This is a genomic window from Alteromonas sp. I10, assembly GCF_003201515.1.
Lineage (GTDB): Bacteria > Pseudomonadota > Gammaproteobacteria > Enterobacterales > Alteromonadaceae > Alteromonas > Alteromonas macleodii.
The window spans coordinates 115,343-173,013 of sequence record NZ_QJJN01000008.1 but is presented as its reverse complement, the minus strand read 5'-3'; the positions used below and the strand labels follow the sequence as shown (position 1 = coordinate 173,013).

Annotated in this window: 52 protein-coding genes (2 of these 52 running past the window's edge); 33 read left to right on the top strand and 19 right to left on the bottom strand. The window is 45.3% G+C overall.

Translation table 11 applies throughout. The features are described 5' to 3' along the window. The 4 genes from BZA03_RS15710 to BZA03_RS15695 form a co-directional block, all read right to left on the bottom strand. On the bottom strand, positions 1–455 hold the 5' portion of the coding sequence (locus tag BZA03_RS15710) for a patatin-like phospholipase family protein (protein ID WP_110289251.1). Its footprint begins 430 nt before the window's first position; 455 of the gene's 885 nt are visible here — the first part of the coding sequence; it begins with the start codon at positions 453–455; the stop codon falls past the left edge of the window. A 397-nt stretch (positions 456–852) separates the two neighbouring features. Beyond that, the gene (locus BZA03_RS15705) at positions 853–3,048 is read right to left on the bottom strand and encodes a malate synthase G (protein WP_110289250.1); all 2,196 of its coding nucleotides are present in this window, start codon (positions 3,046–3,048) and stop codon (positions 853–855) included. 98 nt (positions 3,049–3,146) lie between these two features. Continuing rightward, positions 3,147–4,091: a LysR family transcriptional regulator gene (locus BZA03_RS15700; protein WP_014950208.1), complete on the bottom strand. Its 945-nt coding sequence runs from the start codon at positions 4,089–4,091 to the stop codon at positions 3,147–3,149. A gap of 282 nt (positions 4,092–4,373) precedes the next feature. Next, on the bottom strand, positions 4,374–5,969 hold the full coding sequence (locus BZA03_RS15695; RefSeq protein WP_110289249.1) for an isocitrate lyase: 1,596 nt from the start codon (positions 5,967–5,969) through the stop codon (positions 4,374–4,376). A gap of 437 nt (positions 5,970–6,406) precedes the next feature. Here BZA03_RS15695 and BZA03_RS15690 point away from each other — a divergent pair, with 437 nt between their 5' ends. From BZA03_RS15690 to glsB, 3 genes are all read left to right on the top strand, one after another. Beyond that, complete coding sequence (locus tag BZA03_RS15690; protein ID WP_069944630.1) at positions 6,407–7,366, top strand: chemotaxis protein CheV; 960 nt, start codon at positions 6,407–6,409, stop codon at positions 7,364–7,366. Between the two features lie 233 nt (positions 7,367–7,599). After that, entirely contained in the window at positions 7,600–9,078 is a 1,479-nt protein-coding gene (locus BZA03_RS15685; RefSeq protein ID WP_110289248.1) for an alkaline phosphatase, read from the top strand. 102 nt (positions 9,079–9,180) lie between these two features. After that, complete coding sequence (gene glsB / locus BZA03_RS15680) at positions 9,181–10,089, top strand: glutaminase B (RefSeq protein WP_014950204.1); 909 nt, start codon at positions 9,181–9,183, stop codon at positions 10,087–10,089. A 40-nt stretch (positions 10,090–10,129) separates the two neighbouring features. On the opposite strand, the gene BZA03_RS15675 is transcribed toward glsB, so the two are convergent. From BZA03_RS15675 to BZA03_RS15620, 12 genes are all read right to left on the bottom strand, one after another. After that, positions 10,130–11,488, bottom strand: a complete 1,359-nt coding sequence (locus BZA03_RS15675) for a lipocalin-like domain-containing protein (RefSeq protein WP_110289247.1) — start codon at positions 11,486–11,488, stop codon at positions 10,130–10,132. After that, positions 11,485–14,424 (bottom strand): FtsX-like permease family protein, encoded by a 2,940-nt coding sequence (locus tag BZA03_RS15670; RefSeq protein ID WP_110289246.1) that lies wholly within the window; start codon positions 14,422–14,424, stop codon positions 11,485–11,487. The genes BZA03_RS15675 and BZA03_RS15670 overlap by 4 nt, the downstream gene beginning before the upstream one ends. A gap of 71 nt (positions 14,425–14,495) precedes the next feature. Beyond that, the gene (locus BZA03_RS15665; RefSeq protein ID WP_039228389.1) at positions 14,496–15,218 is read right to left on the bottom strand and encodes an ABC transporter ATP-binding protein; all 723 of its coding nucleotides are present in this window, start codon (positions 15,216–15,218) and stop codon (positions 14,496–14,498) included. Between the two features lie 357 nt (positions 15,219–15,575). Continuing rightward, entirely contained in the window at positions 15,576–16,277 is a 702-nt protein-coding gene (locus tag BZA03_RS15660; RefSeq protein WP_014950200.1) for a VC0807 family protein, read from the bottom strand. A gap of 46 nt (positions 16,278–16,323) precedes the next feature. After that, on the bottom strand, positions 16,324–16,863 hold the full coding sequence (locus BZA03_RS15655) for a rhomboid family intramembrane serine protease (RefSeq protein WP_014950199.1): 540 nt from the start codon (positions 16,861–16,863) through the stop codon (positions 16,324–16,326). Between the two features lie 19 nt (positions 16,864–16,882). Continuing rightward, positions 16,883–18,049, bottom strand: coding sequence for a glutathionylspermidine synthase family protein (locus BZA03_RS15650; protein WP_101565295.1), 1,167 nt, complete (start codon positions 18,047–18,049; stop codon positions 16,883–16,885). 2 nt (positions 18,050–18,051) lie between these two features. Beyond that, positions 18,052–18,720, bottom strand: coding sequence for a DUF1190 family protein (locus tag BZA03_RS15645; protein ID WP_110289245.1), 669 nt, complete (start codon positions 18,718–18,720; stop codon positions 18,052–18,054). Between the two features lie 10 nt (positions 18,721–18,730). Further along, a complete protein-coding gene (locus BZA03_RS15640) occupies positions 18,731–19,147 on the bottom strand; it encodes a DUF350 domain-containing protein (protein WP_014950196.1) in 417 nt (138 codons plus the stop codon). A gap of 16 nt (positions 19,148–19,163) precedes the next feature. Beyond that, positions 19,164–19,808 (bottom strand): YjfK family protein, encoded by a 645-nt coding sequence (locus tag BZA03_RS15635; protein WP_110289244.1) that lies wholly within the window; start codon positions 19,806–19,808, stop codon positions 19,164–19,166. Between the two features lie 11 nt (positions 19,809–19,819). Next, positions 19,820–20,875 carry a potassium channel family protein gene (locus BZA03_RS15630; RefSeq protein WP_181417301.1) on the bottom strand — a complete coding sequence of 352 codons (1,056 nt, stop codon included), beginning with the start codon at positions 20,873–20,875 and terminating at the stop codon, positions 19,820–19,822. A 148-nt stretch (positions 20,876–21,023) separates the two neighbouring features. Beyond that, positions 21,024–21,704: a PspA/IM30 family protein gene (locus tag BZA03_RS15625; protein WP_110289243.1), complete on the bottom strand. Its 681-nt coding sequence runs from the start codon at positions 21,702–21,704 to the stop codon at positions 21,024–21,026. Positions 21,705–21,727: 23 nt separating this feature from the next. Further along, a complete protein-coding gene (locus tag BZA03_RS15620; protein WP_014950192.1) occupies positions 21,728–22,117 on the bottom strand; it encodes a DUF2170 family protein in 390 nt (129 codons plus the stop codon). A gap of 268 nt (positions 22,118–22,385) precedes the next feature. On the opposite strand from BZA03_RS15620, the gene BZA03_RS15615 reads away from it, so the two are divergent. The 6 genes from BZA03_RS15615 (at position 22,386) to secF (ending at position 28,640) form a co-directional block, all read left to right on the top strand. After that, positions 22,386–22,661: a DUF6471 domain-containing protein gene (locus BZA03_RS15615; RefSeq protein ID WP_110289242.1), complete on the top strand. Its 276-nt coding sequence runs from the start codon at positions 22,386–22,388 to the stop codon at positions 22,659–22,661. A gap of 435 nt (positions 22,662–23,096) precedes the next feature. After that, complete coding sequence (gene queA, locus BZA03_RS15610; RefSeq protein WP_049588006.1) at positions 23,097–24,143, top strand: tRNA preQ1(34) S-adenosylmethionine ribosyltransferase-isomerase QueA; 1,047 nt, start codon at positions 23,097–23,099, stop codon at positions 24,141–24,143. A 173-nt stretch (positions 24,144–24,316) separates the two neighbouring features. Next, complete coding sequence (tgt, locus tag BZA03_RS15605; RefSeq protein WP_014950189.1) at positions 24,317–25,429, top strand: tRNA guanosine(34) transglycosylase Tgt; 1,113 nt, start codon at positions 24,317–24,319, stop codon at positions 25,427–25,429. 24 nt (positions 25,430–25,453) lie between these two features. Continuing rightward, positions 25,454–25,789: a preprotein translocase subunit YajC gene (gene yajC / locus BZA03_RS15600; protein WP_014999069.1), complete on the top strand. Its 336-nt coding sequence runs from the start codon at positions 25,454–25,456 to the stop codon at positions 25,787–25,789. A 55-nt stretch (positions 25,790–25,844) separates the two neighbouring features. Next, on the top strand, positions 25,845–27,689 hold the full coding sequence (gene secD, locus BZA03_RS15595; RefSeq protein ID WP_014950187.1) for a protein translocase subunit SecD: 1,845 nt from the start codon (positions 25,845–25,847) through the stop codon (positions 27,687–27,689). A 9-nt stretch (positions 27,690–27,698) separates the two neighbouring features. Continuing rightward, positions 27,699–28,640 carry a protein translocase subunit SecF gene (gene secF, locus BZA03_RS15590; RefSeq protein ID WP_014977044.1) on the top strand — a complete coding sequence of 314 codons (942 nt, stop codon included), beginning with the start codon at positions 27,699–27,701 and terminating at the stop codon, positions 28,638–28,640. A 195-nt stretch (positions 28,641–28,835) separates the two neighbouring features. On the opposite strand, the gene suhB is transcribed toward secF, so the two are convergent. After that, on the bottom strand, positions 28,836–29,612 hold the full coding sequence (suhB, locus tag BZA03_RS15585) for an inositol-1-monophosphatase (RefSeq protein WP_014950183.1): 777 nt from the start codon (positions 29,610–29,612) through the stop codon (positions 28,836–28,838). A gap of 255 nt (positions 29,613–29,867) precedes the next feature. Between suhB and trmJ the strand changes: the two genes are divergently transcribed. From trmJ to BZA03_RS15470, 23 genes are all read left to right on the top strand, one after another. Beyond that, on the top strand, positions 29,868–30,632 hold the full coding sequence (trmJ, locus tag BZA03_RS15580; protein ID WP_014950182.1) for a tRNA (cytosine(32)/uridine(32)-2'-O)-methyltransferase TrmJ: 765 nt from the start codon (positions 29,868–29,870) through the stop codon (positions 30,630–30,632). A 5-nt stretch (positions 30,633–30,637) separates the two neighbouring features. Continuing rightward, complete coding sequence (cysE, locus tag BZA03_RS15575; protein ID WP_110289241.1) at positions 30,638–31,462, top strand: serine O-acetyltransferase; 825 nt, start codon at positions 30,638–30,640, stop codon at positions 31,460–31,462. Positions 31,463–31,630: 168 nt separating this feature from the next. Then, positions 31,631–33,085 (top strand): NAD(P)/FAD-dependent oxidoreductase, encoded by a 1,455-nt coding sequence (locus BZA03_RS15570; RefSeq protein WP_110289240.1) that lies wholly within the window; start codon positions 31,631–31,633, stop codon positions 33,083–33,085. 49 nt (positions 33,086–33,134) lie between these two features. Next, positions 33,135–34,046, top strand: a complete 912-nt coding sequence (locus tag BZA03_RS15565; RefSeq protein ID WP_101565283.1) for an alpha/beta fold hydrolase — start codon at positions 33,135–33,137, stop codon at positions 34,044–34,046. Between the two features lie 257 nt (positions 34,047–34,303). Continuing rightward, positions 34,304–34,789 (top strand): Fe-S cluster assembly transcriptional regulator IscR, encoded by a 486-nt coding sequence (gene iscR / locus BZA03_RS15560; protein WP_014950178.1) that lies wholly within the window; start codon positions 34,304–34,306, stop codon positions 34,787–34,789. Positions 34,790–34,807: 18 nt separating this feature from the next. Continuing rightward, entirely contained in the window at positions 34,808–35,974 is a 1,167-nt protein-coding gene (locus BZA03_RS15555; RefSeq protein WP_110289239.1) for an IscS subfamily cysteine desulfurase, read from the top strand. 394 nt (positions 35,975–36,368) lie between these two features. Next, positions 36,369–37,805: a Fe-S cluster assembly protein SufB gene (sufB, locus tag BZA03_RS15550; protein ID WP_014950176.1), complete on the top strand. Its 1,437-nt coding sequence runs from the start codon at positions 36,369–36,371 to the stop codon at positions 37,803–37,805. 3 nt (positions 37,806–37,808) lie between these two features. Then, on the top strand, positions 37,809–38,570 hold the full coding sequence (gene sufC / locus BZA03_RS15545; protein ID WP_014950175.1) for a Fe-S cluster assembly ATPase SufC: 762 nt from the start codon (positions 37,809–37,811) through the stop codon (positions 38,568–38,570). Continuing rightward, positions 38,567–39,823 (top strand): Fe-S cluster assembly protein SufD, encoded by a 1,257-nt coding sequence (gene sufD, locus BZA03_RS15540; protein WP_110289238.1) that lies wholly within the window; start codon positions 38,567–38,569, stop codon positions 39,821–39,823. Before sufC ends, sufD begins: the two co-directional genes overlap by 4 nt. Further along, on the top strand, positions 39,820–41,037 hold the full coding sequence (locus BZA03_RS15535; protein WP_110289237.1) for an aminotransferase class V-fold PLP-dependent enzyme: 1,218 nt from the start codon (positions 39,820–39,822) through the stop codon (positions 41,035–41,037). Before sufD ends, BZA03_RS15535 begins: the two co-directional genes overlap by 4 nt. Positions 41,038–41,046: 9 nt before the next feature. After that, positions 41,047–41,403, top strand: a complete 357-nt coding sequence (locus BZA03_RS15530; protein ID WP_014979828.1) for an iron-sulfur cluster assembly accessory protein — start codon at positions 41,047–41,049, stop codon at positions 41,401–41,403. A 50-nt stretch (positions 41,404–41,453) separates the two neighbouring features. Then, positions 41,454–41,987: a putative Fe-S cluster assembly protein SufT gene (gene sufT, locus BZA03_RS15525; RefSeq protein ID WP_014977033.1), complete on the top strand. Its 534-nt coding sequence runs from the start codon at positions 41,454–41,456 to the stop codon at positions 41,985–41,987. 59 nt (positions 41,988–42,046) lie between these two features. Continuing rightward, the gene (locus tag BZA03_RS15520; RefSeq protein ID WP_014950170.1) at positions 42,047–42,457 is read left to right on the top strand and encodes a SufE family protein; all 411 of its coding nucleotides are present in this window, start codon (positions 42,047–42,049) and stop codon (positions 42,455–42,457) included. Positions 42,458–42,728: 271 nt separating this feature from the next. Beyond that, entirely contained in the window at positions 42,729–43,160 is a 432-nt protein-coding gene (gene ndk / locus BZA03_RS15515; protein WP_012519000.1) for a nucleoside-diphosphate kinase, read from the top strand. 509 nt (positions 43,161–43,669) lie between these two features. Then, positions 43,670–44,788 (top strand): bifunctional tRNA (adenosine(37)-C2)-methyltransferase TrmG/ribosomal RNA large subunit methyltransferase RlmN, encoded by a 1,119-nt coding sequence (locus tag BZA03_RS15510; protein WP_014977032.1) that lies wholly within the window; start codon positions 43,670–43,672, stop codon positions 44,786–44,788. 24 nt (positions 44,789–44,812) lie between these two features. Continuing rightward, positions 44,813–46,003 (top strand): type IV pilus biogenesis/stability protein PilW, encoded by a 1,191-nt coding sequence (gene pilW, locus BZA03_RS15505; protein ID WP_039228362.1) that lies wholly within the window; start codon positions 44,813–44,815, stop codon positions 46,001–46,003. Between the two features lie 6 nt (positions 46,004–46,009). Next, the gene (locus tag BZA03_RS15500) at positions 46,010–47,047 is read left to right on the top strand and encodes a RodZ domain-containing protein (RefSeq protein ID WP_110289236.1); all 1,038 of its coding nucleotides are present in this window, start codon (positions 46,010–46,012) and stop codon (positions 47,045–47,047) included. Positions 47,048–47,055: 8 nt separating this feature from the next. Beyond that, positions 47,056–48,174: a flavodoxin-dependent (E)-4-hydroxy-3-methylbut-2-enyl-diphosphate synthase gene (gene ispG, locus BZA03_RS15495; protein ID WP_014950167.1), complete on the top strand. Its 1,119-nt coding sequence runs from the start codon at positions 47,056–47,058 to the stop codon at positions 48,172–48,174. 82 nt (positions 48,175–48,256) lie between these two features. Further along, the gene (gene hisS, locus BZA03_RS15490; RefSeq protein WP_110289235.1) at positions 48,257–49,540 is read left to right on the top strand and encodes a histidine--tRNA ligase; all 1,284 of its coding nucleotides are present in this window, start codon (positions 48,257–48,259) and stop codon (positions 49,538–49,540) included. A gap of 12 nt (positions 49,541–49,552) precedes the next feature. After that, the gene (locus BZA03_RS15485; RefSeq protein WP_014950165.1) at positions 49,553–50,173 is read left to right on the top strand and encodes a tetratricopeptide repeat protein; all 621 of its coding nucleotides are present in this window, start codon (positions 49,553–49,555) and stop codon (positions 50,171–50,173) included. Between the two features lie 44 nt (positions 50,174–50,217). Beyond that, complete coding sequence (bamB, locus tag BZA03_RS15480; RefSeq protein WP_080752359.1) at positions 50,218–51,477, top strand: outer membrane protein assembly factor BamB; 1,260 nt, start codon at positions 50,218–50,220, stop codon at positions 51,475–51,477. 289 nt (positions 51,478–51,766) lie between these two features. Then, the gene (gene der, locus BZA03_RS15475; protein ID WP_014979823.1) at positions 51,767–53,212 is read left to right on the top strand and encodes a ribosome biogenesis GTPase Der; all 1,446 of its coding nucleotides are present in this window, start codon (positions 51,767–51,769) and stop codon (positions 53,210–53,212) included. Between the two features lie 358 nt (positions 53,213–53,570). Then, on the top strand, positions 53,571–53,750 hold the full coding sequence (locus BZA03_RS15470) for a hypothetical protein (RefSeq protein WP_039218122.1): 180 nt from the start codon (positions 53,571–53,573) through the stop codon (positions 53,748–53,750). On the opposite strand, the gene BZA03_RS15465 is transcribed toward BZA03_RS15470, so the two are convergent. Both BZA03_RS15465 and xseA read right to left on the bottom strand, forming a co-directional pair. Further along, a complete protein-coding gene (locus BZA03_RS15465; RefSeq protein WP_110289234.1) occupies positions 53,747–54,904 on the bottom strand; it encodes a hypothetical protein in 1,158 nt (385 codons plus the stop codon). The two genes, BZA03_RS15470 and BZA03_RS15465, sit on opposite strands and share 4 nt — an antisense overlap. A gap of 15 nt (positions 54,905–54,919) precedes the next feature. Continuing rightward, positions 54,920–56,272, bottom strand: coding sequence for an exodeoxyribonuclease VII large subunit (gene xseA, locus BZA03_RS15460; RefSeq protein WP_110289233.1), 1,353 nt, complete (start codon positions 56,270–56,272; stop codon positions 54,920–54,922). 100 nt (positions 56,273–56,372) lie between these two features. Here xseA and guaB point away from each other — a divergent pair, with 100 nt between their 5' ends. Further along, on the top strand, positions 56,373–57,671 hold the 5' portion of the coding sequence (guaB, locus tag BZA03_RS15455) for an IMP dehydrogenase (protein WP_014950158.1). 171 nt of this gene lie beyond the right edge of the window; 1,299 of the gene's 1,470 nt are visible here — the first part of the coding sequence; the start codon lies at positions 56,373–56,375; its stop codon lies beyond the right edge, outside the window.

Below are 57,671 nucleotides of genomic sequence, written 5' to 3'. Positions count from 1 at the left end.
TCTGACACCTTCATATCTGGAGAGGTTTGTTTGTTGAACAAAACTGGTCCGCCGCCGTTTACGTCGGTAGCGAGAATATGCAGGTTGAGTGGGAGGTCGGCAAACACTGCGCCTTCCAACTGTTCGTCAATCCATCGTTGAAATACGTCGCCAGAAGAAAGTCCGCCTTCCCGGAGTAATCTTACGAGTGAAAATTCAGTGAATTGCTTGAAATCAGTAACCAGTGCGAGCTCTCGCATTTGCTCCACTGTGTAACCTTTGGCGTAAAGCGAAGCGATAATCGAGCCACCTGATACACCCACTAAAGTGTCGAAGCCTACGTTCATGTCCTGCAGCGCTTTAATTATGCCGATATGGGCGCTCAATCTTGTTCCTCCACCTGAAAAGATGGGCACAATTAGCGTGACGTTCGCCTGTAATAAATTATTCGGTATTGCTGCCGAGGCTATCTGCATGTGCATACTCCAAACTAAGGAGGCTTTGCGCTAAGTGTTTAGTTCCAACGGAATAACAAACGCTGCGCCCCACACTATAAAAGCGTAGTTTACTCATGCATTATCAGCAAAGTATCAAGGGGGAGATAAGCGATATCTTTAGTCTAAAGTGTTGCCATATCACTACACAGTTCGCTTTTGAGTGAGTTTGCGAAGTGATTTCACGCGTCGCGACAATAAATGCAAACGCAACAGTAATACACCAGCAATAAATAAAAAGGCTCACTTCTGTTTACTAACAGAGTGAGCCTTATTCAAATGGGTCTGATGAGGCTTGAAACTAGCTAGCTAATTCTTTGGTGTTTTACCGTATGGAATATAGCTATTAGATTCCAATTCTTAGCCCTCATATTTTGTACTAGCTCGCCGCAAGTTTTGCCTTCATTTCGCGGCGACGTGCGTGCAGTAAAGGTTCTGTGTAACCGCTAGGCTGCTCTTTACCTTTGAAGATTAGATCGCTTGCGGCTAAGAAACCAATTGAGCTGTTTAAATCAGGTGCCATAGGGATATACTCAGGATCCCCCGCATTTTGCTCATCTACTAAGACAGCCATACGAGCCAAAGACTCTTTTACCTGATCTACACTTACAATGCCGTGCTCTAGCCAGTTAGCGATATGCTGCGATGAAATTCGCAACGTCGCGCGGTCTTCCATCAAGCCTACATTGTTGATGTCAGGAACTTTCGAGCAGCCTACGCCTTGGTGAACCCAGCGTACAACGTAGCCTAAAATGCCCTGAACATTATTGTCGATTTCACGCTTAATACTTTCACGCGTCAGAGTAGAGGCATCTTCTAACAATGGAATGGTAAGTATGTCAGCAAGGCCACTAAAGTTTTCATCTAGCGACTTTTGAACGTCAAACACATTTACATCGTGGTAATGAAGCGCGTGCAGTGTTGCTGCAGTAGGTGAGGGAACCCAAGCAGTATTAGCGCCAGCCTTAGGGTGACCTATTTTGGCGGTCATCATATTTTGCATTTCGTCAGGTATTGGCCACATGCCCTTACCAATTTGAGCTTTGCCAGAAAGACCACAACGAAGGCCTACTGCGACGTTTGCAGTTTCATAAGCCTTAATCCACGCCATAGACTTGAGCGCGGCTTTTTCTGCAAAAGGGCCGGCAAGCATTGAGGTATGAATTTCATCACCGGTTCTGTCTAAGAAACCCGTGTTAATGAACACAACGCGTGAAGTAGCCTCTGCAATACAAGCTTGTAGATTAATACTCGTACGGCGCTCTTCATCCATTATGCCCATTTTAAGGGTGTTAGCTGGAACATCGATAATCGCTTCGATAGCACCAAACAATGCGTTAGAGAATGCAACTTCTTCTGGCCCGTGCATTTTAGGTTTAACAATATAAATACTGCCTTCGCGGCTGTTTTTAAATTTGCTGTTTCCTAAAAGATCATGCTTTGCGATAAGTGAAGTGACTAAACCGTCCATGATCCCCTCTGGCACTTCTTCGCCGTCAAAGAGCATAGCATTGTTAGTCATAAGGTGGCCCACGTTTCTAACAAACATAAGGCTTCGACCAGAAAGTACTAGTTCGCCATCTTTTAGCTCGTCTTGTGAAGCGTGTTTAGACGGCTGGTAGCTTCTATCGTCATGCATAGCGCGAACAAGCTGCTTGCCGCCCTTTGTCATTTCAATGCTTAGCGAGCCTTTCATTAAGCCTAACCAGTTGCTATACACCAAGGTTTTGTCTTCAGCGTCAACAGCAGCAACGGAATCTTCGCAGTCCATTATGGTGGTTAATGCAGCTTCAACCAATACGTCTTTTACGTTTGCGGCATCGCTCTCGCCAATAGGGTGAGTCGGGTCTAGTTGAATTTCAAAATGCAGACCGTTGTGTGCAAATAGCAGGCTTGACGGTGCGCTAATGTCACCTTGGTATCCTTGCCATTGCTCTGTGTTTGCTAAGGTGGTTTCATCGCCGTCGACGAGAGTGATCGCCAATTTACCCGGTTCAATCTTATACTCAGTAACGTCAGCGTGGCTGCCTTTCGCAAGCGGTATCATGCTATCTAGATAGTCTTTCGCTTTCGCAACTACTTTGGCGCCGCGTACGGGGTTGTAGCTTTTTCCCGCTTCTGCACCACCTTCATTGCTGATGACGTCAGTGCCGTATAGTGCATCGTAAAGGCTTCCCCAACGGGCATTTACCGCGTTAAGTGCATAGCGAGCGTTGTTGATTGGCACAACTAACTGAGGGCCTGCCATTGTCGCTATTTCGGCGTCTACATTTTGTGTTTGTGCACTTACTTGTGATGGCTGCTCAACAAGGTAACCGATGCTTTTTAGGAAGTCGGTATATTCGTTTCCGTTTACCGGGTTACCAGCTTTATGATAATCGTCGATAGCGCGCTGAAGCTGTTCTCGCTTTTCTAATAGTGCGCGATTTTGAGGAATGAATTTTTCGAAGAGGGTTTCTGCACCTTGCCAAAAGGTGTCTTTATCTACGCCTGTGCCAGGAAGTGCCTGTTCATTAATAAAGTTATCGAGTTGTTCGGCAACCTGTAGTCGGCCTCTAGTAATATATCCTTGCATAACTACCTCTATACATTTGTCTGTTCACCCAGTGTAGTGTGTATAGAGATAGTTTTTTAATTTATGGTTTGTATTTCTGCCATATATTTTGTGAATGTTTAGCCCGCATTCATTTCGCTAGCTACATCGCTGATTAAGCGGCGCAACCAAATGTGACCTGCGTCGTGGTGAAGTAGGGCACTCCACGCCATTTTTAGCGCAATAGGTGGTATGTCGAAAGGCGGCTCTTTAATCACCACATCTGGGTCGTGTTTGAATAAACGCGCCGCTTTGCTTGGTAAGGTAGCAATAAGTTTTTGCTTTTTCGCAATCTGAAGCGCTGCATGGTAATGACGAGTAAATACGCGAATAGCACGCTGTTTTCCGATTTTTGTAAGCTCTGCGTCAACCCAGCCCAATTTTTGTACTTCATTTGGATCAATACCTACACCCACGCCAAACCCAGTTTTACTCACCCAAATATGCTGGGCACTCAAGTAGCCTTCTAGGTTGCATTTTTCTACTAGCGGATGGTCGGAACTCATTACGCAGCTAAAGGTGTCATACCAGATAACTTTTTGGTGAAACGACAAAGGCAGTTCATCAAAGCGGTTAATTGCCATATCCACTTTACCTTGCTCGACATCGTGAAACGTCACGTCACTCGGCGTAATAAGGTCAAGCGTAATATTGGGCGCTAAATCCGCCAGTCTTCCAACAAGTTCAAGTAACAAGGTACTCTCTGCATAGTCACTGGTCATAATGCGGAAGGTTCTGTCGCTGGTTAACGGATCGAAATCAGTCTCGGGTTGAATAGAGCTTTCCAATCGACTAAGCACATCGCGAATAATGGGTTGTAGTTCAAGCGCGCGCTTAGTGGGGGTCATCCCATCGCTGGTACGAACTAAAAGTGGATCTTTAAATAGATCGCGAAGGCGCTTCAGGCCGTTACTCATTGCTGGCTGAGTAATGCTTAGCTGGTTTGCAGCTTTCGTTACACTTCCTTCGCGCAACAGCACATCTAAATAAACCAATAAATTCAGGTCGACCTTCGCTATATTCATTATTCTAATGCTCTTTTTAAACCTAATCAAACATAGCTATTATAAAGCTTTTTTATTTCAATGTCAGATAAGCGTTTAGTCTTAAATTGGCCGCCGTTATACCTATAAGGTATTGAAATATAGTTGGTATATTGTTTTTTTATGAAATTTAGAAAAATATGGCTTTTTTTGTTTTATGCAAAAAGCATAAGTGAAGTGAATGACGCGCACAAAAAAGGGCACCCGAAGGTGCCCTGTAGGAAAGGTTGGGATGCTTTCCGTTTAACTCATTGCCTGTTCACGTTATACGTCAAACTGGTTCATGGTGTTATCTTCACCAGACGCTTTAAGTGCACCTTCACCAGAGAAGTACTCTTTGTGTGTATCACCTAGGTCAGAACCTGCCATCGCTTGGTGCTTAACGCACGCTAGACCTTGGCGAATTTCTTGACGCTGAACACCGCGAACATAAGCAAGCATACCTTCTTCACCGAAGTAACCTTTTGCAAGGTTGTCAGTAGACAGCGCTGCAGTGTGGTAAGTCGGTAGCGTGATAAGGTGGTGGAAGATACCCGCTTCGCGTGCTGCGTCAGCCTGGAAGCTCTTAATCTTCTCGTCCGCTGCTGCTGCAAGTTCGCTGTCATCATAGTCAGCAGACATAAGTTTCGCGCGGTCGTAGCCAGATACGTCTTTGCCTTCTTCTGTCCAAGCATCAAACACTTGCTGACGGAAGTTGAGCGTCCAGTTGAATGATGGAGAGTTGTTATAAACCAGCTTTGCGTTTGGTACTTGTTCGCGAATAGCGTTAACCATTTCAGCAATTTGGCCAACGTGAGGCTTTTCAGTTTCAATCCAAAGCAAGTCAGCGCCGTGCTTAAGTGACGTTACGCAGTCAAGTACTACACGGTCAAAACCTGTGTTGTCTTTAAAGCGGAACAAGCCGTTTGGTAGGCGCTCAGGTTTAACCAGCTTGCCACCTTGTTTAAGCACCAAATCACCTTCAGTTAGGTCTTCAACACCCGCAACTTCGGTAGTTTTAAGGAACGCATTGTACTGAGCAGCTAAGTCGCCTTCTGATGTAGATACTGGGATCTTCTGAGTAAGACCAGCACCTAGTGAGTCAGTACGTGCAACAATTACACCTTCATCAACACCTAGTTCAAGGAATGCATAGCGTACTGCATTGATTTTCGCTAGGAAGTCTTCGTGTGGCACGGTTACTTTACCGTCTTGGTGACCACATTGCTTCGCGTCCGATACTTGGTTCTCAATTTGGATACAGCATGCACCTGCTTCAATCATTTGCTTTGCAAGTAGGTAGGTTGCTTCTTCGTTACCAAAGCCCGCATCGATATCTGCGATAATTGGAACTACGTGAGTTTCGTAATTGTCGATTTCAGCTTGAATCGCAGCTACATCACCACCGTTTTTCTTAGCGTCGTCTAGCTTGTGGAAAAGGTCGCCTAATTCACGCGCATCTGCTTGGCGAAGGAAAGTATAAAGTTCTTCGATAAGCGCAGACACTGATGTTTTTTCATGCATTGATTGGTCAGGAAGAGGACCAAATTCAGAGCGAAGTGCTGCTACCATCCAGCCTGAAAGGTAAAGGTAGCTTTTGTTAGTTGTGCCTTGATGCTTTTTAACTGAAAGCATTTTTTGTTGGCCTACGAAGCCATGCCAGCAGCCTAGTGACTGTGTGTACTGAGACGAATCTGCGTCGTATTCAGCCATGTCTTTGCGCATAATGCTTGCAGTGTAGCGAGCAATGTCTAAACCTGTTTTAAAACGGTTTTGAACCTTCATGCGTGCAGCGAATTCTGGGTTGATACCTTCCCAAGTTCCGTTTTGTGCTGCCTTTAATGTGGCGAAGTTATCAATGTCTTGTTGATATTGCGACATGAGCGTCTCTCCCGACTATAATTAAAATACTTAACGTTGTTTATGTTTACGCTGTAGGGCGTTCCCGTTGATTCCATTTCATCCTAGTGCCGGATTTGGAATAATAGAAATATATATTTTGCATTGCGGTCATTTATTTTGTGAATGACTGGCGCCGAGAGAAGTCTAGATACTGTAAATCTTTGACACCTATGTTTGATGGTTTTAAGGCAATGGGGCAGCAGTGGGGCAAGAAGTGGTCGGTAATAAATAACTTACGTAGGTTGCAAATGCTTGCTGGCGTTGACTATTTCGTCTGTCTATTAGCTAAAAGGGTAATAGCTTTGCCGGTGTGAGCAAGGTAAATTTAGGCGTAGAGCTTCACGCTAAATAGTCTTGTCCGATACGAGGGCGCTTTTGTTTTAGCTTGTTGATATATAATATGAAAAGTGGGTGTTATGAGTAGTAGTGTATTGTCGTCAGTTGACCAAAGAACCAAGCTTGTTGGCGAAAACAGGCTTGAGCTTTTGATGTTTCAATTGGGAACGCGACACATTTTTGCCATGAACGTCTTTAAAATTAAAGAAGTTATAAACGTACCCAAGCTCAATATAATGCCGGGTTCACATCACAACCTGAAAGGCGTGATGAACTACCGAGGAAGCTCCATTCCAATTATAGACTTGCGTCAGGCAATCAAAATGCGCGGTGCAGCTACGCAAGCAACAGCGAAGAATGTCATTATCACTGAATATAACAGAAGCGTGCAGGGCTTCATTATTGGTGAAGTGAAAAACATAGTGAATACATCGTGGGGAACCATTCAGCCACCCCCTAGCGGCATTGGAAAATCCAATTATTTAACCGCCATAACTCAGGTGAATGTTGAGGGTAAACAAGAGCTGGTAGAAATCATCGATGTTGAAAAAGTACTCGCGGAAATCATCGATTACGACACATCTATCTCTGAAGAAGTGCTAGATAAAGACATTGTTAACCACTTCTTAGGCAAGAAAGTGTTGATAGTAGATGACTCAAGCACAGCAAGAAAACAGATTAAAGATACGTTAGAGCAGCTAGGTATAACAATCATCGAACGTAAAAACGGCGCTGAAGCGTTAGCGCTGCTGAAGAAGTGGGCCGATGAGGGGAAGAACCCAACCGACGAAATTTTGCTAATGTTTACCGACGCAGAAATGCCAGAAATGGACGGCTATCGGCTTACTTCTGAAGTGCGTAACGATCCTCGTATGAGCAATTTATTTATAGCACTCAACACATCATTAAGCGGAAGCTTCAACGACGCCATGGTAGAAAAAGTTGGATGTGACAGGTTTATCTCCAAATTCCAGCCCGACATGCTCGTTGACGTGGCACAACAGCGCATGCGCGAATACCTCTCATCACAAAATAAGTAGTCGCTTCCTTCTTAAAAGTTGCTAATTTAATGAGATGACCAGATGGTCATCTCATGCTTGCGTTATTTTGTCCAAAAGCTTTGAGCATCTTGCCAGCCTGCTTTACACTATTGCATCTTATCGCTTTGCTAACACCATTATGATCACCAAAGAATCATTCGCGATAGTGTCGTTATTGTTGTATCTGCGGGTATCCAGGCCAGTAGGTACCTTACTTACTCAGGGAAGTTTAAATGATTAAACAATTTGTTCGCACATCACTACTAAGTTGTGCGTCTATTGCTGTTCTTGCGGGTTGTGGTATCACTGAATCTATGACCGAATCAGCAAGTGCAACCGGTACGCAAACTAAAGGTGTACCGAAAAATATAATAATGGTTGTAGCCGACGGTATGGGGCCTGCCTATACCACGGCTTATCGTAATTATGTAGATGACCCGTCAACACCGAAAATCGAGTCGGTGGTGTTTGATGATATTTTAGTGGGCAATGCATCTACGTATCCTGCTCAAGTCTCTGGTTACGTTACCGATTCAGCCGCTGCTGCAACCGCTCTTGCTACTGGCATTAAGTCATACAACGGTGCAATTGGTGTTGATGTAAATAAACAACCAGTAAACTCTGTTATGTACCATGCTAAGAGTAAAGGCATGCGTACTGGTTTGGCAGTAACGTCTCAAATTGTTCATGCGACACCTGCGTCATACATTGCGCATAACGAAAGCCGTAAGAACTACAACGAAATAGCTGAAGATTTCTTTGATGTTCGCGTGGACGGTAAGTTTGTCGCTGACGTGATGCTAGGCGGTGGAACGTCTTACTTTGAACGCGATGACAGAGATATTTTGGCGCAGTTTATTGATGCTGGCTACGAATATGCCGATTCATATAACCGTCTGGCTTCAGTGCCTGCGGGAAGCAATGTTCTCGGTCTGTTTGCTCCAGTAGCGCTGCCTGCGGTATTAGATGACAAGCGCAAAAATCGTCTTGAGTACCTAACTCAACATGCTATTAAACACTTAGAAAACGACAATGGGTTCTTTCTTCTCGTCGAAGCAAGCCAAGTAGATTGGGCTGGTCACGCAAACGATATCGCGTCTGCCATGGCTGAGATGCACGATTTAGCGCAAACCATGGAATATTTGCGAGATTATGTAAAAGCACACCCTGACACTCTTGTTATCTTGACGGCGGATCACAGCACAGGTGGCTTAACCATTGGCGCAAACGGCGACTACCGCTGGAGCCCTGAACATCTTAAGTCTATGTCAGCCTCGGTAATGACAATTGCTTTAGAGATGGCAAATGAAGAGAACCCTGGCGAATTTGTGGCGCAGAAGCTTGGCTTGTCGTTGAGTGAAGAAGAGCTTGCCACGCTAGATAGCGTATCAAACCAAGATGATGAAACTCGCTTCATGGCAGTAAAAACCTTCTTAGACACCAAAACAAACACGGGGTGGACAACAGGCGGTCACACTGGTGTAGATGTTGAAGTATTTGCTTTTGGCGCTGGTTATCAATCGCTTATGGGGCAAATTGATAACACGGATATTGCAAAAACAATATTCAGTTTTATCGATAAAAAACAGCCAGTAATAATCGATTCCGATTCAAATAAAGTATCAGAAAAGGTATCGACAAACATTGAGCTTACGTCAGACGAAGATGATGATGGCTTGTGTGACTTTAAGGAAGATTGGCGCTGTAACTAATCGCTACATTGTTTGTATAGAAATTAAAGCGCCAGCGTTTTTATAACAAGGCGCTTTATTTTTATCTGTGGTAAGCAGGAAAGAGGAACTATGAAAAACGAAATGCTGGCACTACTTCAAGATATCTATGATGAAGTTGAGCCCATGTTGGGCATGGGAAAAGTTGCCGACTACATCCCAGCGTTGGCCACAGTTAATCCACGGCAATTTGGCATTTCAATTTGCGATACAAACGGTCAAATAACGTCGATAGGCGATGCGAGCGTTCCTTTTTCTATTCAAAGTATCTCAAAAGTCTTTAATCTTGTTTTAGCTATCAATCACTACGGTGAAACTATGTGGGAGCGAGTTGGATGCGAGCCATCCGGCCTGCCGTTTAATTCTCTTGTACAGTTGGAATATGAAAACGGTATTCCCCGTAACCCCTTCATTAATGCCGGTGCGCTGGTGGTTAGTGATATGGTGCAATCTCGGTTCGCTTCCCCTTATATTGCCATGCGAGATTTCGTAAGACGCTTAAGCTGTAACGGCGATATCGTGGTAAATAAGGTGGTGGCGGAGTCTGAATACGAGCACCGCTCTCGCAATGCAGCAATGGCATATTTGATGAAAGCCTACGGAAATTTTGAAAACGAAGTGGAAGATGTGCTTCGAAATTATTTTCACAACTGTGCGCTAGAAATGAGTTGTGAGGACTTGGCGCGCTCAACGAGCTTTCTTGCTAACGCAGGTTTTTCTACTTGCGCAAATGAAAAGGTGCTAACGCCTTATCAAACCAAACAAGTGAACGCTCTTCTGGCGACTAGTGGGATGTATGACGAAGCTGGGAGCTTTGCTTTTAAAGTAGGCTTGCCGGGTAAAAGTGGCGTAGGTGGAGGCATAGTGGCTGTTGTACCAGGACGCTTCTCAATATGCGTATTTTCGCCAGCGCTTAATAGCGTGGGTAATTCTCAGCTAGGTGTGGCGGCTTTGACATCGCTAAGTGAACGCATCAATTGGTCTATTTATTAGGGGCTATTGCGCTTCGCTGTATATCAAAGGTCAACAGGCCTTAGTAGCCTGTCAATTCCATAAAGCCGCTCCCTGAATGGGAGCCTTTTATATCCACTCGCCCTTCATAATAGGGAAATAAGCTTTGATTCCATTGGCTTTCCTTGAACGGGCGAATGGATACGTCGATATCTTTCATTGGTATTTGAATATGCCAAGCGGTGGGAACAGAGCGAAGTGACTCTCCCTCGTTGATTGTTTCATAGGCCGTTGGCGTAATTGATACGTTGGCTTGCTCGATGGTTTCTTTCGTGCCATTTTCCGCTATATAGCTAGCCGTTGTGAATATTTCGCTGTGTTTGCTTTTGCTATTTTTCATGTTTTTATTCATGGCGTGCATGCGAAACGCCATCAATTTACTACCATCGTCTAAATGCAGCGAGAACCAATCCCATCCCATGGCTTCACTGTTGGCTAGGTGGCTCGTCCATTCGTGATCAAACCAGCCTTTACCCGTAACTTTTACGCTATTGCCCTCTATGTTTAACGTACCTTCCGCGTTAATGAATGGCTGGCTGTAATAGTAGGAGCGAAGGCGTTCGTCTTGTGTTTTTTTACTGTAGCCGTTATCACCCTGTTTGATGAAAGGCCCATAGGTATCTAGATTAAGCGAGACTTTGACGGCGCTAACGCTCGGCGCGTCATTTAATTCTGATAAGCTGTCTGCAGCGGTAGTGGGGATTTTTCCATTTATTCTGACCGGATGATGCGTGCTGCTTTGCCCAAAAGCGACTTTTAACACGGACGGGAACATGACTTTGCTTTCTGCACCTGTTTGAACCTCCGCCTGTGCCGCTTTCCAAACCCAATCGTCGATAACTGTCGCAAAGGGTTGCTGATCCACATAGGCATTACCTACACCGCCGCTTGCAAATCGTTCTTCGAAATAATGCTGTTCAGCGGTGTGTAGCGAAGCATGTCCCATCCACTGCTGGCCATTGCTCCAGTTTCTTGCGATATGGTTGTTGGCGTTAACTTCAGCACTATTTTCAGCATTAGCCTTAACGCTTACAGGGGCATTTAGCTCAGTATTGAAACGAAAAAGCGTATATTGAAGGCCGAACTCTTGCCCGTCTTCAGCGCTTAACACAAACGTGAGGTACCACCACTCTAACTGAAAATCGGGATGACTCATGTGATCGCGCGGTAATTCAACAGTATTGCCCCGCTTTACTGGCGTAAAGGCGTCGCTCGACTGCATGTTTCCAAAAAAGCCGTTTGGCGTGGAGGTTCCCAAGGTTTCGTTTTTTGGGTTTTCAGTACATGCACTCAACGTGAAACAGATAGCTACAAGTACTAAAAATAGGTTGGCATTAAATCGCGATAATGTGGTGTTGGCGCTACCTAAATGGTTTGTCATAGCTGAACTTCCTGCCTTAAATCAATTTTCGGCTTAAGTTTTCCTAAAGGTAACAACAGCACCAGCGAAACGATAAGCAGCGATAACCCGACGCTAGAGAGAATAACCTCTGCATTAATTGAAAGCGGGTACACCCAGTTAAATGCATGCCGGTTTACTTGTTGAATAAAGACATTGGCCAAGTACACGCCAAAAGGAATGGCGAGCAAGGCAGAGATAAAACAAAGCAGCAGATATTGCGCAAACAGGGATGCTTTTACTTTAAGCTGACTAACGCCAAGGGCACGCAATACAGATAACTGCGCTGCGCTGCCTATGGTTAGTACCGTCAGCGAAACAGCGAAGGCGACGCCCGCCACCAATAGGGTGGTAATGTTAAGGCCGTCGGTTAATACAAAGGTACGATCAAAGGTCTGCATAGAGGTATCTAACAGCGCTTGTCGGGTATAAAGGGCAATTTCGCGGTGTTCCCCTAACTGTGATTTTAGCTGCTGTTCGAGGATGTCCTTTCCAAAGGTGCTTTGTTTGTTGTCGCCTATCACGTTAGTCTCAATAGGCGGCTCTGGGTAAATAGCCACTACACCGGAAAAAAGTTGATCCCTGATAAGGACATCGTTTCGATTAAACGAGGGAAGAGGCACTAATATTTGCCCGTTCAGGTTACCGTAGTCAGGATAAATACCCAGTACTTTCCATTGAGGCGTCGCTGCAAATAGGTTTGAGTTCGACGAACTGCTTTGTGAGCCTTGTGTTGGGTCAGCAGTTTTATCTTGTGGCGAGCTATACGCCTCGTTAGATGTATTAACCGCCGAAGAACTTGAATTCGCAGTTTTACGAAGGCGAATATTCTCTATATCTAACGTGTGTCCTAACTTTGCGTTAAGGGCAAACGCTAATTGCTGATTGATGAATACCCCTTTCCCTTCTGTAAACTCACGCCACACTGTGTTGAGGTCGTTGTTTATTACATCATCGAGGACAAGCGCCTTTTTACCGCTTTGGTGAACGGGGTAGCTACTGATAGAAACGTAAGTGGGCGGGCTGTTACTGACTTCACGTGTTTCTTTATGTATCTCTTTATGTGTCTCTTCTTGAGCATGTGAGCCAATAACAGCTCCCTCGGCCTTAAGTAAAGGAGTTAAAGCAAGCGGAGGTAACGATTTGGTAGATAACGTTTCGATACGACTAAGTGGCGCGTCGGTGTACAGATAGAAAGGCGCGTAAAGCCTTTGCGTTAACCACTGTTCAGTGGCGTCTCTAAAGCTGTCCGTCATGGTGTTCATACCAATATTTGCGGTTAGCGCGATAAAGAATGCACAAACGGCGAGACGGGTTTTGCTAGACAGTAAATGCATATTAGCAATGACGTAGTGGAACACGGGCCACTGTCTTGGTACAAATCTAGTCAGTAGCTTAGAGAAAATAGGTAACCAAAGAAGAATAAGCGCGCAGCTGGTAAGGAGTAACAGTGCAACAAAGAAAAGTGCTGAAGCTGCAGAAGATACGAACCCCTCAGCGATAAATAACAGTAGTAGGGCACATAATGAGATAAGACCTACGGCAAATTGGCCTAACGCATTTTCTTTTTTGACAGGCGCTACGGTTAGGGCATTTGAAAGCTTAACTATAGAAACTAACGAAAAAACAACCAGCGATATAAAGGTCGTTGTTAATGCGAAGCCGAAGGTGAAAAGCAGATTAACGTCTGGGTTAACAAATACAGCGTTAAACAACGACGTAAATGTACCGTTTATCACAGGTGACAACCATGACGCCGCTTGAAAACCGATGAACATGCCAATTGGAATACTTATTACGCAGTAAACAAGCAACTCGGTGAATAGGGCAATGCTTAAAATTCGCTGAGATATGCCCAGCTGCCGTAAACGAATGATATTGGGTAGCCGCGTGCGGTACATCAAGTTTAGCGCGTTAAGTACTATAAAAAGCGCCACAACGCCCATCAGTCCACTCATCGCCCAAAGATTTAGTCTAAAACTATCTGGCAACGAACCGGTGTCATTGTCTGTATTGCTAGTGGTTTGCTTTACAGGTATTCCAAGTAGGGTTTCTATTTGGGTTAAATGCTGATGTGATAGCGGTGAAAATGCAATAAACCCGGAAAGTGGGACGTAAGCTTTCTGTTGCTTTGCTTGTTTCTCTTGCGCGCGTTTAGCATTGTCAGGAATAACAGGCTTAACAGGTTCATCATTCTCAATCGTTACCCCGCCTCTGTAAAAATCATCGATTGAGATCAAAATTGTATTTTGCGGAGCAAAGCTACTCACATACGCGCTTACCGTTGCAGGCCAATAGGGACTTGGCGCGGTTTTTCTATCGATTTCATTGAGCGTGTCGTGACAGGCCAGTTTTGCGTTCGTTAAGGGGTGAAAAAGCCCATTTACAGCGAAGTCGCCCCCAGAATTTAAGCGTAATACGCGACCCGCTGGCGTCTGCTGGTTTTCCATTTCACTAAATTTCTTCGCATTTTGCGATAAATAGGATAGTGAAACAGCGCTATCGTTTAGGGCAGGCGCCTCAAAACCTCTCGTTCTAAATGCACTTCCTAGAAGAGGCTGAGTATCAACACCAAGTAATTTGAGAGTTGTTGCTGTGGGCTCGCTGCCATTGCACGATAGGGTGATGTCTCTTTCAGCTATCGCAACAAGCTGGGTAAAACCCTGGTTGCGAAGCGTGGCATAATCGCTTTGTGTAAAGCGAGCTCTACTGTCTGCTGGAGTGATGATACTGCCCAAGGTAAGCCCTTGCTTCGACTGTAATAGGTCACCTTGTGTGGCGCCTTCGTTTATAAGCAAAACGGTAACCAAGCCAGCATTGGCCAGTATAATTGCGGCCATAATGAGCAAAGGCTCCCACGGCCTGTGCCTTGCCATTGCAAGTAAGCTAGAGAGCGCTAACAGTAGAGTGCGTAGCACGTTATCTTCCTACTTGCTGTTTTCGGTGGGTTTTTCACAGGGCGCATATCGCTAACGTTTTTCACCCGTAATTAGCTTGCTGCTACTGGTGAAGATAAGGTCTGTTCTTTAGTTTTATATTTCACACTCTCTAATACCCCTTTATGTAGTCGCAAAGCGGCGTCTGCTTTTACGGCGACGTCTTGGCTATGAGTTACCACAACAAGAGAAGTATTGGCCTCTTTACAAGTTTTAAAGAGTAAGTCAGACACGGTTTCGCTAGTGGTTTCGTCTAAATTGCCGGTGGGTTCGTCGGCCAAGATAAGCGAGGGGCGATGTACAAGTGCTCTAGCAATGGCACAGCGCTGCTGTTCACCGCCAGATAACTGACTTAGCGGCTTTTGCGCTAGGGGTAATATCCCAAGCTGCTCCATTAACGCTAATTGGTAGTCGTTATCTACATTACCTTTTAGCCTTGCAGTAAAGGCAATGTTGTCCCACGCATTAAAGCAGTCGAATAGATTGAAGCTTTGAAACACAATACCTAAATGCTGTTTGCGAAAATTGTCGATATCCTTCGCTTTAAATGTTTTATCGAGTTTGCTATTGCCAGCAATCGACAATCCATTTACCGAAATATCGCCTCCGTCGGGCGTCTCAAACCCAGCAATGAGCGACAGCAAGGTAGATTTACCGCAGCCTGAAGCCCCCTGAATACTCACCGATTCACCAGTCTTTACGGTAAGGTTAAGGTTGTTGATGAGCGGAGCCCCTGTCTGTGAAAAAGATTTCTTTAAGTCTTTTATGGTCAGCATAATTCGCCGTTTTGTATTGAACCGTCTTAATGTGAACATGAAGGAGCGAGAATGCGCGCAATACGCTATACTCAATACGCAATATTCAGCGTTTATGGCGTAATGCTAGAGGTGCTATGCGCGCCTTCAATTAGCGCCGACATGTTCTAATAGAACGGGTTATTTTTATATTTGAGAGTATACGTAATACCCACGCTTTTTGGTTAAAAGCGGTGCGGAAATTTGATGGCTAGTATTCTTCTGCGTTTCAGGAAAATGCTTTAGTCGCCTAAATTACAAAATATTTAATAGCTTCAGTCGTAGGGAAGGGCATGTTAAATACAAAAAGGGGCGTTAAGCCCCTTATCGATTATCTTTTTACTGATTAATAAAGTTATCGAGTTCTTCGCCAGTAATTTTTTTGATTTGAGCAAACAAATACCAGAGCGCTGCAATAAGCAAAATCATGCTCGGGATCACAATAACTGGGTAGCTAAGCGCAGTCATTCGGCCAAGTTCTTCAGTGTATGCCGTAGTGCCCGGCTCACTGACCAATATCATTTTTGCCAAGATATAATTTAGTGCAGAAGAGAGGAAAAACGAACTCGCTACGATGTAAGAGCTAACCGCGACTTTCTTTTTAAACTCGCTCTGTTTTCCTTTCGCATCAAGAACTTGGTTTAGGTGTGGCCAGTTTATGATTTGGTCGTTCAAAATTAGCATTTTGACCAAGGGTTTATTAGAGTATTGGGTTACCAGTACAGCAATACCGATAATGCCTGGGATAGCGGCTTCTTTTATCGCAATATACTCGGCAGGCAGTTTAAGTAAGCTAAACCCGCCGGTAAGTAGTACGCTGATAATGCCTAAAATGGAAAAGCCGTTGACCTTTCCCGACTCTTTTAAATCCCATAGGCCATAACCAATAGGAAAGCTGAGTGCCGCCACAATGCTCCACGCAGGGCCTAGGTAATCTTCTGAACTTGCATAACTCATTAGCACCACAGGAATAACAATGTTAAACGCGAGGTTGCCGAAAAAGCCTTGGTTTTTTTGTGTAGGTTCTTGTACTGCTGACATATCTAATTACAACGTCTTATCTTGAGGCTAATTATACGTAAACTAATTAGCGTGCCCAGTGCCATGCGGCAAATAAGCCGCCAATAAAGCCAAACAGATGATATTCAAAGGAAATAAATTTGGATGTGGGAAGCACACCAACAAGCATTCCTCCGTATAGCGCTGCAACTACTAGTGAAATAAGCAAATACCGCACTTTGTTACTTCTAAACCCTGCTAGCACGAGGAAGCCGAAGTAGCCATATACCATGCCGCTCGCGCCAATATGCGTAGCGCTTCTACCGAACAGCCACACGCCCAAACCACCTATAAGCAGTGCGCTTAGCGTAGCGATAAGAAACGTGCGTTTTCCCCACTGCATAGTAAGCCACATGAACAGCAAAAGAGGCACCAAGTTAGCCATCAAATGCGTGGGTGTACCGTGAAGGAAAGGGGCTGTGAATATATATGGCAAGGTTGAAAGTGTACGAGGCACTACACCAAACTGATTAAGTGCATTACCGGTAAGTAAGTTTGCTACTTCTATTACGATTAACAATGCACCTAGCGTCAGTAGAACGCGAATTTGGAAAGAAAGCGGCTTCATCGAACGCCCCTAAAGTAGATTACAAAATAATATGAGGAAGGTAGCGAGAGAGATCTTGGGTAATAGCAGATGCATCTTCTCTTACTGAAATACCTGCTGGCATGTCATCTACCAACCAACTACCTATGAGTGTATGGTTACCTTCAAAAACGGGTAAAGGTTCAAATGCTTGAACAATATAGCCTTCTTCGCCGTAAGGACCATCGCTAAGCCTATTCTCAATCCCACCTTCAATGATAGAAACATTCGCGCCCTCCCTAGAAAACAGAGGCTTTTTAATCCACTTTCCTGATAGTGTGTTTGTGTTTATTTCATCTGAAAAATAAGCGGGAAGCAGGTTAGGGTGGCCTTCAAATTTCTTCCAAAGCTGAGGAAGCAAGGCTTTATTGGAAATTATCGATTTCCATGGGGGCTCTATCCAATTAACTTGGGCATCTTCTAACACATCGCCAAACTCTTCGCGCAGCATAAACTCCCAAGGATAAAGCTTGAAGCAGTCTGTAATTGGCGCGTCTTGAAGATCGGTAAAAACGCCCGTGTCCGCTAACCCAATGTCTTCAATAAAAACGAAGTCAGCTAAAAGCCCGGCCTCTGTAGCGCAGTCTTGTAGGTACTGCACTGTTCCGCGATCTTCTACGGTATCTTTACAACACGCCATGTGCAGTTGATTAATGTTGTAGTGCAATGCTATTTCGCGAAAGCGATGAACTAGTTTTTCTTGCAAGCTATTGAACTGATCAGCGTGCAGGGCGAGTTTGCCGGCATCCACATTTTGTGAAAGCCACAGCCACTGCCAAAACCCAGATTCATACAAGCTGGTGGGCGTATCTGCATTATTTTCTAGCAGCTTAGCTGGCCCTTTGCCGCTGTAGACAAGGTCAAGGCGTGAATACAAACTGGGGGCTCTTTCCTGCCAGCTGTCTCTTACTAAGTCCCAATGTTGCTCTGGGATTCGAAAACGAGTAAGTAATTCCTCACTATTAACCACATCTTCGGTCACTGCCAAGCACATTTGATGTAGCTCGGCTGTGGGGTCTTCAATGTCGTTTTCAATTTGCGCTAGCGTGAATTGGTAGTAGGCACTTTCATCCCAATACGGCTCGCCATACATGGTGTGGAAATGAAAACCAAACTCGTTAGCCAACTGCTGCCAGCCCTTGCGAGGCTGGCAAGGCATTCTAAACATAGTTATCCGCCCCAGCCGCCTTTACGGCTGCTGCTACCCCAAGACGATTTTGCACGAACGCTGCTACCAAACCCGCCTCGTTTCATTGTGCGGTTCACGGTAGGCTTAGGCTTATAAACGTCTTTGTTTACGCGATATTTTCTTTTGCGAATGTCGCCGTCGAACACATAGCCGTCTGCCGTTATCCAGCGTGAACGAAACGGTGAATTATATGAATAGGAAGTATATAAGGGCTGTGAGTAATAGCGATTTGGCGATAGCAGAGAGCTCACCATGTAGCCTGCCATGAACGGCATGAAAAAGCTGCCGCTACTATTATTCACATATTGGCACTGGTTAGGGCCAAATTCATGTTCGCAGTCGTACTCAGAGCTAAAGCGCGGACTGGTGCGCATGGCCTCGTCGACCGCTGTCTGGTAGGCAGCTTCACAACGCTCTACTGCATCAGGAAAATCCTGTTTACAGTCTTCTAGCGAGGTGTAAATGGTGGCGTCTTCTTTTTCGCCACCACAGCCACTTAAAATAACGCTGGCCACACCCAATGCTAAAGGCTTCACGCTAAAACCTTTGCGCATGCGACCAAGGTCAATATATTTGGTGCGTTTTAATGCGGGCTTCTCACCTTGCACGCTATCAACAACATCAAGCTGAGTGTTTCGTTTATCAGTCATCGCTGCCCCCTTAATAGGTCATGCAAGCGGCATTGAGTAAGCCTACGGCAATAGACATGCTGGCAAGCATAACACCCGCAGAAACTTCGTTATTGTTTATGCGCTCAGCGATTTTCGGCATAAAGCTAAAACGCAAAATGGCAAACGCTAGGGATTGTGCAATCACAGCAACAAGCGCCCAAATAGCAAAATCTACTACAGCAACCGAGTTTGAAGCTGCGCTGCCAAGGGCGATAGCAAAACCGATTATAGCACCACCAAAACCGATGGCAGCGGCAACGTTTTTCTCTTCTTTTACCAGCTTCCATTCATCGTGAGGTGTGACCAATGCGTACACCAATTTGAAGATAAACAAAAAAACAATCGACAAGCCGAAGTAAAGCGCAAAGTTATCAAGGCCAGCCAAAGATTGCATGATCGTATCCATAGTTATTCCCTTTTTATTAACCGTTTATAGTGATATCTGCAGGTTCAACATCAAACCCCGTTGAAATCACCAAACATCTATCTAAATTATTACCTACTTGCTTTTCTTCACCCACAACAAGCAGGGTTTCAACTCTATCGTTACTGATTGGGCGTTCGTACAGCATCATGAACTGATCAGTGGTACTCACATTACCATCTTCTTCATAGGTAGTTTCAGTGACGGCAACAGGCGGTGACTCATCGCCCACTGCCCCCCACACGCGGGTATAGACCTTGCCGTCAAGCTCATAGGTGGGCTGGCTTATAACGTTTTTCAAGCATTCGTTCCACTGAGCAGTATTACCAATGGTTTTCGTTTCATAAAAGTGCCACAGCTTAACATCGGTAATGTGATTCTCAGACAAGCCGCCGTCGGTGACCACCTGTAAAAATCCATCGTCGTCGGTGTAAAAGCGAAGCAGAGTGCCACCTGTATCTAAGGGGGCTTCACCTACCGCTTGAATTAATTGAGAACGGGCTGCGCCTTCAATAGTGAGCTCAGGTTCTAATAGCGAAAGTTTCAAGTTATCTAACTCGAAAGAGCCACCTAAATAAAGCCCCATTATTTCTGGCGACTTAGGTTTTTTAGGTTCTGATTTTCTAAATAATTTACTAAACATGTTTACGCCTCTTAATCAGCGTCTAGAGAAGACCAGTTAATTGCGTTAATGCGGCGCTCAGCAATGTAAAACAAAGTGTCGCGCGGGTTTAACGTAACGTCCAACGGTGGGTTTACCACCATTTCTTTCACAAGGCCATTTGGCGCATAACCAATAAAGATGGCATCGTGTTTACGTTTCAAATTAATAAATAACTTAGCAACAGAAATGGCGTGGCTACTTTCTGGGATTTTTACTGAAAATTGCGCTTGGCCTTCTTCAATACTCAGCAAGTCGTGATGAAGCATACTTGAACCAGGATCAAAAGCGGCTTTAACTAACATTTCTATTGCCACGCTCGGTGTACACTCCACTTTAGGGCAGTGATCCTGAAGTAAGCTGACTAGGCTATCATCATCAAAATAAGCCACCTGATGTGCATCAGGATTACGCTTAGTACAATACAGCGCGGTAGTCATGGTGACATCGTCTTGTGGGTTATCGATAAGAATAGTTCGGGCGGTGGACACGCAGGCGCGATCCATATCTTCGTCTTTGTTAAACGAATCTACCTTCACGAACTCAATCACGCCAGGCATGGGGTTAGTGATATCGGCCTTCACGCACAGCACAATATCGGGGCGCTCTGGCATGGCATCGCGTTCTTGAAGTATTAAATCAAGCAGCAGCATAGTACGCTGCTCATTCCACCCAATTACTAAGATATGTTCATCTAGCATCAAGCTGTTCATACCCAACAATCCTTTCTTCCACGTTAATGAAACCCAAGCTGCAATCCGGCCAATTACCATGGCGAAGATACTCAAACCAAGCGGTATGACGTAAAGCGCTACAACCAGTTTTCCCGCTGGCGTGACGGGAGATAAATCACCATAGCCCACTGTAGAGGCGGTGACCGCCAGCCAGTAAATAAAGTCGGCGTTGGTAATTAAATCGTGCTCGTCTGCAGCGTAAAGTAGCCAGTAGCTTGTTACTGCGTAAAAGGCGGTGGCACCGACAATAGTGTACCAGCGTGATTCTGCAAAATATTGCAGCATGATTTTTCGCAGTTTTATCCATGGAGACATAAAAGAAACAGCCCTTGTTATGCGTGCCCTTACTCTGCCTTGAAGTACTTGATTTGTCTAGGTTAGCGCTTTACTTAACGGTAATTTACGCAGGAAATTATTGTAACAAGAATTAAAAATGGGAGCGCGTAGCTCCCATTTTTCTAACTTACTTGCCTAGAATTCGCGCTAGCTCGTCATCGGCCGAGGTTTTACCCCCTTTGATACCCGCTTCGGCTAAGCGTTTTTCTAGATCGCTGCTCGACTCATTGTTTGCTAACTCTTCTGCAGCTTGTAGCTCAGCATTGCGCATCTTTTGCTTATCTTGAATACGTGACAGTGACTCTGTCGCCGTTTTCATTTTGCTATTCGCACCCATGTGGCGTGAAGAAACCGCTACTTGCGCCTTCTGAACGCTTTCAGTGGCTTTTACCATATCCACTTGCTGCTCTAAGCGACGTAAACTCGCTTTCGCCTGTTGGATATTTTGTGCCAGCTGCTTTTCTGACTGCTGGAACTGATCAAGATATGTTTGTTCTTGGTCTCGTTCTTCTTTAAGTTCGGACACCTTTTGCGCACAGTCTAACGCGAGTTGGCGGTCGCTATCGATGGCCTTGCGCGCGTGAGCTTCGTATTCCGCAATTGACGAATTGAAGCTATCCACTTTTTGCTGAGAAAGTTTACACTTTGCCAAGATTTGGGTACGTGCATGGTCTGACTTACGCAATTCTTCTTTGGCTTCTCTAATTTCTTGTTCCAGAATTCGAATAGCCTGACTGTCTACGACAGATTGAGCAGCTTCGGTTGCACCACCTTTTACTGCAGTTACTAATTTTTTCCACACTGACATTCGCTTCTCCTTAGAAGTAAATTTTAGTTAAGGTGTGTTTCGTAGGCATCTAAGAAAGATGCAACATTCTGAAACAGGGTTTCCACTTCAATAACGATACTTTCGGCTTTTGACTGGGCACTTAGCGCACCAAAGGCAGTGTAGTACTCTTCACCACCAATGTTTGAAATGCCTACCGTGGTCAAAGGGAACACCATATGAGTAGACAATATTTCATGATCTAGCGCTGGCTTATCTTTTACTTCCGACGCTGCAAACAAAAGACTCTCTACTAAGATCTGCTCTCCGCTGATAGCAAGCCAGGCATCTATGCCGTCTTGATTAGCAATAAGTAAGCAGTTTTCCTCACGTGTTACCACAAAGTCATCATGCTCTTTAAATAAGGCTTCGATGCTTTCCAGTTCCCAGCTCATACCTTTCTCCTTTAATTATTGAAGCGATAGTTGTGAAAATGAATGTCGTGTAAGTGGTGTGTTATACAACTGCACTTTATTAAAAACAGATACTTTGCTGTATTAACCACCGAAGTTACTGTAACGACTATTTTCATCTTCGCCAATATCTAGACTTGCAGTGTAGACCTGTTGTGCCATAATCGTCAACATTAAATACATGCTATAAGTGTAAAAAAGTGTGTTTTTGTAAAATATATATCACATTTGTGTGGTTTTTGGAGGCTGTGTGAACACTGGAAATACGCAAAGTGCTAAAAATGCGTGGCGGCAAACGGTAGCAAGAGTCGTGAAATCTGAGATGTCTGTGCGCGGCGTAAAATATCAAGCGTTAAGCCAAAGGCTGGAAGAGATTGGCGTGGAGCAAAGCGCAGATAATCTTAGAAATAAGGTAAATAAAGGTATTATGGGCGCCGATTTACTTCTGCAGATTTTGTACGTGTTGAAGGCGCGTCCATTAGATGCGGCGCTTTTAGAGGAAATCTTAACTGATCTTCAGCAATAAACAGCGTAAAATACCGCCGTTCATAAGATATCGATATTCAACTAACCTGTCGCGCAGAGGAATCGAAACTTCGTAATAACGTTGCGATGAGTGAAGGTAGGCAGGGAAAATAAGCAGATAAAAAAATACCCAGCAAGTGCTGGGTACGAATGATAAGGAATGTTTATGGGAGAACATCATCACTATCTGCAGGTATCTTAACCGTTTAAGGAGTTAAGTGCTATTTAATAAATTGAATTGTACGTATATTGTTCAATATAAAGTTATTTTATAATATACGTTAATTTTTTAATTTGTTGATAATCAACATTTTTTGTTTTTATTTTGACTTTAGCTTAATCTGTAGATCTATTTTTATTAGCCTTTAGTTGCAACTTAAATAACACTTAATATTCTACTTTTGTCTAACTTTTATGCCGTAATTTAGTCGTATTTATGAAACTATCAGATTTTAGCTTCGAGCTACCCGAAAAACTTATCGCCAAATACCCAACTCAGCAACGTACAGCGAGTCGCTTGTTACATTTAGATGGGAAGACTGGCAATGTAGCGCACACGATGTTCGCTGACATGCTGAAATTTGTAGAGCCAGGCGACCTCTTGGTGTTCAACAATACGCGGGTTATTCCTGCACGTTTACTCGGCAAAAAGGAAACGGGCGGACAGGTTGAGGTGCTGATCGAGCGCATCACATCAGACAATACAGCGTTAGCGCATGTTCGCGCGAGCAAGGCGCCTAAGCCTGGATCTAAGCTGATTCTTGAAGAAAAAGTGAATGTTACGGTGACAGGGCGAGACGATGCGCTATTTATTTTACAGTTTGACCACGATGAGACCGTATTAACGCTGCTAGAAGCCCATGGCCACATGCCGCTACCTCCTTACATCGATCGTCCCGATGAAAGTTCAGACAAAGAGCGCTATCAAACCGTTTACAATCAAAAGCCGGGCGCGGTTGCGGCGCCTACTGCAGGGCTACACTTTGACGATGCAATACTGGCTGCGTTAAAAGAAAAAGGCGTGAATTTGGCCTTTGTAACTTTGCACGTTGGCGCGGGTACATTCCAGCCTGTGCGCGTTGATAATATTCAAGAGCACAAAATGCACGCAGAGTTCGCCGAAGTACCACAAGACGTTGTTGACGCTGTTCTAACCACAAAGGCCAACGGTAAACGCGTTATTGCAGTGGGTACAACCTCTGTACGCTCTTTGGAGTCAGCGGCAAAGGCAAGTGCAGAGCGCGGTGACGAGGAAGTTATTGCGCCATTTAACGAAGATACTGAGATTTTTATCTACCCTGGTTTTGAGTTTAAAGTGGTAGACGCAATGTTCACCAATTTTCACCTTCCAGAGTCCACGCTAATGATGTTAATTAGCGCATTTGCTGGCAAAGAGAATGTCATGAAGGCGTATCAAGAAGCGATAGAGAAAGAATATCGATTCTTTAGCTACGGTGATTCTATGTTTATTGAACGCGCCTAAGCACATTCGCCCGAGGACATTAGGCGTTTAAATCGGTGTTTTGCAGGCCTTTCTAGCTTAGTTACAGATAAACATAGATACGGGGCATGATCTCAGCCGAATTACTGGTATAATCGCCGCCAATTTATTTTTATACCCAGCGCAAAAGCGCACCAAAGTGGGAATGCTTTCACATGCAATTTGAGTTGTTAAAAACCGAAGGCCGAGCACGACGCGGTCGTTTGGTGTTTGAACGCGGTGTTGTAGAAACCCCAGCGTTCATGCCCGTAGGTACATACGGTACCGTTAAGGGAATGACCCCTGAAGAATTAAAAGACAGCGGTGCACACATCTGTCTTGGAAACACGTTTCACCTGATGCTTCGTCCTGGTACGGGCATTATTCGCCAGCATGGCGACCTGCACGACTTCATGAATTGGGACAAGCCAATCCTTACGGATTCGGGCGGCTTCCAAGTGTTTAGCTTGGGTGATTTGCGTAAAATTACCGAAGAAGGTGTAACATTCCGCTCTCCGATAAACGGCGAAAAGATTTTACTTACGCCCGAAAAATCGATGGAAGTTCAGCGCGATTTGGGCTCTGACATCGTGATGATTTTTGATGAGTGCACGCCGTATCCCGCTACTGAACAAGAAGCGCGCGTTTCAATGGAAATGTCGCTACGTTGGGCCAAACGTAGTAAAGAAGCCCATGGCGATAACCCAGCGGCACTGTTTGGTATCATTCAAGGCGGTATGTACGAAGGTCTGCGCGACGTTTCACTTGCTGGCCTTGAAGCTATTGGCTTCGACGGTTACGCCATTGGTGGTCTTTCAGTAGGTGAGCCGAAAGAAGATATGATCCGCATTATCGATCATACCGCACCTAAAATTCCGGAAGATAAACCTCGCTATTTAATGGGCGTGGGTAAACCTGAAGATTTGGTAGAGTCTGTGCGTCGCGGCATCGATATGTTTGACTGTGTAATGCCCACGCGTAACGCGCGAAACGGTCACCTGTTTGTGACTGAAGGCGTAGTGAAGATTCGCAATGCGAAACACAGAAACGACACCTCGCCATTAGATGAGAATTGTGATTGCTACACTTGTAAAAACTATTCTCGCTCTTATCTACATCATTTGGACAAGTGTAACGAAATCTTGGGTGCGCGCTTAAACACCATCCATAACCTTCGCTACTATCAGCGCGTGATGCAGGGTCTTCGCGATGCGATTGACGCAGGTACGCTTGATGAGTTTGTACAAGAATTTTATGAACAAAAAGGGTTGCCGGTTCCGGCACTATAACAACGATAATATTTGGGGAATTTTATGAGCCTATTTATCTCTAACGCTTACGCACAGTCTGCTGGTGCGCCGCAAGGTGGCGGCATGGAAATGATCATCATGCTAGCTGTATTTGGTTTAATCTTTTACTTCTTGCTTTACCGTCCACAGGCGAAGCGTGTAAAAGAGCATAAAAACCTAGTATCGTCACTAAGCAAAGGCGATGAAGTGTTAACACAAGGTGGTTTGGTTGGAAAAATCACTAAAGTGTCAGAAGAAAAAGACTTCATTGAAGTTGCACTTAACGATTCAAACAACATCGTTGTTCAGAAGTCTTCAGTAACTGCTGTGCTGCCTAAAGGCACGATGAAGTCACTGTAAGTAACAAAAGCCGGGGCCGGGACGCTTCCCGGTACTGGCACGAAAGGATTATCCAGTGCTAAACAAAAACTCTATTTGGAAAGTACTGAGTGCACTCATTGTGGTTGCAATGTGTGCACTTTATGCGCTTCCTAACATTTACGGTGAAGATCACGCCGTACAAATCTCAGCAGGCCGTGACGCTGTGGTAACTGACGCCACTGTGGAACAAGTAAAAGCCGCGCTAAGTGAAAAGAATATCTCTCCAAAACGTGTTGAATTTGAGAACGAACAAATATTAGTTCGCGTTTCGGATTCTGACACCCAGCTTGTAACGCGCGAAACGCTTGAAAAGGCGCTTGGTGATGACTACTACGTGGCTATGAACCTTGCCCCTGACACGCCAGAATGGCTTGAAGGCCTAGGTGGCGCGCCAATGAAGCTAGGTCTTGACCTTCGCGGTGGTGTTCACTTCTTGATGGAAGTGGATATGACCGAAGTGATTGCTAAGTCGCTAGAAGACGCAGAGGGTGGTTTCCGTACTTCGCTGCGTGAAGAGGGCATTCGTTATCGCGGTGTAAAACAGGTTGACGATCATATCGACATTACGTTCCGTGATGAAGATGCGCTAGACAAGGCAGAGTTCTTTTTGCGCAACCAAAGTCGCGACCTAACCTTTAACCAGGTGGACGACTTAACACTTCGCGCTATTTTTGCTGAAAGCAAGCTTCAGGAAATTCGCGACAACGCGGTTAAGCAAAACATTACCATTATTCGCAACCGTGTAAACCAACTTGGTGTGGCTGAGCCGCTTGTACAAAAGCAAGGTGCTGATCGCATTGTTGTGCAGCTTCCAGGTATTCAAGACACCGCCCGTGCGAAAGAGATTCTTAATGCCACAGCAACACTAGAATTTCGCATGGTAGATCAGAAGAACGATATCCGTGATGCATTGAACGGCCGCGTTCCTCCTGGCTCTCAAGTGATTGAAGATCAGCAAGGCATTCCTCAGCTACTTGAAAAGCGTATTATGCTAACCGGTAGCCATATTATTGATGCGAATAGCGGTGTTGATGAGTACGGACTTCCGAACGTAAACATCTCGCTTGATTCTGAAGGCGGTAATAAGATGTCTCGCTCAACCCGTGGCAATATTGGTAAACCAATGGCTACGGTGTTTATCGAATACAAGTCGACTGGCGAACGTAACAAAGACGGCAAGCTAGTGTTTGAAAAACACGAGCAAGTTATCTCGGTTGCGACTATTCGTGCGCAGCTGGGCAGCAAGTTCCAAATCACAGGTCTTGATTCACCGAAAGAAGCCCGTGACTTAGCGTTGCTACTTCGCGCAGGTGCACTGATTGCGCCAATTCAAATTGTTGAAGAGCGTACGGTTGGACCAAGCTTGGGTAAAGAAAACATTGAGCTGGGCATGCAGGCTATTATGTATGGTCTGGCAGCGGTACTTGTTTTCATGTTGATTTACTACAAAGCGTTTGGTGTGGTAGCGAACATCGCTCTGATTACAAACCTGGTTATGATTGTGGGCATTATGTCGATGATCCCTGGTGCAACGCTTACGCTACCGGGTATGGCTGGTATTGTACTGACCGTTGGTATGGCGGTAGATGCAAACGTGCTTATCTTTGAGCGTATACGAGAAGAGATACGTGATGGCCGCAGCCCACAGCATGCCATTCATCAGGGTTACGACAGTGCTTTTTCTACCATTCTAGATGCTAACATTACCACCTTCATTGCAGGCTTAATCCTCTTTGCCGTGGGCACAGGCCCAATTAAAGGCTTCTCGATTACACTGATGATTGGTATAGCAACCTCGATGTTTACCGCAATCCTAGTTACGCGCGTTATTGTTAACGCAGTATGGGGCGGTCGACGCGTAGAGAAATTGGCGATTTAAGGAAGTAACATGCAATTATTAAAACTATCCGATACCGTCAATTTTATGCGCCTTCGCATTCCTGCGATGGTGTTATCAACGGTACTCATTTTAGGTTCGTTCGTGTCGCTAGGCGTTAATAGCCTTAACTGGGGGCTAGACTTCACTGGCGGTACGCTAATTGAAGTTGGCTATGAGGACGCTGCTAACTTAGAAGGCATTCGCGCCCAGCTAAACGAAGCGAACTTTGAAGATGCTATAGTGCAAAACTTTGGCAGCAGCCAAGATGTACTTATCCGCATTGCTCCTCGTGATGGCGTTAAAGCCGTGACTATTGGTGAACAGGTACTAGCTGCCTTGCGCGCTGACGGTACTGAGGTTGATATGCGTCGTATCGAGTTCGTAGGTCCTAACGTAGGTGAAGAGCTTACTGAGCAGGGCGGCCTTGCGATGCTAGTCGCACTCTTGTGTATTCTGGTTTATGTCGCGATGCGATTTGAATGGCGATTCGCTCTAGGGTCAGTGTCGGCACTAGCTCACGACGTCATACTTACGCTGGGTTTGTTTTCAGTACTTCAAATCGAGTTTGACCTTACGGTACTTGCAGCGGTACTAGCGGTAATTGGTTATTCACTTAACGATACCATCGTTGTGTGTGACCGTATTCGTGAGAACTTCCGCAAAATTCGTAAAGGTGAGCCTGTTGAGATTATCAATATCTCGCTAACGCAAACCTTAAACCGTACTATCATCACCTCATTAACCACGGTGTTGGTATTGGTTGCATTATTCTACAAGGGTGGTGCGCTTATTCACGGATTTGCAACAGCATTGCTGTTTGGTGTAGTGGTAGGTACTTACTCATCGGTTTACATCGCAAGTTCAGTGGCACTTGCATTGGGTATTAGTAAAGAAGACCTAATGCCACCACAAGTGGAAAAGGAAGGCGCAGATTTAGATCCTATGCCTTAGTTTTACACGCTTGAAACGTACAAAAAGCCGCATCTATGATGCGGTTTTTTTATGTCAAATGGTCACAAAAAAAGGCGCCGTTAATAGCGCCTTCAACCAATAATGTAGCGAGGGTTTCTCTTTACCTAACTATGTAAGGTGTTTAAATTACTCTAGATGTTTCTTACTTCAGGTGTTTCTTACTTAAGATGCTTCTTACTTAAGATGCTTCACTAAGCCTTGAACAACCTTCACGCTACCAGCAACAATTTCGCCTTTGTGAAGCGGGTCGTTTCCGCCTTTAAAGTCTGTTACCAATCCGCCAGCTTCACGAACAATAAGCTCACCTGCTGCGATATCCCAAGATTTAATGCCGCGCTCCCAGTAACCGTCGTGGCGGCCAGCTGCAACGTAAGCAAGGTCTAGCGCTGCACTACCCGCGCGGCGAATGTCGCCCACTTCGTGGAAAATTTTGTTAAGGCTTAGTGCATACTCGCCAAATTGAGACTTGTTCTTAAACGGTAAGCCAGTAGCAATAATGGTTTCAGAAAGGTCACGAGGCTTAGAAGCACGAATACGATAACCGTTAAGCTGCGCGCCTTGACCACGGCTCGCGGTGAATAGTTCGCTGCGAATTGGGTCGAAAACAACCGCTTGATCTAAGCGACCTTTGTGAAGAAGTGCAATTGAAACGGCAAAGTGAGGAATGCCTTTTACAAAGTTAGTGGTGCCATCTAGTGGATCGATGATCCACTGATAATCAGTTTCTGTGCCCAAAACTTCACCCGATTCTTCACCTAGGAAGCAATGGTTCGGGTAAGACTGCTGAATTTTGGCAATAATTGCTTGTTCTGCTTCTTTATCAACTTGAGTAACGAAGTCGTTTAAGCCTTTTGACTCTGTTGCTACTTCATTATGTTTTTCAAAACCACGAACAATAACTGTTCCAGCCGCACGCGCAGCGCGCACCGCAATATTCAGCATAGGATGCATAGATAAACCACCAATTGTAAAAGACCAATGAAACAAACTAACTGTACAAAAAATAGCTAGTTGTTTTCGAAAACGGGCGGAGTCTACCAGAATCTATGCGCGATGCAAATGAAATCCCAGCACAATAGCGTGAATAGCCATCTATACTGCCGCTGTGTTAAACTTCACGCTATTAAGGTCTGTAAGATAGCACGCCAAAAGCGCGTATTATCGAATTAAAGACGCTATCCAAATAAGTACGTAGGTATTACACGCATGCTCGAGAATATTCGCATTATTTTAGTTAACACGTCTCACACGGGAAACATCGGCTCGACAGCAAGAGCTATGAAAACCATGGGGCTGAGCAGCTTATATCTTGTCGACCCAGTAAATGAGCCAGACGGCCAAGCCAGTGCATTGGCGGCAGGGGCTGGTGATGTGCTTGCTAACGCGAAAATTGTAAGCACGCTGGAAGAGGCTGTTAAAGACTGTGGCTTGGTAGTAGGGACGTCTGCACGCTCTCGCACTCATTCATGGCCTATGTTAGGCCCGCGCGACTGCGGCGAAAAACTGGTCCAAGAAGTAGAAAAGTACCCGGTAGCCTTGGTGTTTGGGCGTGAGAACAGTGGTTTAACTAATGAAGAGCTGCAGCAGTGTCACTTCCATATGTGTATTCCAGCCAACCCTGAATACAGCTCTCTTAATTTAGCAGCAGCAGTGCAAACCCTTTGTTATGAGATTCGCATGGCCTATCTAAATCGCGAAACCTATCCAAGTGTTGAGGAAGAATATCCACTGAATGACGATTTAGAGCGTTTTTATACGCATTTGGAAACCACGCTGGAAGGCACGTCGTTCATTCGCAAAAGTCACCCGGGTGTGGTTATGACTAAGCTGCGCCGCTTGTTTAACCGAGCGCGCCCTGAGTCTCAAGAGCTTAATATATTACGCGGTATATTGGCGTCTATTGATAAATCGGTGAAGAATGCTAACTCAGGCGATGCAGACCCTGCACCAGCGATAGAAGAAAAAGAGTAAACACTATGTTCGCCCGTATAAAAGATGATATTCAAGGTGTATTTCATCGCGACCCAGCGGCCAGAAACACCTTTGAAGTGCTAACCAACTACCCTGGACTTCATGCAGTGTGGCTGCATCGCATTAGTCACAAACTATGGAAGGCTGAATGGAAATGGTTGGCACGCAGTTTATCAACCTTTAGCCGTTGGCTTACGGGGATTGAAATTCACCCTGGTGCCACGTTAGGACGACGGGTATTTATCGATCACGGTATGGGTGTGGTCATTGGTGAAACTGCAGAAATTGGCGATGATGTCACCCTTTACCACGGCGTTACTCTTGGAGGCACTAGCTGGAGAGCCGGTAAGCGCCACCCAACCCTTAAAAAAGGCGCTGTAGTTGGGGCTGGTGCTAAAGTGTTAGGGCCTATTATTATAGGTGAAAACGCTAAAGTAGGGTCTAACTCCGTGGTCGTAAAAGATATTCCTGATGGCGCTACGGCGGTGGGGATCCCGGGTCGTATCATTATCTCGAAGCAAAAAGAGATGAATGCGTCGGTAAACCCTGAACGAGATAAAATTGCCCAGAAATATGGTTTTGATGCCTATGCTGTCGCGCCAGATAACCCTGATCCTGTGGCCAATGCGATGGGCATAATGCTAGAGCATATGCACCAAATGGACACTAAAGTGGAAGAGATGTGCAAGGTCATTCAGTCACTAGGTGGCGATGTGTGTACCGATAATTTACACAATATTAGCGCTGAAGATTTCGCAGATACGGGTTTCGACCTAACGGAAACCCAAGAGCGAGAGAAGGCGCATTCTTCTTTCGACCCCGCTATTTAACTCTAATTCCGCATACTATTTTCGGGTGCTAAGGCCGAGAACCTTCACCCTTATATAGTAAAAATTCACAAAAGCTTGTTTTTACAAAACATTAACAAGCACATTGACTCATGCATAACTCCAACATACATTGAGATGAAAGGTTGATCATCACTTTTCAGGGACGTTATGCAAGAAACAGCGCCATTACTCGACGTACTAATTGTTGGAGCCGGAATTTCGGGTATCGGCTGCGCCTACCACATTCAAAAAAAATGTCCTGACCTTTCATATTCTATTATAGAAGCCCGCAGTGATTTGGGCGGCACATGGGATTTATTCAAATACCCGGGAATACGCTCAGATTCTGATTTATTCACCTTTGGCTACGAATTCAAACCTTGGAAAGAGAAAAAGGCCATTGCTGATGGTCGTTCAATAAAGGCTTACGTAGAAGAAACCGCGGCTGAAAACGGTATTAAAGAGCACATACGTTTTTTAACTCGTGTGGTAGATATAGATTGGCAAAGCGATAAACACTATTGGCGGGTTACGTTAAAGTCAGAAGAGAGTGGGCAGCATGAGCACATTGCCGCCAGATGGATATTTAACGCTTCGGGTTATTATCGATACGATAAAGGTTATGCACCACATTTCAAAGGGCAATCACAATTTAACGGTCAGATTGTACATCCACAGCATTGGCCTGAAGATCTGGAATACGAAAACAAACGCGTAGTGGTAATCGGAAGCGGTGCAACGGCGGTAACGCTGGTTCCCGCACTAGCGAAAAGCGCGTCGCACGTGACTATGCTGCAAAGAACGCCATCCTACGTATTGCCTGTTCCCGTAGATGACCCAATCGCAAAACATTTACGCGCGTGGTTTAGCGAGGACACAGCGTTTAAAGCTGCGCGTTGGTTTAACATAGCGAAACAGCGTTGGGTGTACGCGTTTTGTCAGCGCTTTCCGCATCGTGCGCGCAAGATAATACGCAGTCTTAATGCAAAAATGTTACCCGAAGGATATCCAGTAGATATACACTTCAACCCACCTTACAATCCTTGGGAGCAACGACTGTGTGCAGTTCCGGGTGGAGATTTATTCGAGTCAATTTCGAAAGGTAAAGCGTCGGTTGCAACAGATACTATAGATACGTTTACTGAAACGGGCATTAAACTTGATTCGGGCCAGCATATTGAAGCAGATATTATAGTAACAGCCACTGGATTAAACCTTCTGCCTTTAGGAGGGATAGTGCCAAAAATTGATGGTGAAGCTATTTCGCTTCCAGAATGTGTTACGTATAAAGGTATGTTACTCAGTGGCGTGCCTAATTTTGCTATTGCGGTGGGTTATACAGCTTCATCGTGGACACTAAAAATTGGCCTTCTATGTGAACATTTCACGCGATTGCTCAATCATATGGGAGAGCACGGCTTTACACAGTGTACACCTATAGCAGACCCAAATATGGAAACACAACCGTTGCTAAACTTTGGCGCTGGCTACATCCAACGCTCTTTAGAACAGTTGCCACGTCAAGGCATGCAGTTTCCATGGTCTATGTCGTTCAATTATGCACAAGACGTGAAAATTTTTCGGAAAGGCCGTGTAGACGATCCAGCGCTTAAGTTTGAATAGAAATTTTAATAGACGCACACTTACTTTTATTAAATCACGAGAGCTTTAAATGAGTTTAGCCCAGCATCATGAGCAATACGTAACGCTTAAAAGCGGTGATAGGTTTTGCTATGCCGAACATGGTGTCGGAAATACCGACACCATTGTACTTATTGTGGGTTTAGGTCTTCAGTTGGTTTATTGGCCAAACGCGCTTATTGAGCGTTTAGTTTCTAGTGGATTTCGCGTTATTTGCTTTGACAATCGTGATGCAGGAAGGTCAGTACGCAGCGACACACCGCATCCCAGCCTATTACAGCAGTTAAGAGGAAGGTCGCCGAAAGGTGCATATGGACTTGAACGGATGGCTGAAGATACTGCACAGTTGTTAGAGGCGCTAAATATATCAAGCGCACATATCGCAGGAATGTCTATGGGAGGGATGATTGCACAGACTCTTGCAAGTCTGCATCCTGAAAAAGTGATATCTATGACGTCTATTTTCTCAACGACAGGGAATCGCCGCGTAGGGCAACCCTCTTATTCAACGCTATGGCGAATGGCAAGAGCTAAAGCGCCAATGAACGAAAAAGACGCAGTAAAAAACTATCAGGCAATGATGACGCATATTGGCGATGTAGCTGCAAACGGAGCCGTAAATCAATGGCATCAGTACGCGCGTTTGGCATGGCAGCGAAATGGTGGCAAAAGTGATGCAAAAGCGATGTTCCGGCAAATCGGTGCTATTTTGAAATCCGGGGACCGAACGCCAATGCTTCAAAATGTCAAAGCCCCAACATTAGTGATACACGGAGATGTTGATCACATGGTGCATCCCAGTGGCGGTGTTGCGACAGCCAGGGCTATATCAGGTGCTAAACATCAAATATTGCGCGGGTTGCGCCATCAAATAGATACCGTTCAATCACATCGGATAGCAGACAGTATTCTTGCTCATATTCACTTAAATGCAAACAAATAGCGCTTATGGTCGACGTTATCATTCATTTGCAGAATAAACGATTTCTTAGCATTTAGCGTAGAAGTAACCACGCTAATTCGGCACCTATTAGCGTCTATTAGTGCTTATTTGGATCGGGCTAAAATGAAACGAAAGCCTTGATGTACAAAAGCGATTACTCGAATCAATAATACCTGACTAATTTACTGGGTCTTATACTTGACCATTTTAGTCGGGTATGTGAAAATTCCCGCACTATAAAACGGCGGGAGAATCCAATGAAACTCACTTCGAAAGGGCGCTATGCGGTTACCGCAATGCTTGATGTCGCTTTGCATTCAAAGCGTGGTCCAGTGCCTCTTGCCGACATTTCAGAACGACAAGAAATTTCTTTATCTTACCTTGAACAGCTTTTTTCTCGATTGCGTAAAGAGCAATTAGTAGACAGTGTTCGCGGGCCTGGCGGCGGCTATTTGTTAGGCCGTGAAGCAAGCAAAATTGCGATAGGCGAAGTCATTCGCGCCGTCGACGAGTCCATTGATGCGACACGTTGCCAAGGACAAGCAGACTGTCAAGGCGGCGATCGCTGCCTAACGCACAGCTTGTGGCAAGACCTAAGTGATCGCATTGCGGCGTTTTTGAATTCAATTACGTTGGGCGAGTTAATGGCAAAGCGTGATGTGCAAGAGGTAGCCGACCGTCAAGACGGTAATGCATCACTTCGTCATATCACCAAAGATATCGAAGTTAGTATTCAACTTTAAATTGGTATTGAGTAACGCATGGCTTTATCAACACCCATTTATTTAGATTACGCAGCAACAACACCGGTAGACCCGAATGTGGCCGAGGCAATGGCAAAATGCCTAACGCTGGATGGCAACTTTGGTAACCCAGCTTCTCGTAGCTATCGCTTCGGCTGGATGGCAGAAGAAGCGGTTGATGTTGCTAGAAATCAAATCAGCGACGCGCTTAATTGCGACCCTAGAGAAATTGTTTTTACTTCGGGGGCCACTGAATCGAACAACCTTTCAATAAAAGGCGTTGCCCAAGGTTATGCCAATAAAGGCAAACATATCATTACCGTTAATACCGAACACAAAGCGGTGTTAGATACCTGTGAGTACTTACAAAGCCAAGGCTTTGAGGTTACGTATCTTGAAGTATTGCCAAACGGGTTAATTGATTTAAATGATCTCGAAAATGCGTTGCGCGACGACACTATTTTGGTGTCGGTGATGCACGTTAACAATGAACTTGGGGTTATCCAAGACATTCAAGCTATTGGCCAGCTTTGTCGTGACAAAGGCATTCTTTTTCATGTGGATGGTGCGCAAAGTGTGGGCAAAATTGCCATTGATTTAGCTGAGCTTCCTATAGATTTGCTGTCTATATCGGCGCACAAGATATACGGCCCGAAAGGTATGGGGGCACTATATGTGCGTCGCCGTCCTAAAATCAATCTGGTTGCACAAATTCATGGCGGGGGCCACGAGCGCGGCATGCGGTCGGGTACATTAGCCACCCACCAAATTGTTGGAATGGGTGAAGCCATCGCGCTAGCTTCTTCAAAAATAGAAGAGGATAGTGCGCGCATTTTAGCGCTGCGTGAATCGCTGTGGCAAGGCCTTCAACAGCTCGACGATATCTATTTAAATGGGCACGCAACACAGCGTATCCCGGGTATTTTAAATGTGAGCTTTGCGGGTGTAGACGGTGAAAGCTTGATGATGGGCTTAAATGATATTGCTGTATCTTCAGGGTCGGCATGTACATCAGCGAGTCTAGAGCCCTCGTATGTGCTGAAAGCGATTGGCCGCAGCAACGAATTGGCGCATGCAGGAATTAGATTCAGCGTGGGGCGTTTTACGACCCAAGAAGACATCGATTACGTAATACAAAAAGTAGTGGATGTAACCACAAGACTACGCCAAGCGGTTTCAGCATAAACGCCTATACCGTCGTTGAGCGCGGTTTTTTGTAGTAGGCAAAGCGTAGTTAGTGTTAGCGCATTCTTTTTTATTTTAGTGAATGTGGAAGAAAATTAATGCGCGTTTGAAGGAAATGGACCTTTAAGAAGCGTTTAAAACGCGTAAGTGGCCATAAATTAATGGCTGAATATTTGAGTGAAATAGTCGGGTATTATATACTACGGCACCAAAATTTTAGGCTGTCCGCAATGTAACTGGCAGTTTTGGCAACTCTTTTGGGCGTAAACCCAAATAAATGACGTTGTTGAAGTTGAAAGTCGATATAAATTACCAAGACCGTGGGGTGATTTATTTGCCAGTTAAATAGAAAGGTTAGTGGCAGCAAATGCAGGCAAACAAGTGAGATCCCAACATGAGTGAACAGATCGAACAGGCGTTAGAAAGAAAGTACGATGCGGGTTTCTATTCAGAAATCGAATCGGAAACGTTTGAAAGCGGCCTGGACGAGTCGGTTATCCGCCGCATATCAGCAATGAAAAACGAGCCTGAATGGATGCTTGAATGGCGTTTGAAGTCTTATCATGCATGGCTAGAAATGGAAGAGCCTGATTGGGCGCATGTCGACTATCCGAAAATCGATTATCAGGCCATTTCTTATTACTCGGCACCAAAGAGTATGAAAGATAAGCCTAAGTCGCTAGATGAAGTTGACCCTGAGCTACTTCGCACCTATGAAAAGCTGGGCATTCCTCTACACGAGCAGGAAATGCTGGCAGGCGTAGCAGTAGATGCGGTATTCGACTCGGTATCGGTTGTTACTACGTTCCGTGATAAGCTTGAAGAAGCGGGTGTGATCTTTTGCCCAATTTCTGAGGCAGTACAGAAGTACCCGGACCTTGTAAAGAAATACATCGGTTCGGTAGTGCCGCGCACAGATAACTATTTTGCTGCGCTTAATAGCGCTGTATTTACTGACGGTTCATTTGTCTATATTCCAAAAGGCACACGTTGCCCAATGGAGCTTTCTACTTATTTCCGTATTAACGAAATGAACACCGGTCAGTTCGAGCGTACCTTGATTGTTGCTGATGAAGGCAGCTATGTAAGCTACCTTGAAGGTTGTACTGCACCACAGCGAGATGAAAACCAGCTGCACGCGGCTGTGGTTGAGCTAGTGGCAATGGACGATGCGCAAATTAAATACTCAACGGTACAGAACTGGTACCCGGGTGACGAGAACGGTAAAGGCGGTATCTACAACTTCGTGACAAAACGTGGTGTAGCGCATACCAATGCCAAAATCTCGTGGACGCAGGTAGAGACAGGTTCTGCGGTAACGTGGAAGTACCCAAGCTGTGTACTTAAAGGCGACAACAGTGTAGGTGAGTTCTACTCAGTAGCGCTTACTCGTGGTCGCCAGCAGGCTGATACCGGTACTAAGATGATCCACGTGGGTAAAAACACCAAGTCGACCATCATCTCTAAAGGTATTTCAGCGGGTAACAGTAACAATGCCTATCGCGGGCTGGTTCAAATGGGCCCTCGCGCAGACGGTGCACGTAATTTCACCGAGTGTGACTCGCTACTTATCGGTGACAAATGTGGCGCGCACACATTCCCGTATATCGAAAGCCGCAACCCTTCAGCCATTGTTGAGCACGAAGCAACAACATCGAAGGTGAGCGACGAACAATTATTCCTGTGTCAGCAACGTGGCTTAGACACAGAAAAGGCCGTTTCTATGATTGTTAACGGTTTCTGTAAAGAAGTATTCAAAGAGCTGCCAATGGAATTTGCCGTAGAAGCCGGCAAGCTGCTCGAAATTAGTCTTGAAGGTTCAGTGGGGTAATCAATGCTTAGTATCAAGAATTTACATGCCAGCGTGGAAGAGAAAAACATCATTAAAGGTCTTAACCTTGAAGTTAAACCTGGTGAAGTACACGCTATCATGGGCCCCAACGGAGCCGGTAAAAGTACACTAGGCTACGTCCTATCTGGTCGTGAAGGTTACGAAGTAAGCGAAGGCGAAGCCACGCTTAACGGTAAAGACCTATTAGAGCTTGAAGTAGAAGAGCGTGCCCGTGAAGGCCTTTTCCTTGCGTTCCAATACCCAGTTGAAATTCCTGGCGTAAGCAATATGGAATTCATGAAAGAGTCAGTTAACGCTATGCGCGAACAGCGCGGCGAAGCGCCATTAACAGCTGCTGAGTTTTTAAAGAAAGCAAAAGAAGCGTGCAAGCAGGTACAGCTTCCATTGGATTTCTTGAAGCGCGGTGTAAACGAAGGGTTCTCTGGTGGTGAGAAGAAGCGTAACGAAATCATGCAAATGATTTTGCTAGAGCCAAAGCTTTGTATTCTAGATGAATCAGACTCTGGCCTTGACGTTGACGCACTTCAGGTTGTTGCCGATGGCGTTAACAGCCAGCGCGATGGCGAGCGAAGCTTCATCGTTGTTACCCACTATCAACGTCTTCTAGACTATATCAAGCCTGACTTTGTACACATTCTTGCCGACGGCAAAATTGTGAAAAGCGGTGACGCGTCACTAGCGCTAGAAGTAGAGAAGAGCGGATACGCATTCCTAGGTAAAGCGTACGAGGAGGCTGAAGCATGAGTCAATGGCTAGAACAGGTCATTGATGCGGCGCAAATCTCCGATTACTTAGCGCCCGTGCGTCAGCAGGCCTTAGAAAAGTTAAAAGCTGATGGTTGGCCAGCCCGTAGAAACGAAAGCTGGCGTTTTACGCCGCTAACACCCGTTGAAAAGCGTGAAGCTAAGCAAGCGGTTCAGGCAGACAGTTTACCGGTACCCGCTATCGATAACCTAAATGCTATCGACCTTGTATTTGTAGACGGTGTCTTGGTCACGCAGGTTAACACGCTAAATGTGCCAGCTGGCATGAGCATCACGTCACTTAATAATGATGATAATGCCACGCAGCAAGCGATCAGCAGTGTATACGGTCAGGTTAAACCTACCCGTCATATGTTTGGCCTAGTTAACGATGCGCTGTGCCAACACGGTATATTTATTAATGTTGAAGCAGGCGCGAAAATCGACACGCCAGTGCGCATTGTGAACATGGCGTCGCAAAATGTTGATGCTCATACGCGTGTGGTGGTGAAGGTCGCTGAAGGCGCAAGTGCTACTGTTATCGAGCAAGGTTTTGGCGATACTGAAAGTTTAACCACAGCGTTTGCTGAATATGACCTGGCTGATGATGCACACCTAGAGCACTATCGTTTTGCTATGTTTACTGGCAAAGCCAAGCAATTAGGCGGCAGCCACTTTAAACTTCATAACCGCACCACGCTTAACAGCACCATGGTGGGCTATGGAAGTGAGCTTTCCCGTTTAGATGTAGACATTCATCACGCCGGCGAATTTGCCGATGCAAAAATGAATGCCATTTATCTTCTGGCGGAAGGCGAGTTATTTGACCTTCACTCCACCATTGAGCACGCCATGCCTAATGGCACAACAGAAGAAAACGCGCGTGGGATTGTAGGCGATAAAGCACGTGCTGTGTTTAATGGTCGCATTCATATTCATCGTGATGCGCAAAAGACATTGGCTGAACTTAATAACCGCAACTTGTTGCTATCTCGTCGCGGCGTTATCAACACCAAGCCTGAGCTTGAAATTTATGCTGATGACGTAAAATGTGCTCACGGTGCAACGGTTGCTGAAATTGAAGAAGAAGCCTTGTATTACATGCTTACCCGCGGCGTTTCTCGCAGTAAAGCACTGGTAATGCTCAACTTTGGCTTCATTCAAGAGCTTATAAATGACGTGCCTAATGCGGCAGTCCGTGAATGGCTAGCACCAATTTTAAGTGAGCGCTTCGCCCAAATGGAGGTGAAATGAGCTTAGACGTTGCAGCACTTCGTGCCCAGTTTCCTATTTTATCTAAAACGGTAGACGGCAAGCCGCTGGTCTACCTAGATAACGCGGCAACAACACAAAAACCTCAGGCCGTTATCGACGCCTTAGTAGATTTTTACACGGGGACGAATGCAAACGTGCACCGCGGTGCGCACCATTTATCGGATGAAGCCACGCGCCGTTACGAAAATGCACGTTCCAGCGTTGCAAAGTTCATTAACGCGAAAGCGCGTGAAGAAGTTATTTGGACATCCGGCACCACAGAAGCCATCAATATAGTCGCCAATGGTCTTGGACAGCTACTAAGCGAAGGTGACGAAGTAATGGTGACCGAGCTTGAGCACCACGCAAACTTGGTTACTTGGCAACAAGCGTGTCGCCGTTCTGGTGCAACGCTAAATGTTGTACCTATTTTCGACAGCGGAGAGTTAGACGTAGACGCTTTCGATAGACTGCTGTCTGAAAACACAAAGCTAGTGGCGTTTCCCCACGTATCGAATGCACTAGGTACGGTGAACCCAATTAAACTGCTGACTGATAAAGCGAAAGCGGTAGGCGCATGGGTGCTGGTTGATGGCGCACAGGGCATTGCTCACGGCGGTGTTGACGTACAAGACATTGGCTGTGATTTTTACGCATTTTCAGGACACAAGCTATTCGGTCCAACAGGCATTGGCTGTCTGTGGGGCAAAAAAGAGGTGCTAGAAACCTGGCCTGTTTGGCAGGTAGGCGGCGAGATGATCAAAGATGTGACCTACCATGAAGCCACATGGGGTGCGTTGCCAAATCGATTAGAAGCCGGTACGCCGAACATCGCAGGTGCCATTGGTATGGGCGCTGCAGTAGATTGGTTTAGTGCCCTTGATGTCAATGCTTTGCATGAACACGAACAAAAGCTGCTTGCCTATGCTACCGAGCAGGCCGAAGCGTTTGATGGTATGCGGATAATCGGTACGGCACCTAACAAGGTAGGCGTGCTGAGCTTTCTACTGGAAGGTGCGCACCCGGCGGACGTGGGCTTCATTCTTGATAGACAAGGCGTTGCAATTCGTACCGGTGATAACTGTGCACAGCCGCTAATGAAGCGCTTTGGTATTCCGGGTACTGCTCGTGCGTCGTTCTCAATTTACAATACGCTTGAAGAAGTCGACAGCTTATTTGCTGCGCTTAAAAAAGCAAAAATGATGTTGGCCTAAGGAGGCATTATGAGTGTTGAAACTTTCGTACCTAGTACAAAACTCATTTCGCTAACTGACAGTGCCGTTAAGCATTTCGAAAGTAAGCTTAAAGACAAGCCTGGTCAGTTAATTCGTTTATCGACAAAAGTAAGCGGCTGTACGGGCTATGCCTATGTGCTTGATTTCGCAGATAGTGCGCAAGCCGATGACGAAATTGTTGAAATTTCGCCAGTACTTAACGTAGCTGTGGCTGCAGATGCCACCGACCTATTGCGTAATACTGAAATTGATTACGTTACAGAAGGTGTTAACGGCGTCATTAAATACAACAACCCGAACGTGGTTGATGAGTGCGGATGCGGTGAAAGCTTTAACGTTGGCTAAGTGCCACGTCAAAGGCCATCAGTGGTAGAACAAAGAGTACTAAGTAGTTTATGAAGCAAAAAATGGTGACCACCGAGCGCGACTGTAAAGCGCGCTTGGTTCCAGCGGGCAATCCTACCGTGATCCCTGAAGGCGAGTTTGTGAATATCACCCAAGAGCTCGGTGGTAACTATACGGTAACGTGGCGTGGCAATATGTACCGCATCGATGGTACTGATGCAGGTGCTATTGGCCGAAAAGCGATGACATTGAGCTTTGACGCGCCAGAAGATGGCAATATTAGCGAACAGCAAGTGTGGGACGCTTTAGAAACTATCTTTGACCCTGAGATCCCTATCAATCTCGTATCCCTTGGTCTTATCTACAAAGTGGAAATTGATCAAGATACTAGCAGCGTCAATATTGATATGACCCTGACCGCACCAGGCTGCGGCATGGGCCCAGTATTGGTTGGCGACGTTGAATACCGCGTTGCCATGGTTCCCCATGTTAAAAACGTCAACGTAGAGCTTGTATTCGACCCTGCATGGTCCCGTGATATGATGAGTGAAGAAGCACAGCTTGAAGCAGGCCTGTTCTTCTAATCATCCACACAGTGAAATTTAATCACACAATTTTTCAAACAAATTAAGCGGAAATAGCAATGCAACTACCTAGCAGTGACGAAATTATTGATGATTTAGCGTTCTTCGACGATTGGGAACAGCGTTATCAGTACATCATTGATTTAGGGAAATCTATTCCGGGCTTGCCTGAAGATGCTAAAACCCCCGAGCGTTTGGTTAAAGGTTGTCAGAGCAGCGTTTGGTTGGTGGAGTCTTACGATGGCAATAAAATCAACTTTGACGTAGACAGCGATGCAGTTATCGTTCAAGGACTGCTTGCGTTAGTACTTGCCGCTTATAATGACAAAACGCCAACAGATATTTTAGCGTTTGATATCGACGGCTATTTTGAAGCACTAGACCTAGAGCGTCATATCACGCCAACTCGCGGTAATGGCTTACGCGCCATTGTGGGTAAAATCCAAGAATTAGCAAAAGCCAACGCTTAATTTTTTAAGCGTTGGTTTCTTTAAGCCGTTTTAGGGTTCCATAGTAAAGGCAGTGGGGCAGGTGAGTCCTCGATAATTAGTTCTGTGCAAAATAATCTGTACGCTGTCATCATATTGTCATCGCCAACAGGCTAACCTTTCTCTACATTTGCGCATAAAAACAGTACTTTATATCTGATTTGATAAAGGCTCTGGTCAAGCTGCTATTTATTGCCTATAATTCGCGGCCAAAATTTTAAAGATACACACACTATTTGTTTGGAGAGAGAACATGGCTCTTGAGCGTACTTTTTCGATTATCAAGCCTGATGCGGTAGCTAAAAACGTAATCGGTGCAATTTACAACCGTTTCGAATCTGCAGGTCTTCGCATCGTGGCATCTAAGATGATCCACATGAGCAAAGAGCAAGCAGAAGGCTTCTATGCAGAACACAAAGAGCGTCCTTTCTTCGGCGCACTTGTAGACTTCATGACGTCTGGTCCTGTTATGGTTCAAGTACTAGAAGGCGAAAACGCAGTTCTAGCTAACCGTGAAATCATGGGCGCAACTAACCCAGCTGATGCAGCTGCAGGTACACTTCGTTCAGACTACGCTGCGTCAATCGACGAAAACGCAGTTCACGGTTCTGACGCACCTGAGTCAGCAGCACGTGAAATTGCTTACTTCTTCTCTGAAGAAGAAATCTGCCCACGTACTCGCTAAGATTACGTAGGTAGATAAACGGGGCTATAAGCCCCGTTTTTTGTTTCTGAGCGTCTGAGCACGCTTTATGCTGCTTTGCTCGGCGCTCATTTAGACGAGCTAAACCACACTTCTCGCGCATTGCCTAAAGCGCGCTCAGATACTCAGAAGAAAGATATACGCTTTATGCTGCTTTGCTCGGCGCTCATTTAGGCGAGCTAAACCACGCTTCTCGCGCATTGCCTAAAGCGCGCTCAGTCACTCAGAAGAAAGATACACGCTTTATGCTGCTTTGCTCGGCGCTCATTTAGGCAAGCTAAACCACGCTTCTTGCGCATTGCCAAACTTAACGTTTCTCTGCGTTAAATCGGCTTTTTCTCAAATCTCATCTGTGGTAAAATCCGCGCAAATTTTAATCAGCGCTTTTCTTTTTCTTAAATGTCGTTCAAGACATAGTCGAATCGCTGGTTTTTACACCGTATTCAGTAGTAAGAGGGGCATCCCTCGAAGGTAAAAGGGTCATCTTATTCATGGCAAAAACTAACTTATTAAACTTAAATCGCGAAGGCTTGCGCAATTTCTTCAAAGAAATGGGCGAGAAACCGTTTCGTGCCGATCAGGTGATGAAATGGATTTACCAGCACGGTATCAGCGATTTCGAGGAAATGAGTAACCTCAATAAAAACCTTCGCGCGATGCTCATTGAAAATTGCGAAATTAAAGCGCCTGAAATTGCATACTTTCAAGAAGCGAGCGACGGCACTATTAAGTTTGCACTTACCCTTGAAGGTGGTCAGGAAGTTGAATCTGTTTGGATCCCAGAAACTGACCGTGCAACGCTTTGCGTGTCATCACAGGTAGGTTGCGCGCTAGAGTGTACTTTCTGTTCAACGGCGCAGCAGGGGTTTAACCGTAACCTAAGTGTAAGTGAAATTATTGGTCAGGTATGGCGTGTAGCTACTTTCCTTGGTCTTTCAAAAGACTCAAGCAAACGCCCTATCACTAACGTAGTAATGATGGGTATGGGTGAGCCACTGCTTAACCTTAAAAACGTTGTACCAGCCATGGATATTATGCTGGACGATTTCGGTTTCGGCCTGTCTAAACGCCGCGTTACGCTAAGTACATCTGGTGTAGTACCTGCGCTAGATATGTTGGGTGACCAAATAGACGTAGCGTTAGCTATTTCATTACACGCACCCACCGATGAGTTGCGCAACGAGATCGTGCCTATCAATAAGAAGTACAATATCGAAGCCTTCTTAGCAGGCGTACGTCGTTATCTGGCCAAATCTAAAGCGAACCAAGGCCGTGTGACGGTAGAATACGTTATGCTTTCAAACATCAATGACAGCACTGAACAAGCGCACCAGTTGGCAAAGGTATTGAAAGACACACCTAGTAAAATAAACTTAATACCATTTAACCCTTACCCGGGTTCGCCTTATACATGTTCGAGCAATTCGCGTATTGATAGATTCGCAAAAGTGCTTATGGAATATGGGTTTACAACCGTTGTGCGTAAAACACGAGGTGATGATATCGACGCAGCATGCGGTCAATTAGTGGGTGATGTGGTAGACAGAACGAAAAGAATGTTAAAAAAACAGGTGAAGGGCGAAGCAATTTCGGTAAAAATGGCCCAATAATCATTAAGATATTAGGGTAAGACTATGGTTGCGGGATTGCGAACGTCACTTAAAATTGGCTTTTTAAGCGCGATTATTTTCACTTCTGGCTGTGTCAGTAATAGCCAGTCAGGGTTGTATGGCGGTAACTTCGATCACGAAGAAGCCGCCAAAACACGCATGTCCCTTGGTCTTACCTACCTTCAAAATAACAACTACACACAGGCAAAAAAGAACCTCGATAAAGCGCTTGAGTTTAATCCACGCTCTGCAGATGTTCAGTTTGCGATGGCATATTACTATCAGCTGGTGGGCGATAACCTTCGAGCGGAAGAGTACTATGAAACTGCTATCGACCTAGCGCCTAACAATGGCGATATTGCCAACAGTTATGGCGCGTTTAAGTGCCAAAACGGCGAATACGAAAAAGCCAAAGCGTATTTCTTTGATGCTATAAATAACAGGCTTTACGCTAACGCAGCGCAAACCTACGAGAACTTGGCATTGTGCGCGCAAAGTCAAGGTAAGCTAGATGAAGCGATCGGCTATTTTCAAGACGCATTAAAACATCAGCCTGCTAGGGGCAAAAGCCTGTTCTTACTCAGTGAACTTTACACGGTTTCAGAACAGTGGGAACTTGCTGAATCTACGTTACGAAAATACGAACGTGTTGCCAAAGTTACGCCAGATTCATTGTGGTTAGCTTATGAAATAGCCAAAGGGAAAGGGGATCTAGAGACTGCAAAGGGGTATGGCGAAATGATGATGTCATTGTTCCCTGAAAGTGAGCTTACTAAACGTTACTTAGTGCAACGTGAAAGTATGCAAAACAAAGTGGTTAAAACCGTCAAATCTACACAGCCAAACGATTCTGAAACACAAATAAGCGAAAACCAAACAAATACCGACGGGCTTACACAAACATCATCAAACGATAAAGAAAATGAAAAGAGCGTCGCCCAAGACAACGACGCTCAGCGTCAATCTCAGAGCAATAACACCGACAACGCTCCTACAGCCACAGCTAACACACCGGAAAAAGCACAAAATACTGAATTATCTGTGCAAAGTGATAAATTCCATGTAGTAAAAGAAGGTGAAAACTTATATCGTATTTCTTTATTGCACAATATCAAAATGGCAACACTGCAAGAGTGGAATAACCTTGAAAATACTGGCGCTATTATTGCTGGTCAGACGCTTTGGTTAGTACCACCGAGTATGCAGGAGGAATAAGGTTTAATGGTGTCGGAAGAAAAAGCGAATCAAGAAGTCACTTCGCAACAACAAGAAAACACGCCAAGTCCAGGGGCAATGCTAAAAGCGCGCCGTGAAACGCTAGGTTTGTCTCAACAAGATATTGCTGATAAATTATTTTTGAAAGCTAAACAAATCAATGATTTAGAAAATGATGTCATTGATGAAAAGTCTTCGGTGACTTTTACAAAAGGATACGTGAGAAATTATGCCAAGCAATTAGGCATGAATTCTCAAGAAGTTATTGAGGCATTCGAACGCTTCCACAATCAAACATCTGTACCATCTTCCGAGAAATTACAGAGCTTTTCAAAGCGTGTCGCAAAACAGACACACGATGACAGGTGGATGATGGTAACTTATGTTATTTTACTTCTTATCATTGCCGCCGTTGTCGTGTGGTGGTATCAACAGCCTAGTGACGACACGGTAGCTGAACTGCCACTTAGTGAGGCTGTTAAGCGAGAAGCCGCTAATACGCCTGTCTCATCGGCGGGCACAGATACCGACAATGTAACTACTGACGCCTCGTCGTCGCAGGGTGATACGGCTGGAAACAATCAGCTAGACACGGGCGTGAGCAATAGTTCAAACTCAGAAACCAGCGGTGCGTTCAGCGACCAAGATAGCGGTTTTAACCAAGACGGTAGCTTGAATGATGGTGCAATCTCAGCACCCGATACAGAGGTGAATGATAGCAATAACCTAACCGCTCTGGTTGATTCTGCGAATAGTAACGAACCCCAACCCAACCTTAATGTGAATAGTCAGTCTGATGCAGCGCCAATTGCTATGGTTTTCACTTTCGACGATGACTGTTGGGTTAATATAAAAGACGCGTCTGGAGAAGCTATTGCCTATGGGGTAAAGCTAAAAGGACGAGTTATGGAAATTCAAGGCGTTCCTCCTGTTGAAGTTACGCTCGGTGCACCGGATAATGTGCGCATATCAGTTAACGGCGAGTCTGTTGATATTTCTTCATACCAAAACGGTAAAACAGCTCGCTTCGCACTTCCTTTATAGGTAATTAGATGTTTGCAGAAAGCCCTATTAAGCGCAGAAAGTCTACGCGTATTAATGTAGGTAACGTCCCCATTGGTGATGGCGCTCCCATTGCTGTTCAATCTATGACGAATACGCGGACCACAGATGTGGCAGCGACCGTCGATCAAATAAACCGTATTGTTGCAGTGGGGGGCGAGATCGTTCGAGTATCTGTGCCCACGATGGAAGCGGCTGAAGCATTTAAAGAAATTAAAAAGCAGGTGAGTGTGCCACTCGTTGCAGACATTCATTTTGACTACCGTATTGCACTTAAGGTTGCTGAATACGGCGTAGATTGTCTGCGTATTAACCCAGGTAACATAGGTAATATGGAGCGTGTGCGCTCTGTGGTCGATTGTGCAAAAGACAAAAATATTCCTATTCGTATTGGTGTGAACGGTGGCTCGTTAGAAAAAGACTTACAAGAAAAGTACGGTGAGCCAACGCCAGAAGCGCTGGTTGAATCCGCAATGCGTCATGTGGATATTCTCGACAAACTTAACTTCGATCAATTCAAAGTCAGCGTTAAAGCGTCAGATGTTTTCTTAGCTGTTGGCGCCTATCGTTTATTGGCACAAAAAATAGACCAGCCGCTTCACTTAGGTATTACCGAAGCCGGTGGTCAGCGCGCCGGCGCCGTGAAGAGTGCAGTTGGCTTAGGTATGCTATTGGCTGAAGGTATTGGTGATACGTTGCGCGTATCGTTAGCCGCTGACCCGGTGGAAGAAATCAAGGTAGGCTTTGATATTCTTAAGTCACTGCGTATTCGCTCGCGCGGTATAAACTTTATTGCTTGCCCGAGTTGTTCACGACAAGAATTCGATGTAATCGGCACAGTGAATGCTCTTGAGCAGCGATTGGAAGATATTCTTACGCCAATGGATGTCTCTATCATCGGTTGCGTGGTTAACGGCCCAGGCGAAGCAGAAGTGTCTGATTTGGGCCTTACTGGCGCACGTAACATGAGTGGCTTATACGAAGACGGTAAGCGCGTTAAAGAACGTCTTCCTAACGACGATCTAGTGGATAAGCTTGAAGCTAAGATTCGAGCCAAAGCATCGCGTATGAGTGAACAAAATAAAATTCAGGTCTCGGTTAAAGACTAAGACATTTTTTGTTCATTGTTGTTTTCTCCCAAAGCCCCTATAATGCGGGGCTTTTCACTATTTAGCAGTATGAGAATTTCACGTGGCTAAGACTATTCAGGCAATTCGAGGCATGAATGACTGCCTACCGGAGATTTCCGGTACATGGCAGAAGGTAGAATCTGTACTTCGTCAGGTTGTGGCGAGTTATGGTTACCAAGAAATACGTACTCCCATCGTTGAAAGCACCGACTTGTTCAAGCGCTCTATCGGTGAAGTTACCGATATCGTTGAAAAAGAAATGTATACCTTCGAAGATAGAAATGGCGACAGCTTAACGCTACGTCCAGAAGGTACGGCAAGTTGCGTGCGCGCAGGAAACGAACACGGCTTATTGTACAACCAGCAGCAACGCCTGTGGTACATGGGGCCAATGTTCCGTCATGAACGTCCACAAAAAGGGCGTTATCGCCAGTTCCATCAGTTCGGTGTAGAGACCTACGGTATGGACGGTCCTGACATCGACTTAGAAGTTATTCTTCTTAGTGCACGCTTTTGGAAAGCTTTTGGTATTGAGAAACACGTAAAACTTCAAATTAATACCTTAGGTTCAAACGAAGCTCGCGCTGCATATCGCGATACGCTGGTTGAATTCTTAAAACAGCGTGCAGACCAGCTCGATGAAGATTCCCTGCGTCGACTTGAAACGAACCCACTTCGCGTACTCGATTCAAAGAACCCTGATGTTCAAGCTGCTATTGCCGATGCGCCAGCGCTAATCGATCATCTTGATGAAGAATCTAAAGTGCATTTTGAAACCTTGTGTTCGCGCTTAACGCAAGCAGGTATTGAGTTTGAAATAAATCCTCGACTAGTGCGCGGATTAGATTACTACAACCGTACCGTGTTTGAGTGGGTGACAGACAGCCTGGGAGCCCAAGGTACAGTGTGTGCTGGAGGCCGTTACGATGGCTTGGTAGAGCAGCTGGGTGGCAAAGCAACGCCTGCGGTTGGTTTTGCTATGGGCATTGAACGTTTGGTACTGTTGCTAACCACGTTAACCGAAGAAGGTCAGGACTCAAGTTTCGCAGATGTTTACGTAACGGCGATGGGCGAAGAGGCACAGTCATACGCTATTGAGGTAGCAGAACATCTTCGAAATACGCTTCCTAATACACGCATAATGATGCACTGTGGCGGCGGCAACTTTAAAAAACAACTAAAGCGTGCAGATAAAACAGGTGCACGTTTAGCGCTGCTTTTAGGCAATGACGAAATGCAGTCTCGCGAAGTAGGTGTTAAACCACTACGCGATGGTCAAGAACAAGTTACAGTCAGCTTCGACACCTTATCTGATAAGGTTGCAGAGATGCTGAGCGCAAAATAAAAAGAGGACATCATGGAACAGTTCGCAACAGAAGAACAACAAGTAGAAGCGATTAAACGTTTTTGGAAAGAGCACGGTACTGCAATTATTGTCGGTGCAGCGCTTGGTCTAGGTGGCCTTTGGGGCTGGAGAGCGTATTCAGAAGCGCAAATTGAAACTAAAGAAGCGGCATCGGTTGCCTATCAAAATGCCGTAGAAACATTCGGTACAGAAGGCAGCGACGCAAAAGTTAAAGCTTTTATCGAAGAGAACAAAGACAGTGGTTATGCGAGCATTGCCAGCCTTCTTGCTGCTAAGCAAGCGGTAGATGCCGGTGATTTAGACGCTGCAGCTTCTCACCTAAATAGCGTAGTAACCTTTGCCGAAAATGATGAATTGAAAGTGCTTGCCTCACTTCGTTTGTCGCGTGTGCAAATTGAAATGAACCAGCTGGACGCGGCGTTGTCTACGCTTAGCAATGTAACAAACGACGCATTTGCAGCAGAAGTTTCTGAATTAAAAGGCGATGTGTATCAAAAACAAGGCAAGTTTGATGATGCTCGCTTAGCTTATTCAAATGCGTTAGAAAAAAATGCCAACAATCCGCTTTTACAAATGAAGTTAGATAACCTATCGGTATCTGCTGCGCAATAAGCGAAAGCCTTAGGGCTGGTATAAATAATAAAGAGGTACGCAATTTGTTTCACAACACGTGTGGCCGTAAAGGTCGATTTGCTCGCACGATAGGTATGGCACTCGCGGTGTCTATCACAATGTCTGGCTGCTCAACTATTTCAGACTGGTTTGCAGATGACGAAGAATTAGAGATTCGTCGTTTAAAGCCTATTGAGGCTAAATTCACACCTAAATTAGTGTGGGATCGCGATATTGGTGATGGCGTTAATCATTACTTCTCTCGTCTTCGCCCTGTTTATGCCTATGACAAGCTTTATGCTGCCGATCGCCATGGCGCCGTTGTCGCGATGGACCCTGAGTCGGGTAAGGTGTTGTGGGAGAAAGATTTCGCACAGTTTCGCTCTGAGGGCATGCTAAGCTCAGTCACTAATTTGTGGCGTAGCGGTGAGACTGCACGTATTGGTGGTATCGCCGTAGCAGACAGACACGTATTCATTGGTACAGAAAACGGCTATGTAGCTGCAATGGATGCAGAAACCGGAGAGTTGGTTTGGGATGCGTCTGTTCCCGGTGAGGTTTTAGCGGCTCCGGCAGCTGATGAAGGTATCTTAGTGGTTAACACGGGTGCTGGTAGCTTATTTGGTTTCAATACCCGCACTGGTGAACAGTTGTGGAGACACGAAGGTGATACTCCTCCGCTAACATTACGTGGTATTTCTGGCCCAATCGCATCTAACGGTGGTGCTATCATCGGCACACCTACAGGTAAGATTCAGGTTAATCTTATCGAAACAGGTGTACTTGCGTGGGAAACGGTAATTGCAACGCCTTCTGGTGCAACAGAGTTAGAGCGTATTGTTGATATCGACACAACGCCTGTTTTATTTGGCGGCACGGTTTACACGGTTTCTTACAACGGAACATTAGCTGCTGTAGAGTTACGTTCAGGTCGTGTAATTTGGAAACGTGAATATGCATCGTTTCGCAATTTGAATATCGACGGCAATAAAATTTTTGTTGTAGACAACAACTCTAACGTTTATGCCCTTGATAGACGAAACGGCGTAGAGCTTTGGTCTCAAGGTTCACTTAAGCATCGCTCATTAACGGCTGCTACTCCAGTAGGCGACCATGTGGTTGTTGGTGACAACTGGGGCTTTCTACACTGGATTGAACAAGAAACAGGTGAAGTTGTTGCACGCCTAGATGTTGGCGGCGATGACGAAGATGATTCAATCTATGCTGCGCCGTTGAAGGTTGATGATAAGATTATAGCGGTAACACGTAATGGCGTAATAGCGTCGGTGCAAGTTCCAAAGTAACAGGAACGTTTCGCTAATATTTAAACAGAAAAGGTGCTTAAAGCGCCTTTTTTTATACCCCGCGGTTTTTCGGGCCTAAACTTGGCAATTATCAATGGGTAGACGGTTTCTCTTCGTGTTATTGAACGCCATTGGTATTAGGTAGTGAACAAGGTATAATGCGCCCATTCTCAAAAGCCTCATAGTAATTCACCTCTCGTTAGAGAATACAGCTCCCGAACGTTAGTTGTAATAGATGGTGTATGCGGCTTGTGCTTTTTTAGCTTTCATGACCCCTAGGATCTGATAAATGTTACCCGTTGTTGCTTTGGTTGGCCGCCCTAATGTTGGTAAGTCAACCTTGTTTAATCGCCTTACAAATACCCGTGATGCACTAGTTGCTGACTATCCGGGGCTAACTCGCGACCGTAAATACGGCCAAGCGAAATTTGAAAAGCGCCAGTTCATAGTAGTGGATACCGGCGGTATTACGGGCGATGAAGAGGGCATTGATGCTGAAATGGCACAACAGTCTTTGTTAGCTATAGAAGAGGCTGATGTCGTATTGTTTTTGGTTGACGCCAGAGCAGGTATGCTGCCAGCCGACCAAGGTATTGCTGATCATCTTCGACGCATAAACAAAAAAGTGTTTGTTGTGGCGAACAAGGTTGATGGAATTGACGGCGATAGCGAAAGTGCGGAATTTTACTCCTTAGGCTTAGGTGATATTAAGCAAATTGCTGCGGCGCACGGTCGCGGTGTTAGCCAATTGCTGCAGGACGCCTTAAAGCCACTTGAATCTGATTTCCCGGACATGGAAATTGTCGATGAGGAGCCTGAAGAAGAAGAGGATGCTGAAACGCAGCGTCAACGCCTTCAAGAGTTACCTATCAAACTTGCTATCGTAGGTAAGCCCAACGTGGGTAAGTCGACACTGACAAACCGCATTTTAGGTGAAGAGCGCGTGGTGGTATTTGACATGCCAGGCACCACCCGTGACAGCGTGTACATTCCAATGGAAAGGGATGAGCGTGAATATATCCTAATCGATACCGCGGGCGTGAGAAAGCGCAAGAAAATTAGTGAAGCCGTAGAGAAGTTCTCTATTGTTAAAACTCTTCAGGCAATTGAAGAAGCTAACGTAGTGCTATTGGTTATTGATGCCAGAGAAGGTATTACCGACCAAGATCTTAGCTTATTAGGCTTTGTGCTTAATTCAGGTCGTTCATTAGTAGTTGCCGTGAACAAGTGGGACGGATTAAGTACTGACGTGAAAGACGACATAAAGCGCGAGATGGACCGTCGTTTAGGCTTTATCGACTTTGCTCGAATTCATTTTATTTCTGCGCTTCATGGTTCGGGTGTTGGTAATTTATTTGAGTCTGTACAAGAAGCGTATATGAGCGCGACCAAGCGTATTAATACCGCGCTGCTTACACAAATTATGGAAATGGCTCAGGATGACCATCAACCTCCGCTGGTGCGTGGGCGCCGAGTTAAAATGAAGTATGCTCACGCAGGTGGTTACAACCCACCGGTTATTGTTATTCACGGTAATCAAGTGGATGACTTACCAAGCTCTTATAAGCGTTTCTTGATGAATTACTTTAGAAAAGCGCTAGAAATTATGGGCACGCCTATCAAGATAGAATTCAGAGAAGGCAACAACCCGTTTGAAGGTAAGAAGGCTAATTTGACCTTGGCGCAGCAGCGCAAGCGCCGTCGTATGATGTCTTATTACAAAGATAAAAAGTAGCCTTTTTGAGGATTGGGCGCTATTTCTGACCAAGTGGCGATAGCGTCCATGCTCTTACATTACTCAATTTCCCCACTATTGTGGCATGATGAAATCCCCAATTAGACTCGCTTTAGCGTGAATTGCATTTTGCCAGTCGTATTCAACTCTACGGTTTTCTTGATTTAATCTGCTAGGTCATTATTACACTTAGATTGTATTCTTTTCCTGCTATTCCCACTTTCTCTTTGTTCACACATTCAGTCATTTATAGGTATGTACCTTTGAATTCGGGAGGTTACCACGAATGTGAAATTTGGAGCTGTTTTTGCAGACACTACCTGTTTAGCAGACAGCCAGCAGTGTTTTGGGAGATAAAGTGTCAGTAGAAAAATTGGTTAAAGTCGCCTCACCACTTCAAAAAAATCAAATGTATAACTGGTTTGATAGGTATAAACCAAAAGAGCAGCAAAAAGTATATATTCTCACCGCCAAAACAGAAGAAAAGCCAACGTTGAGTTTGCCGCTAGTTAAACGACGTTCTGCGAAAAAAGCTTAACGCGCGCTTTCCAAAAGCAGAGAGCGAACCTTTTTCATCATTTCAGACTCTTGTGGAACTTCTACGTTAACAATCAATTGATTGACAATATTGTCTGAAAAGTCAGGAGGAAAAGTCGTAGACACTTTTACGATTTTATCTTGTAGCTTAAAGACATAGGTTGTCGCGTAAATTGTTGGTGATGTTTCAGATGTCGCGCTCAGCCCCAATCTCCATCCTCTTAATGCGCTGTTAACCTCGTAGCGTGAGGCTGGACTGATTTGAGACAAAGTTAACTGCTGTAAATCGGCTGTAGCACTAGCTCGTTGCAGATCACTTTCTAGTTGCTCAGGAAGTAGCTCGTTTTCATCTGAAGAAAGCTGATCTAAAAAGGGATATACGGTGACATCAACGAGCGCATCTTCAAACTCAGGGTGTATATAGCGAGTAATTGCACCGTTAAACGGGTCTGGATATAACTGAGTATCTAATTTAGTGAAGTCGCCAATGGCGTTTGGTACCTGTAATCCACCCTTATAGTCGCTAGCTTCTAGCGCATCGAACAAAAACTGGCTGGTAAATAATCCAGAATGTTTGGCATGTTGAATCCAGCGGGCAATCAACGATTGAGCTTCTTCTTCGGCTAAAGCGGTTTCCGTTTTCACATCTGTGTTTTCTAGAGCACTCGCATCAAATGAAGATGAGTCAATTTCTATCCCTCGCCATTGTAAAGTGAATTCTGCAAATTGTTTTGCGTGCTGTCGATGCATGCCAGGCGCTGCGCCAACATTAGCAATCAATAGTTCGTAGTCGTTTCCTTCGCCATAAGGGAACAAATGACTGAACTCTCCTGATTCGCTTAGGAGTTTAATAAAGCTGTCGGGCGAAATAGCATCTTCAAAACACAAGTTAGTGGATTGAGAAGCATTAGCTTCGCTTAATGCTCGCTGGGCTCCACAAGCCCTGAGTAACGTCTCGCTTGGGTAGGTAGAAAAAACAGAGACAGGTTGATTGACCATAGAAGCAAAGGTGAAGTCAGGCACTAGTAACAGAACAAAAACGCACAAAGGTGTCAAAATTTTTGGTACAGCGAACCGCTGTGACTTTAGGCTCCAAAATGCACAGGCCCGCTGGTAAATACTGGAAAAGGAAAACGCGTTTACATGAACGGGCATAATACTTAAGGCTACCTATTGCCGCTGAATGTGTGTCACTGTACTGGTTATTTCTCCGTCAGTCACCCGAGATTTTATCTCATCACCTACATTTACTTTATTCACGCTATTTATGGCTGCTTTGTTGGATAAAGTAATGCTGTAACCACGGGCGAGCGTTGAAAGAGGACTTACGGATTGTAAGAGGCTAACTTTACCACCAAGTTCATTTTTTTTGCTTCTAATGAGTGTATTCATGCTTGATAAGAGCTTGGTGCTAGCGTAATTCAGTTTGTCTTTTGCACGCGCCACGTTTGCTGATGGCGATTGTTTGTTTAGCCTGTAATCAAGACCTTGTAATCGCTTCTCTGCTTTTGCCAAGTCGTTTTGCATCTTATGCGCTAAACGAAGTTGTAGTCTGTCTAACGTTTGCCACTGCGATTGGATGCGGCTTTGTGGATGCAACGCATTTAGCCGTTGTTTCTTTAAAACAAGCTGTTGTTTACTCGTTTGAAGGTACTGATGTATTGCCCTTGCTAAGCGTTGTTTTTGCTGACTTAGCGTTTGGTAAAGAGCGGCAGAATCCTGACTTAAGATTTCGGCAGCAGCAGATGGGGTAGGGGCGCGAACATCGGCGACGAAGTCACTAATGGTGAAGTCTACCTCATGGCCTACGGCGCTAACTATGGGAAGGGCACTTGCAGCGACTTCTCTTGCTAAGCTTTCATCATTAAAACACCACAAGTCTTCTAATGAACCTCCGCCTCGCGTAAGTAACAGCACATCCACTTCTGCGCGGCGGTTAGCCGTTCTTAACGCATTAATTAACTGTAAAGGTGCGGTTTCACCCTGAACCATCGACGGATAAACAATGATTTCGGTTTGTGGGCTGCGTCGTTTTAATACACTTAATACATCGTGAAGCGCTGCACCGCTTGATGAAGTTATTACGCCGATGCGATTAATACGTTCAGGTAGCGCTCGCTTGTTAGCAGTATCGAACAAGCCTTCATTGTTGAGTTTGAACTTTAGGGCTTCGAACGCTTGCTTAAGCGCACCTTCGCCATCGCTTTCCATGTGTTCGACAACCAGTTGATAGTCGCCGCGTGCTTCGTAAAGGCCAACCGACGCTCGCACTAAAATTTTGTCGCCTTCTTTAGGGCGAATGCGAACATTGCGGTTTGATCCCTTGAACATGGCCGCGCGAACTTGGGCTTTGTTGTCCTTCAGCGTGAAATACCAATGCCCTGATGCGGCTGCCACAAAGTTGGATATTTCAGCCGATAGCCAAATAAGGCCAATTTCGCCTTCCAGTACGGTTCTGGCTAAGCGATTTAGCTTGGTAACTGTTAAAATTTGTCGAGACGTAGATGGCGAATTTGTAAACATAAAAAAAATCACTGGGTTTAATACATTTAGAGTTTACCTGAAAACTAAAAAACACTACAATTGCGCCGCAATTAACCCTCAACTGAATAGGTGTTGTTGCATGCTACGTATCATCCAAGAAGCCCTGACGTTCGACGATGTGTTGCTGGTTCCCGGCCACTCGACCGTCCTCCCTCACACAGCCAACTTACAAACACGCCTTACGCGTGGCGTAACGTTAAATATTCCAATGGTGTCTGCTGCCATGGACACGGTTTCTGAAGCCCGTCTAGCTATTGCGCTAGCCCAAGAGGGTGGTATTGGTTTCATTCATAAAAACATGAAGCCCGAAGAGCAAGCCAAACACGTACGTGAAGTTAAGAAATACGAAAGTGGTGTGGTATCTGACCCGGTAACGGTTGAAGAGAATGCGACCATTGGTGAAGTTATCGCGCTTTCTAAGCGTCTTGGTTACTCTGGCTTCCCGGTGACTGACAAAGATAATAACCTAATTGGTATTGTGACAGGCCGCGATCTTCGCTTTGAAAAGCGTTTGAATTTGCCTATTAGAAACGTAATGACCGGTAAGGATGATCTGGTTACCGTTAAAGAAGGTGCAAGCTCTGATGTGGTGTTAGATCTTATGCACGAACACCGCATTGAGAAAATTCTTGTCGTCGACGACGCGTTTAAGCTTACAGGCCTGATCACTGTTAAAGACTTCCAGAAAGCAGAAAACAAGCCTAACGCATGTAAAGACTCGCTTGGTCGCCTACGTGTTGGTGCTGCGGTAAGCGTTGGACCAGGTACTGACGAACGTATTGCACTACTTGTAGATGCAGGCGTTGACGTTCTACTTATCGATACCTCTCACGGTCACTCGCAAGGTGTTATTGACCGCGTGAAAAAGGTACGTGCAGACTATCCAGATGTACAAATTATTGCGGGTAACGTTGCGACGGGCGATGGCGCGAAAGCACTTGCCGATGCCGGCGTAGATGCTGTTAAAGTGGGAATTGGCCCTGGTTCAATTTGTACTACCCGTATCGTAACCGGTTGCGGTGTGCCTCAAATTACTGCGGTATCAGATGCAGTAGAAGCGCTTAAAGATACTGACATTCCAGTAATCGCTGACGGCGGTATTCGTTTTTCGGGTGACATTGCTAAGGCGTTGGCTGCTGGCGCAAGCTGCGTAATGGTTGGCAGCATGCTAGCAGGTACTGAAGAAGCGCCAGGCGAAGTAGAACTTTTCCAAGGCCGTTATTACAAGTCATATCGCGGTATGGGTTCACTAGGCGCTATGGATCAAAGCCACGGTTCGTCAGACCGTTACTTCCAAGATTCTGATAACGCTGAGAAATTAGTACCAGAAGGTATTGAAGGCCGCGTAGCGTACAAAGGTCCAATTGCTAATATTATC

Coding starts and splice junctions, on each gene's coding strand:
- BZA03_RS15535 (WP_110289237.1), top strand. CDS start 39,820: ATGAGCTTAGACGTTGCAGCACTTCGTGCCCAGTTTCCTATTTTATCT.
- BZA03_RS15675 (WP_110289247.1), bottom strand. CDS start 11,488: ATGACAAACCATTTAGGTAGCGCCAACACCACATTATCGCGATTTAAT.
- BZA03_RS15570 (WP_110289240.1), top strand. CDS start 31,631: ATGCAAGAAACAGCGCCATTACTCGACGTACTAATTGTTGGAGCCGGA.
- BZA03_RS15555 (WP_110289239.1), top strand. CDS start 34,808: ATGGCTTTATCAACACCCATTTATTTAGATTACGCAGCAACAACACCG.
- glsB (WP_014950204.1), top strand. CDS start 9,181: ATGCTGGCACTACTTCAAGATATCTATGATGAAGTTGAGCCCATGTTG.
- queA (WP_049588006.1), top strand. CDS start 23,097: ATGAAACTATCAGATTTTAGCTTCGAGCTACCCGAAAAACTTATCGCC.
- BZA03_RS15625 (WP_110289243.1), bottom strand. CDS start 21,704: ATGTCAGTGTGGAAAAAATTAGTAACTGCAGTAAAAGGTGGTGCAACC.
- BZA03_RS15620 (WP_014950192.1), bottom strand. CDS start 22,117: ATGAGCTGGGAACTGGAAAGCATCGAAGCCTTATTTAAAGAGCATGAT.
- BZA03_RS15655 (WP_014950199.1), bottom strand. CDS start 16,863: ATGAAGCCGCTTTCTTTCCAAATTCGCGTTCTACTGACGCTAGGTGCA.
- yajC (WP_014999069.1), top strand. CDS start 25,454: ATGAGCCTATTTATCTCTAACGCTTACGCACAGTCTGCTGGTGCGCCG.
- BZA03_RS15510 (WP_014977032.1), top strand. CDS start 43,670: ATGGCAAAAACTAACTTATTAAACTTAAATCGCGAAGGCTTGCGCAAT.
- BZA03_RS15650 (WP_101565295.1), bottom strand. CDS start 18,049: ATGTTTAGAATGCCTTGCCAGCCTCGCAAGGGCTGGCAGCAGTTGGCT.
- BZA03_RS15520 (WP_014950170.1), top strand. CDS start 42,047: ATGCAACTACCTAGCAGTGACGAAATTATTGATGATTTAGCGTTCTTC.
- BZA03_RS15465 (WP_110289234.1), bottom strand. CDS start 54,904: ATGCCCGTTCATGTAAACGCGTTTTCCTTTTCCAGTATTTACCAGCGG.
- ndk (WP_012519000.1), top strand. CDS start 42,729: ATGGCTCTTGAGCGTACTTTTTCGATTATCAAGCCTGATGCGGTAGCT.
- BZA03_RS15485 (WP_014950165.1), top strand. CDS start 49,553: ATGGAACAGTTCGCAACAGAAGAACAACAAGTAGAAGCGATTAAACGT.
- BZA03_RS15630 (WP_181417301.1), bottom strand. CDS start 20,875: ATGTCTCCATGGATAAAACTGCGAAAAATCATGCTGCAATATTTTGCA.
- sufT (WP_014977033.1), top strand. CDS start 41,454: ATGAAGCAAAAAATGGTGACCACCGAGCGCGACTGTAAAGCGCGCTTG.
- sufB (WP_014950176.1), top strand. CDS start 36,369: ATGAGTGAACAGATCGAACAGGCGTTAGAAAGAAAGTACGATGCGGGT.
- secF (WP_014977044.1), top strand. CDS start 27,699: ATGCAATTATTAAAACTATCCGATACCGTCAATTTTATGCGCCTTCGC.
- cysE (WP_110289241.1), top strand. CDS start 30,638: ATGTTCGCCCGTATAAAAGATGATATTCAAGGTGTATTTCATCGCGAC.
- BZA03_RS15500 (WP_110289236.1), top strand. CDS start 46,010: ATGGTGTCGGAAGAAAAAGCGAATCAAGAAGTCACTTCGCAACAACAA.
- BZA03_RS15645 (WP_110289245.1), bottom strand. CDS start 18,720: ATGACTGATAAACGAAACACTCAGCTTGATGTTGTTGATAGCGTGCAA.
- BZA03_RS15635 (WP_110289244.1), bottom strand. CDS start 19,808: ATGTTTAGTAAATTATTTAGAAAATCAGAACCTAAAAAACCTAAGTCG.
- BZA03_RS15705 (WP_110289250.1), bottom strand. CDS start 3,048: ATGCAAGGATATATTACTAGAGGCCGACTACAGGTTGCCGAACAACTC.
- BZA03_RS15660 (WP_014950200.1), bottom strand. CDS start 16,277: ATGTCAGCAGTACAAGAACCTACACAAAAAAACCAAGGCTTTTTCGGC.
- BZA03_RS15700 (WP_014950208.1), bottom strand. CDS start 4,091: ATGAATATAGCGAAGGTCGACCTGAATTTATTGGTTTATTTAGATGTG.
- iscR (WP_014950178.1), top strand. CDS start 34,304: ATGAAACTCACTTCGAAAGGGCGCTATGCGGTTACCGCAATGCTTGAT.
- der (WP_014979823.1), top strand. CDS start 51,767: ATGTTACCCGTTGTTGCTTTGGTTGGCCGCCCTAATGTTGGTAAGTCA.
- BZA03_RS15690 (WP_069944630.1), top strand. CDS start 6,407: ATGAGTAGTAGTGTATTGTCGTCAGTTGACCAAAGAACCAAGCTTGTT.
- BZA03_RS15695 (WP_110289249.1), bottom strand. CDS start 5,969: ATGTCGCAATATCAACAAGACATTGATAACTTCGCCACATTAAAGGCA.
- tgt (WP_014950189.1), top strand. CDS start 24,317: ATGCAATTTGAGTTGTTAAAAACCGAAGGCCGAGCACGACGCGGTCGT.
- sufD (WP_110289238.1), top strand. CDS start 38,567: ATGAGTCAATGGCTAGAACAGGTCATTGATGCGGCGCAAATCTCCGAT.
- trmJ (WP_014950182.1), top strand. CDS start 29,868: ATGCTCGAGAATATTCGCATTATTTTAGTTAACACGTCTCACACGGGA.
- ispG (WP_014950167.1), top strand. CDS start 47,056: ATGTTTGCAGAAAGCCCTATTAAGCGCAGAAAGTCTACGCGTATTAAT.
- BZA03_RS15685 (WP_110289248.1), top strand. CDS start 7,600: ATGATTAAACAATTTGTTCGCACATCACTACTAAGTTGTGCGTCTATT.
- BZA03_RS15665 (WP_039228389.1), bottom strand. CDS start 15,218: ATGCTGACCATAAAAGACTTAAAGAAATCTTTTTCACAGACAGGGGCT.
- BZA03_RS15530 (WP_014979828.1), top strand. CDS start 41,047: ATGAGTGTTGAAACTTTCGTACCTAGTACAAAACTCATTTCGCTAACT.
- sufC (WP_014950175.1), top strand. CDS start 37,809: ATGCTTAGTATCAAGAATTTACATGCCAGCGTGGAAGAGAAAAACATC.
- xseA (WP_110289233.1), bottom strand. CDS start 56,272: ATGTTTACAAATTCGCCATCTACGTCTCGACAAATTTTAACAGTTACC.
- pilW (WP_039228362.1), top strand. CDS start 44,813: ATGGTTGCGGGATTGCGAACGTCACTTAAAATTGGCTTTTTAAGCGCG.
- suhB (WP_014950183.1), bottom strand. CDS start 29,612: ATGCATCCTATGCTGAATATTGCGGTGCGCGCTGCGCGTGCGGCTGGA.
- BZA03_RS15640 (WP_014950196.1), bottom strand. CDS start 19,147: ATGGATACGATCATGCAATCTTTGGCTGGCCTTGATAACTTTGCGCTT.
- BZA03_RS15565 (WP_101565283.1), top strand. CDS start 33,135: ATGAGTTTAGCCCAGCATCATGAGCAATACGTAACGCTTAAAAGCGGT.